The 56222-nt window shown below is 64.0% G+C and carries 52 protein-coding genes (1 of these 52 cut by a window edge); 21 read left to right on the top strand and 31 right to left on the bottom strand.

The window, feature by feature from the left end; genetic code table 11:
* Positions 1 to 24: 24 nt before the first annotated feature.
* From BLW71_RS25380 to BLW71_RS25350, 7 genes are all read right to left on the bottom strand, one after another.
* On the bottom strand, positions 25 to 990 hold the full coding sequence (locus tag BLW71_RS25380; RefSeq protein WP_091803206.1) for a D-2-hydroxyacid dehydrogenase: 966 nt from the start codon (positions 988 to 990) through the stop codon (positions 25 to 27).
* An 18-nt stretch (positions 991 to 1008) separates the two neighbouring features.
* Entirely contained in the window at positions 1009 to 3069 is a 2061-nt protein-coding gene (gene tkt / locus BLW71_RS25375; protein ID WP_286162095.1) for a transketolase, read from the bottom strand.
* A 219-nt stretch (positions 3070 to 3288) separates the two neighbouring features.
* On the bottom strand, positions 3289 to 5148 hold the full coding sequence (locus tag BLW71_RS25370) for a TRAP transporter large permease (protein WP_091803203.1): 1860 nt from the start codon (positions 5146 to 5148) through the stop codon (positions 3289 to 3291).
* 4 nt (positions 5149 to 5152) lie between these two features.
* The gene (locus BLW71_RS25365) at positions 5153 to 6196 is read right to left on the bottom strand and encodes a TRAP transporter substrate-binding protein (protein ID WP_091803200.1); all 1044 of its coding nucleotides are present in this window, start codon (positions 6194 to 6196) and stop codon (positions 5153 to 5155) included.
* A 156-nt stretch (positions 6197 to 6352) separates the two neighbouring features.
* Complete coding sequence (locus BLW71_RS25360) at positions 6353 to 7117, bottom strand: SDR family NAD(P)-dependent oxidoreductase (RefSeq protein ID WP_091803195.1); 765 nt, start codon at positions 7115 to 7117, stop codon at positions 6353 to 6355.
* An 88-nt stretch (positions 7118 to 7205) separates the two neighbouring features.
* The gene (locus BLW71_RS25355) at positions 7206 to 8204 is read right to left on the bottom strand and encodes a transketolase family protein (RefSeq protein WP_091803191.1); all 999 of its coding nucleotides are present in this window, start codon (positions 8202 to 8204) and stop codon (positions 7206 to 7208) included.
* The gene (locus BLW71_RS25350; protein WP_091803187.1) at positions 8201 to 9046 is read right to left on the bottom strand and encodes a transketolase; all 846 of its coding nucleotides are present in this window, start codon (positions 9044 to 9046) and stop codon (positions 8201 to 8203) included. The genes BLW71_RS25355 and BLW71_RS25350 overlap by 4 nt, the downstream gene beginning before the upstream one ends.
* Positions 9047 to 9177: 131 nt before the next feature.
* Here BLW71_RS25350 and gcvA point away from each other — a divergent pair, with 131 nt between their 5' ends.
* The 3 genes from gcvA (at position 9178) to BLW71_RS25335 (ending at position 11768) form a co-directional block, all read left to right on the top strand.
* On the top strand, positions 9178 to 10068 hold the full coding sequence (gene gcvA / locus BLW71_RS25345; RefSeq protein WP_177205117.1) for a transcriptional regulator GcvA: 891 nt from the start codon (positions 9178 to 9180) through the stop codon (positions 10066 to 10068).
* A gap of 105 nt (positions 10069 to 10173) precedes the next feature.
* Positions 10174 to 10887, top strand: coding sequence for an alanyl-tRNA editing protein (locus BLW71_RS25340; RefSeq protein ID WP_091808848.1), 714 nt, complete (start codon positions 10174 to 10176; stop codon positions 10885 to 10887).
* Between the two features lie 26 nt (positions 10888 to 10913).
* Positions 10914 to 11768 carry an AraC family transcriptional regulator gene (locus BLW71_RS25335; protein WP_091803181.1) on the top strand — a complete coding sequence of 285 codons (855 nt, stop codon included), beginning with the start codon at positions 10914 to 10916 and terminating at the stop codon, positions 11766 to 11768.
* 34 nt (positions 11769 to 11802) lie between these two features.
* On the opposite strand, the gene BLW71_RS25330 is transcribed toward BLW71_RS25335, so the two are convergent.
* From BLW71_RS25330 to BLW71_RS25285, 10 genes are all read right to left on the bottom strand, one after another.
* Positions 11803 to 12201, bottom strand: a complete 399-nt coding sequence (locus tag BLW71_RS25330) for a hypothetical protein (protein WP_091803177.1) — start codon at positions 12199 to 12201, stop codon at positions 11803 to 11805.
* Between the two features lie 11 nt (positions 12202 to 12212).
* The gene (locus BLW71_RS25325; RefSeq protein WP_091803174.1) at positions 12213 to 12881 is read right to left on the bottom strand and encodes an RraA family protein; all 669 of its coding nucleotides are present in this window, start codon (positions 12879 to 12881) and stop codon (positions 12213 to 12215) included.
* Entirely contained in the window at positions 12878 to 13939 is a 1062-nt protein-coding gene (locus BLW71_RS25320) for an amidohydrolase family protein (RefSeq protein WP_091803171.1), read from the bottom strand. Before BLW71_RS25320 ends, BLW71_RS25325 begins: the two co-directional genes overlap by 4 nt.
* A gap of 99 nt (positions 13940 to 14038) precedes the next feature.
* Positions 14039 to 15361, bottom strand: a complete 1323-nt coding sequence (locus BLW71_RS25315) for an MFS transporter (protein WP_091803168.1) — start codon at positions 15359 to 15361, stop codon at positions 14039 to 14041.
* Between the two features lie 124 nt (positions 15362 to 15485).
* The gene (locus BLW71_RS25310) at positions 15486 to 16385 is read right to left on the bottom strand and encodes a LysR family transcriptional regulator (protein WP_091803165.1); all 900 of its coding nucleotides are present in this window, start codon (positions 16383 to 16385) and stop codon (positions 15486 to 15488) included.
* Positions 16382 to 17356 (bottom strand): LysR family transcriptional regulator, encoded by a 975-nt coding sequence (locus tag BLW71_RS25305; protein WP_091803161.1) that lies wholly within the window; start codon positions 17354 to 17356, stop codon positions 16382 to 16384. Before BLW71_RS25305 ends, BLW71_RS25310 begins: the two co-directional genes overlap by 4 nt.
* A 29-nt stretch (positions 17357 to 17385) precedes the next feature.
* Positions 17386 to 18093, bottom strand: coding sequence for an EthD family reductase (locus BLW71_RS25300; protein WP_091803158.1), 708 nt, complete (start codon positions 18091 to 18093; stop codon positions 17386 to 17388).
* A gap of 2 nt (positions 18094 to 18095) precedes the next feature.
* The gene (gene hpaC / locus BLW71_RS25295; protein WP_091803154.1) at positions 18096 to 18647 is read right to left on the bottom strand and encodes a 4-hydroxyphenylacetate 3-monooxygenase, reductase component; all 552 of its coding nucleotides are present in this window, start codon (positions 18645 to 18647) and stop codon (positions 18096 to 18098) included.
* 23 nt (positions 18648 to 18670) lie between these two features.
* Positions 18671 to 19888: an acyl-CoA dehydrogenase family protein gene (locus BLW71_RS25290; protein ID WP_091803151.1), complete on the bottom strand. Its 1218-nt coding sequence runs from the start codon at positions 19886 to 19888 to the stop codon at positions 18671 to 18673.
* Positions 19889 to 19945: 57 nt separating this feature from the next.
* The gene (locus BLW71_RS25285) at positions 19946 to 21304 is read right to left on the bottom strand and encodes an MFS transporter (protein ID WP_091803146.1); all 1359 of its coding nucleotides are present in this window, start codon (positions 21302 to 21304) and stop codon (positions 19946 to 19948) included.
* 313 nt (positions 21305 to 21617) lie between these two features.
* Between BLW71_RS25285 and BLW71_RS25280 the strand changes: the two genes are divergently transcribed.
* Positions 21618 to 22343, top strand: coding sequence for a haloacid dehalogenase type II (locus tag BLW71_RS25280; protein ID WP_091803143.1), 726 nt, complete (start codon positions 21618 to 21620; stop codon positions 22341 to 22343).
* A 114-nt stretch (positions 22344 to 22457) separates the two neighbouring features.
* Here BLW71_RS25280 and BLW71_RS25275 read toward each other — a convergent pair whose 3' ends face one another.
* Genes BLW71_RS25275 through BLW71_RS25270 form a run of 3 tightly spaced genes read right to left on the bottom strand, consistent with a single transcriptional unit; the run spans position 22458 to position 25136 of the window.
* Positions 22458 to 23930 carry an NAD-dependent succinate-semialdehyde dehydrogenase gene (locus BLW71_RS25275; RefSeq protein WP_091803140.1) on the bottom strand — a complete coding sequence of 491 codons (1473 nt, stop codon included), beginning with the start codon at positions 23928 to 23930 and terminating at the stop codon, positions 22458 to 22460.
* Positions 23905 to 24117, bottom strand: coding sequence for a hypothetical protein (locus BLW71_RS41130; RefSeq protein WP_143048395.1), 213 nt, complete (start codon positions 24115 to 24117; stop codon positions 23905 to 23907). Before BLW71_RS41130 ends, BLW71_RS25275 begins: the two co-directional genes overlap by 26 nt.
* A 2-nt stretch (positions 24118 to 24119) precedes the next feature.
* A complete protein-coding gene (locus tag BLW71_RS25270) occupies positions 24120 to 25136 on the bottom strand; it encodes a LacI family DNA-binding transcriptional regulator (protein ID WP_091803138.1) in 1017 nt (338 codons plus the stop codon).
* 203 nt (positions 25137 to 25339) lie between these two features.
* Between BLW71_RS25270 and BLW71_RS25265 the strand changes: the two genes are divergently transcribed.
* The 6 genes from BLW71_RS25265 (at position 25340) to BLW71_RS25240 (ending at position 33004) form a co-directional block, all read left to right on the top strand.
* Positions 25340 to 26479, top strand: coding sequence for an ABC transporter ATP-binding protein (locus tag BLW71_RS25265; RefSeq protein WP_091803135.1), 1140 nt, complete (start codon positions 25340 to 25342; stop codon positions 26477 to 26479).
* Positions 26480 to 26598: 119 nt separating this feature from the next.
* Positions 26599 to 27852 carry an ABC transporter substrate-binding protein gene (locus BLW71_RS25260; RefSeq protein ID WP_091803132.1) on the top strand — a complete coding sequence of 418 codons (1254 nt, stop codon included), beginning with the start codon at positions 26599 to 26601 and terminating at the stop codon, positions 27850 to 27852.
* Between the two features lie 85 nt (positions 27853 to 27937).
* Positions 27938 to 28843 carry a carbohydrate ABC transporter permease gene (locus tag BLW71_RS25255; protein WP_091803129.1) on the top strand — a complete coding sequence of 302 codons (906 nt, stop codon included), beginning with the start codon at positions 27938 to 27940 and terminating at the stop codon, positions 28841 to 28843.
* A gap of 20 nt (positions 28844 to 28863) precedes the next feature.
* Positions 28864 to 29715 carry a carbohydrate ABC transporter permease gene (locus BLW71_RS25250; protein ID WP_091803125.1) on the top strand — a complete coding sequence of 284 codons (852 nt, stop codon included), beginning with the start codon at positions 28864 to 28866 and terminating at the stop codon, positions 29713 to 29715.
* A gap of 37 nt (positions 29716 to 29752) precedes the next feature.
* Positions 29753 to 31717, top strand: a complete 1965-nt coding sequence (locus tag BLW71_RS25245; RefSeq protein WP_091803123.1) for a beta-galactosidase — start codon at positions 29753 to 29755, stop codon at positions 31715 to 31717.
* Positions 31718 to 31843: 126 nt separating this feature from the next.
* Entirely contained in the window at positions 31844 to 33004 is a 1161-nt protein-coding gene (locus BLW71_RS25240) for a glycoside hydrolase family 53 protein (RefSeq protein WP_091803120.1), read from the top strand.
* Positions 33005 to 33026: 22 nt separating this feature from the next.
* Here BLW71_RS25240 and BLW71_RS25235 read toward each other — a convergent pair whose 3' ends face one another.
* The 6 genes from BLW71_RS25235 to BLW71_RS25210 form a co-directional block, all read right to left on the bottom strand.
* The gene (locus BLW71_RS25235; RefSeq protein WP_091803117.1) at positions 33027 to 33353 is read right to left on the bottom strand and encodes a hypothetical protein; all 327 of its coding nucleotides are present in this window, start codon (positions 33351 to 33353) and stop codon (positions 33027 to 33029) included.
* Between the two features lie 231 nt (positions 33354 to 33584).
* Positions 33585 to 34943 (bottom strand): MFS transporter, encoded by a 1359-nt coding sequence (locus BLW71_RS25230; RefSeq protein ID WP_091803114.1) that lies wholly within the window; start codon positions 34941 to 34943, stop codon positions 33585 to 33587.
* 76 nt (positions 34944 to 35019) lie between these two features.
* Complete coding sequence (locus BLW71_RS25225) at positions 35020 to 36237, bottom strand: porin (RefSeq protein WP_286162094.1); 1218 nt, start codon at positions 36235 to 36237, stop codon at positions 35020 to 35022.
* Between the two features lie 349 nt (positions 36238 to 36586).
* On the bottom strand, positions 36587 to 36931 hold the full coding sequence (locus BLW71_RS25220) for a cupin domain-containing protein (protein ID WP_091803111.1): 345 nt from the start codon (positions 36929 to 36931) through the stop codon (positions 36587 to 36589).
* A gap of 33 nt (positions 36932 to 36964) precedes the next feature.
* Positions 36965 to 37954: a M14 family metallopeptidase gene (locus BLW71_RS25215; RefSeq protein ID WP_091803109.1), complete on the bottom strand. Its 990-nt coding sequence runs from the start codon at positions 37952 to 37954 to the stop codon at positions 36965 to 36967.
* A 43-nt stretch (positions 37955 to 37997) separates the two neighbouring features.
* Positions 37998 to 39080 (bottom strand): tartrate dehydrogenase, encoded by a 1083-nt coding sequence (locus tag BLW71_RS25210; RefSeq protein WP_091803105.1) that lies wholly within the window; start codon positions 39078 to 39080, stop codon positions 37998 to 38000.
* 178 nt (positions 39081 to 39258) lie between these two features.
* Here BLW71_RS25210 and BLW71_RS25205 point away from each other — a divergent pair, with 178 nt between their 5' ends.
* On the top strand, positions 39259 to 40200 hold the full coding sequence (locus BLW71_RS25205) for a LysR substrate-binding domain-containing protein (RefSeq protein WP_091803100.1): 942 nt from the start codon (positions 39259 to 39261) through the stop codon (positions 40198 to 40200).
* Positions 40201 to 40236: 36 nt separating this feature from the next.
* On the opposite strand, the gene BLW71_RS25200 is transcribed toward BLW71_RS25205, so the two are convergent.
* The 5 genes from BLW71_RS25200 to BLW71_RS25180 all read right to left on the bottom strand — a co-directional run bounded on the left by BLW71_RS25200 (position 40237) and on the right by BLW71_RS25180 (position 44711).
* Positions 40237 to 40635 (bottom strand): hypothetical protein, encoded by a 399-nt coding sequence (locus BLW71_RS25200; protein ID WP_286162093.1) that lies wholly within the window; start codon positions 40633 to 40635, stop codon positions 40237 to 40239.
* A 141-nt stretch (positions 40636 to 40776) separates the two neighbouring features.
* Entirely contained in the window at positions 40777 to 41274 is a 498-nt protein-coding gene (locus BLW71_RS25195) for an Lrp/AsnC family transcriptional regulator (RefSeq protein WP_011491802.1), read from the bottom strand.
* 51 nt (positions 41275 to 41325) lie between these two features.
* A complete protein-coding gene (locus BLW71_RS25190) occupies positions 41326 to 42723 on the bottom strand; it encodes an aspartate aminotransferase family protein (protein WP_091803097.1) in 1398 nt (465 codons plus the stop codon).
* A gap of 183 nt (positions 42724 to 42906) precedes the next feature.
* Positions 42907 to 43833, bottom strand: coding sequence for a 2-hydroxyacid dehydrogenase (locus tag BLW71_RS25185; RefSeq protein ID WP_091803093.1), 927 nt, complete (start codon positions 43831 to 43833; stop codon positions 42907 to 42909).
* Between the two features lie 5 nt (positions 43834 to 43838).
* Positions 43839 to 44711 carry a GNAT family N-acetyltransferase gene (locus tag BLW71_RS25180; protein ID WP_091803090.1) on the bottom strand — a complete coding sequence of 291 codons (873 nt, stop codon included), beginning with the start codon at positions 44709 to 44711 and terminating at the stop codon, positions 43839 to 43841.
* Between the two features lie 280 nt (positions 44712 to 44991).
* Between BLW71_RS25180 and BLW71_RS25175 the strand changes: the two genes are divergently transcribed.
* The 10 genes from BLW71_RS25175 to BLW71_RS25130 all read left to right on the top strand — a co-directional run.
* Positions 44992 to 46470: an aldehyde dehydrogenase family protein gene (locus tag BLW71_RS25175; RefSeq protein WP_091803085.1), complete on the top strand. Its 1479-nt coding sequence runs from the start codon at positions 44992 to 44994 to the stop codon at positions 46468 to 46470.
* 298 nt (positions 46471 to 46768) lie between these two features.
* Positions 46769 to 47437 carry a haloacid dehalogenase type II gene (locus BLW71_RS25170; protein ID WP_091803081.1) on the top strand — a complete coding sequence of 223 codons (669 nt, stop codon included), beginning with the start codon at positions 46769 to 46771 and terminating at the stop codon, positions 47435 to 47437.
* A 72-nt stretch (positions 47438 to 47509) separates the two neighbouring features.
* Entirely contained in the window at positions 47510 to 48784 is a 1275-nt protein-coding gene (locus tag BLW71_RS25165) for an NAD(P)/FAD-dependent oxidoreductase (protein WP_091803077.1), read from the top strand.
* A 79-nt stretch (positions 48785 to 48863) separates the two neighbouring features.
* Positions 48864 to 50480 carry an ABC transporter substrate-binding protein gene (locus BLW71_RS25160; RefSeq protein WP_091803074.1) on the top strand — a complete coding sequence of 539 codons (1617 nt, stop codon included), beginning with the start codon at positions 48864 to 48866 and terminating at the stop codon, positions 50478 to 50480.
* A 119-nt stretch (positions 50481 to 50599) separates the two neighbouring features.
* Positions 50600 to 51553, top strand: a complete 954-nt coding sequence (locus tag BLW71_RS25155; protein ID WP_091803071.1) for an ABC transporter permease — start codon at positions 50600 to 50602, stop codon at positions 51551 to 51553.
* Positions 51550 to 52500, top strand: coding sequence for an ABC transporter permease (locus BLW71_RS25150; RefSeq protein ID WP_091803068.1), 951 nt, complete (start codon positions 51550 to 51552; stop codon positions 52498 to 52500). The genes BLW71_RS25155 and BLW71_RS25150 overlap by 4 nt, the downstream gene beginning before the upstream one ends.
* Complete coding sequence (locus BLW71_RS25145; RefSeq protein ID WP_091803065.1) at positions 52500 to 54344, top strand: ABC transporter ATP-binding protein; 1845 nt, start codon at positions 52500 to 52502, stop codon at positions 54342 to 54344. The genes BLW71_RS25150 and BLW71_RS25145 overlap by 1 nt, the downstream gene beginning before the upstream one ends.
* Positions 54341 to 54655, top strand: a complete 315-nt coding sequence (locus BLW71_RS25140) for a (2Fe-2S)-binding protein (RefSeq protein WP_091803062.1) — start codon at positions 54341 to 54343, stop codon at positions 54653 to 54655. Before BLW71_RS25145 ends, BLW71_RS25140 begins: the two co-directional genes overlap by 4 nt.
* Positions 54640 to 56034, top strand: coding sequence for an FAD/NAD(P)-dependent oxidoreductase (locus BLW71_RS25135; protein ID WP_091803059.1), 1395 nt, complete (start codon positions 54640 to 54642; stop codon positions 56032 to 56034). Before BLW71_RS25140 ends, BLW71_RS25135 begins: the two co-directional genes overlap by 16 nt.
* On the top strand, positions 56031 to 56222 hold the start of the coding sequence (locus tag BLW71_RS25130) for an NAD(P)/FAD-dependent oxidoreductase (protein WP_091803057.1). 978 nt of this gene lie beyond the right edge of the window; 192 of the gene's 1170 nt are visible here — the first part of the coding sequence; the start codon lies at positions 56031 to 56033; its stop codon lies beyond the right edge, outside the window. The genes BLW71_RS25135 and BLW71_RS25130 overlap by 4 nt, the downstream gene beginning before the upstream one ends.

Here is a 56222-nt window from a genome sequence, read left to right as displayed (position 1 = left end):
ACTTGGCAATGGCTGGGCCGTGGCTCAATACGCGCCACTCACCAGATTCGTCGGCGCACCGCTGACGAAGTTCTCGATGTTGTCCATCAACTGATTGGCGAGGCTCTGCTGCGCCTCGTCCGACGCCCATGCCACATGCGGCGTGAGAATCACGTTCGGCCGGTTGGCCGCGCGCAACAACGGATTATCGTCGGCGGGCGGCTCGCCCGCGGTCACGTCGAAGCCCGCGCCGCTGATCAGACCTTCGTCGAGCGCCTGCACGAGCGCGGCTTCATCCACGAGGCCGCCGCGCGCCGTGTTGATGATCAACGGCCGGCGCTTCATCGCGCGAAACTCGGGCATGGCGAGCATGTTGCGCGTGTGCGGCGTGAGCGGGCTGTGCACGGTGATGACGTCGCTGGTCGCGAGCACTTCGTCCCATGGCGTGTAAAGCGGACCGAGCCCTTCGCGTCCTTTGTGCGCGGCGAACATCGGCTGCATGCCGAATGCCTTGCCCAACTCCGCCACGCGCTGCCCAAGCACCCCTTCGCCGATGATGCCTAGCCGCGCGCCGGCCAGATCGTGAATCGCGTGCGTGAAGAAACAGAACTGCCCGGATTTTTGCCACTCGCCGGCGAGCACGTCGTCGCGATAGGCGACCAGATTGCGCCGCAGCGCGAGGATCAGCGCGAACGTGTGCTCTGGCACAGTGTTGATCGCATAGCCGCGAATATTGCTCACTGCAATGCCGAGCCGCTGAGCGGCGGCCTTGTCGACGCAGTCCGTGCCGGTCGCCGCCACCGCGATGAGTTTCAGCTCCGGCAATTGCTCCAGCACTTCACTCGTCAGCGCGACCTTGTTGGTGATCGCAATCGACGCGCCGGCGAGCCGCTTGAGCAATTGATCCGGCGCAGTGCGGTCGTGCTCGATCAACTGATGCTCGAAGCGCGGCTCGCGCAGCACGATCTGCGGCGCGAGGGTCGTGCGGTCCAGAAAAACGATCTTATGCATGATTAGGTATCCGATGATTTACAGATGCCGCTTCGCTTCAGCGACAATGTGCTGCGAGGTGATGCCGAAATGCTCGTACAGCGTCTCGGCCGAGGCGGACGCGCCGAAGCCCGTCATGCCGACAAAGCCGCCACGCTCGCCGAGATAACGGTCCCAGCCGAAACGCAATGCCGCTTCCACGCCGATCCGCACGGTGCCCGGACCGAGCACGGCGGCACGATAGGCGTCGTCCTGCTCGTCGAAAATCTCCCAGCACGGCATGGACACCACGGCCGTCGCGATGCCTTCGTCCTGCAATTGGCCGCGCGCCTGCAAGGCCAACGCGACTTCAGAGCCGGTTGCGAGCAGCGTCACGGCGCGCGCTCCGCCTTCGGCCTCGGCCAGCACGTAAGCGCCGCGTTGCGACAACGGTGCGGCGCTATGTGCCGTGCGCACCAGCGGCAGCGCCTGGCGCGCGAACACCAGCGTGCTCGGCCCGCGCCGATGTTCGAGTGCGAGCGCCCAGCACTCGGCGGCCTCGACGGCATCGGCGGGACGCAACACGCGCATGTTCGGCATCGCGCGCAGCGAGGCGAGAATTTCGACGGGCTGATGCGTCGGCCCATTCTTGCCGACGCCAATCGAATCATGGCTGAACACGAAGTGCACCGGCAGGCCCATCAGCGCCGCCATGCGCATGGCCGGCCGCTGATAGTCCGAGAACGCGAGATAGGTGACGCTCGTCGCGATCACGCCGCCGTGCGCCGCCATGCCGTTGGCCATCGCGCCCATCACGTGTTCGCGCACGCCGCAGTGAACGTAGGCGCCGCTATGGTCCTCGGCGGTAAACGCATGCAACTGACGCTTGTGGCCCGTGGGCGCTTCGAGATCGGCACAGCCGACCATGCGTTCCGGCAACAGCGGCGCGAGCAGATCGCTGATCTCGCCCGAGACGGTGATGCCGGGTTGCGGTTCTCCGCGCTCCACGGCGCATTTGCGGTAGTCGTCGAGCACGTCGCGCCAGCCTTGCGGCAGGTGGCCCGACAGGACCCGTTCGAACTCGTCCTGCTCTGCGGCGGGCAGCGCGGCGAGACGTTTGTGCCATGCGTAATACTGCGGGTCGCTACGCCGTCCTGCCGCGCGCCATGCTGCGAGAGTCTCCGCGGGTATCTCGAACGGCGCGTGCGGCCAGCCAAGGGTGTCGCGCGCCGCGTCCGCGTCTGTCTGGAACAGCTTGCCGCTGTGGCCGCCACGCTGTCCTTGCAAACGCGCAATGCCGCGGCCGATCACGGTTTTGCACGCGATCATCGAAGGTCGCGGGTCCGAGCGGGCGATCGTCAGCGCCGCCGACACGGCTTCGAGATCGTGCCCGTCGACTTCGATGACCTGCCAGCCGCCCACGCGAAAGCGCGCGCAGACGTCCTCGCTGATGGAGAGGGAAGTGCTGCCGTCGTCGGTGATCTGGTTGTCGTCCCAGCAGAGAATCAGCTTGCCCAGCTGCAGATGCCCGGCGAGCGAAATCATTTCCTGGCCGATGCCTTCCTGCAGACAGCCGTCACCGACGAATGCATACGTGTAGTGGTCGACGAGCTCGCTGCCGAACTTCGCCGCGAGATACGCTTCGGCAATGGCCATGCCGAACGCGTTGGCAATGCCCTGGCCGAGCGGGCCGGTGGTGGCCTCGATACCGTGCGCCGGTTCGTACTCGGGGTGGCCCGCGCAATGGGAGCCGAGTTCGCGGAAGGTCTTGATCTGCTCGAGACCGATGGCGTCATAGCCGGTGAGATACAGCAGCGCGTAGAGCAGCAGCGAGCCGTGACCGTTCGACAGCACGAAGCGGTCGCGATCGGGCCAGGTCGGATCGGCGGGATTGAATTTCAGGTGGCGGGTGAACAGCGCGGTCGCGATTTCGGCCATGCCGAGCGGCACGCCCTGATGACCTTCGCTGGCGCGCAGAATCGCGTCGATGGAAAGGAAGCGGATCGCGTCGGCCAACGGCAAGGGCGCGGGCTGAGCGGCAGCGGGAGCGGCGCGCGACAGCGGCGTGAGTGATGGAAGCGCGGTGTTCGGTGCGGCAGACGTGGCTTCGGTGGTGGACATGGCAAAAGGCTCCTCTACGCCGCTGCGTTACGTGCAGCGGGCGGCAATAGATAACTTGGACGAAGCGACCCAAATGAGCGGCCTGATTAGGCAGCCCAAATAAGCGGCCCAAATAAGCGGCCCAAATAAGCGGCCCGAAGAAGCAGGCGAAAAAAGCGTGCTGAAGAACATCGCGCGAGGCAGCGCGGCGCATGCCTCGCGCTTCAGGGGATCAACGGCTCAATGCAGGAACCCCGTCGAAATCCACGGCACGGCGGCCACGATGATCAGGCCGACCATCAACGCGGCGATGTAACCGAGAATCGGTTTCATGCCTTCGTCGGGATGGATGCGGCTCACCGCGCAAGCAGAGTAGTAGCCCACGCCGAACGGCGGCGCGAACAGGCCCACGCCCATCGAGAGAATCACAACCATCGCGTAATGCACGTCGTGGATATGCATGGCGCGCGCGATCGGGAACATCAGCGGGCCGAACAGCACGATGGCCGGAATGCCTTCGAGCACGCTGCCGAGGATCACGAACACGCAGATCGAGGCCGCCATGAACATCGCCGCGCCGCCCGGCAACGCGCCCAGGGTCTGCGCGAGCTGGCCCGAGAAGCCGGATTGCGTCAACGCCCATGCCATTGCGGTGGCCGAGCCGATGATCAGCAGGATCGCGCCGGACAGCGTGGCGGTATCGATCAGCATGGGCTTGAGCCGCTGCCACTCGAAACGGCGATAGATCAGCAAGCCGGCCAGCACCGCATAAGCAATGCCGATGGTGGAAACTTCGGTCGCCGTCGCGATGCCTTCGACCACCGCCGCGCGAATCACGAACGGCAGCGCGAGCGCCGGAAACGCGATCACCAGTTTGCGCAGAATCTCGCCGCGCGTTGCACGTTTGACGTTCGACATGTCCTCGCGCCGATAACGCCACTGCACGACGATGCACAACGTAATAGCCAGCACGATGCCCGGCAGCATGCCGCCCGTGAAGAGCGCCGAGATCGACACGCCGGTCACCGAGCCGAGCGTGATCAGCACGAGGCTCGGTGGAATCGTCTCGGTCTGCGCACCGGTCGCGGCGAGCAGCGCCACCAGATCGCCCGGTTTCGCGCCGCGCGCTTTCATCTCCGGAAACAGCACCGGCGCGACCGCCGCCATATCGGCGGCTTTCGATCCCGAGATGCCGGACACCAGATACATGGCGCCGACCAGCACGTAAGAGAGACCGCCGCGCACGTGACCCAGCAGGCTCGCGAGAAACGCGATCATCGCCGCGGCCATGCCGGTCATCTCGATCAACTGGCCGAGGAACACGAAGAGCGGCACGGAGAGCAGGATCAGATGCGACATGCCTTCGTCCATCCGGCCCACGACGACCGGCATCGGCGTGTTGGTGGTCAGCGCGAGATAGCCGAAGGTGGCGAGTCCGAACGAAAACGCGATCGGCACGCCGCTCAGCACGCCGAGCGCCACGAGGCCGACGAAGAAGATCAGCAGGTTCACATTGCCGAGGTCGCGCAACACCGGCCCGAGCGCGATGAAGACGCCGACCAGCGCGCCGACCGTCGCGAGCGCGCCCAGCACGAGACGCCAGTTGCCGAGCCGCGCGAGCCGCACCACCGCGACCAGCAGCATCAGCGCCGAGCCGATCGGCAACGCGGCGGCGCGCCACGAGTTCGAGAGTTCGAGCGCGGGTGTGGTGATGAACGACTCGTCCTGCGCGAAGCTGATCGCCGGGCCGATCACCATCGCGAGAAACGCGATCGGCGCGGCGATCGCCACCACGTCGAGAAATGCGCGCACGCCCGGCGGCGCCATGCCGACCAGCGCCGTCATCCGCATATGCTCGCCGCGCCGCAAGGCGATCACGGCGCCGAGCATGGCGAGCCAGAGGAACAGCATCGAGGCGAGTTCGTCGGACCACACGAGCGGCGAGTGCAGCAGATAGCGGCTCGTCACCCCCGCGAGCAGCACGGCGATTTCCGCGAGCACCAGCAGGGCAGCGGGTATCTCCACCAGATGCCCGAGCGCGGAATCGAGCGCACAGGCGAAACGGTGCTGCCGCTCGTGCGAATAAGAGATCGAGATCATCGCATCACCCCAGTTTTCCGACGGACTTCTCCAGCAGGCTCCAGGCTTCGTCGCCGTATTTGCTCTTCCAGTCGTGGTAGAAGCTCGTCTTGGCCAGCGCGCCGCGGAATGACTCGCGATCCACGTCGATGAAAGTAATGCCCTTGGTTTTCAGATCGTCGCGCAGCGAACTGCTCAGCTTGGCGATGTCCGCGCGTTGCAGCATCGCGGCCTTTTCGAATTCGCGCGTGACGATGGTGCGGATATCCGCCGGCAGCCGTTCCCACGCGGCGCGGTTGCCGAGAATCCAGTAACCGTCCCACACATGCGACGTGAGGCTGATGTACTTCTGCACTTCATAGAGCTTGGCGGTGGCGATGATCGGCAGTGGATTCTCCTGGCCTTCCACCACGCCGGTCTGCAGGGCCGAATATAGTTCGTTGAAGTTGATCGGCGCCGGGCCCGCATCGAGTGCCTTGAAGAGCGACGTCAGCATCGGCGCCTGAGGCACGCGGATCTTGAAGCCCTTCAGATCGGCGGGCGCACGCAGCGCACGGGTGGACGAACTGATCTGCCGGAAGCCGTTGTCCCACACCTTGCTGACCGACACGATGCCGGACTTGGCGATCTGCGCGCGAATGTAATTGCCGAGATCGCCGTCCATCGCTTTCCACACCGCGTCGTAGTCCTTGAACGCGAAACCGGTGTTGACGATGCCCGCAGCCGGCGTGAGGGTCGCGAGAATCGACGACGCCTGGTTGAAGAACTCCACGCCGCCATTGCGCACTTGAGAAAGCAGGTCGGTGTCGGAGCCGAGCTGGTTCTGCGGAAACAGCTTGATATCGAGGCGGCCGTTGGTCGCTTCACGAATGTGATTGATCGCCTCCTGGGCGCGGATATTCACCGGATGAGTCGGATCCTGGCCGGTGGCGAGCTTGTACGAAAACTCGGGCGCGGCCATGGCGCGTCGCGAGACGCTCCACAAAGGCACGGCTGCGGACAAGGTGGCGCCGGCTTTCAGAAAGGTGCGGCGGCTGATGCCCTGCGGGGCGTTCGAACGGGTAGTCATGGTGTCTTCCTCCAATATGGCGTGTCGTTATGGTTATGCTGAAATCTCGAGCGCGGCGGCTGCACGTGTCGCGCGCCGCGCCCGTTTGCTGTCTGCTGCCAGGTCTCCATCGCCGCCGCCGGCTTCCCGCCAGACGGCCCGTCCTGCCGGGACGGATCAGCCGTGAATGAGCATCCCGCCGTTCACGTCGATCACCGCGCCGGTGATATACGACGACAGGTCCGACGCGAGGAACAGGAATGCGCCGGCCACGTCGTCGGGTACGCCGAGGCGATTCAACGGAATGCCCGCGAGAATCTCGACGCGCTTGTCGTCGCTGATCTTGCCGGCGTTGATGTCGGTCTGGATCAGGCCCGGGGTCACGCAGTTCACGCGGATGCCGTCGTTGCCGAGTTCGCGCGCCATCGCTTTCGCGAGACCGAGTACTCCGGCTTTGGCCGCGGAGTAATGCGGGCCGCCGAGAATGCCGCCGCCGCGCTGCGCCGACACCGACGACATGCAGCCAATCGAGCCGCTCTTCTGTTTCTTCATTTGTGGCACGACCGCTTGCGACAGATACAGCACGCCGCGCAGGTTGACGTCGAGAATGCGATCCCAGCTCTCCGGGTCGATGTCGAGCAGCTTGGCCGCCTGGGTGATACCGGCGTTATTGATCAGGATATCGATCGAACCGAAATCGGCGACGGTGCGCTCGACGGCGGCCTGGCATGCGCCGCGATCGGTGACGTTGCACGCATAGCCGCGATGCTCCGGCCCGATCGAAGCGGCGGCTTCGATTGCGGCCTTTTCGTCCAGATCGAAAATGGCGATACGCGCGCCGTGAGCGGCGAATTTGCGGGCGGTCGCCATGCCGATGCCGCGCGGCGACGCGCCGCCGGAAATGACGGCGACCTTGCCGTCGAGAAGACGTGACTCTGACATGATGCGGATCTCCTGAATGTGATGCTTATGGTTTGCTGCTTTCTTTGCTATCGGTTAATACGCTTGCTTGTGCCGATCAAATCGACGCTTAGCGCAGCCAGCCCTTGATCGTGTCGCACATCGCCTCGGTCGAAATACCGTAGCGATCGTGTAGCGTCGGCAGCGCGCCGGCATCGAGAAAGGCGTCGGGCAGGCCGATCTGGCGGAAGGGCGGCGTGACGCCGTTGGTCAGCAGCACGGTGGCCACCGCCTCGCCGAGTCCGCCGATCACCGTATGGTTCTCCGCCACGATCACGAGGCGCCCCGGCCGGCGCGCTTCGCGCAGCAGCGTGACCGTGTCGAGCGGCTTGATGGTCGGCACGTGCAGCACGCCCACGTCGATGCGATCGGCAGCGAGCGCCTTGGCCGTTTCGAGTGCGCGCATCGTCATGATCCCGGACGAGATGATCAGCACTTCGGCGCCGTCGCGCAGCAGCTTCGCTTTGCCGAGTTGGAACTGGTAATCGTATTCGTCGAGCACGACCGGCACGTTGCCGCGCAACAGCCGTGCGTACACCGGGCCGCGATGGTCGGCGATCGCCGGCACCATCTGTTCGATTTCGAGCGCGTCGCACGGGTCGATCACCGTGAGGTTCGGCATCGCGCGAAAGAGGGCGAGGTCTTCGGCCGCCTGGTGGCTCGGACCGTAGCCGGTCGTGAGGCCGGGCAGCGCGCACACCATCTTGACGTCGAGGTTGTCCTCGGCGATCGCCTGGTGGATGAAGTCGTAAGCGCGGCGCGCGGCGAACACCGCATACGTGGTGACGAACGGCTGCGCGCCTTCGTGCGCCATGCCGGCGGCCGCGCCCATCAGCAGTTGCTCGGCCATGCCCATCTGATAGAAGCGCTCGGGGTATTCCTTCGCGAACAGATGGAGGTCGGTGTATTTGCCGAGGTCGGCTGTCATGCCGACCACTTCGGGGCGGTTGCGCGCGAGCTCCACCAGCGCGTGGCCGAATGGTGCGGAGCGGGTGATCTGGCCTTCACCGGCGATCGAGGCGATCATCGCCGAGGTTTTCAGGCGCGGTTTCGGTGCGGCGGCGCTCATACGGTTCTCCCGGCTTCGAGCGCCTGCAGCGCGAGTTGCCACTCGTGCGCGTCGACGCGGATAAAGTGGTTCTTCTCGCGTGCTTCGAGAAACGGCACGCCGTACCCCATACGCGTATCGCAGACGATGATGCGCGGTTGCGCTTCAGAATGCGCGCGTGCCGCATCGAACGCGGCGACCACCGCCGCGAGGTCGTTGCCGTCCACGCGTTGCACGAACCAGCCGAACGCCTGCAGTTTCTCGACCAGCGGCTCGAACGCCATGACCGCTGAAGACGGTCCGTCGGCCTGCTGGTTGTTGACGTCGACCATCGCGATCAGGTTGTCGAGCTTCCAGTGCGCGGCGGACATCAGCCCTTCCCATACCGCGCCTTCGTCGAGTTCGCCGTCCGAGAACAGCGTGTAGACGGTGGCGTCCGAACCCTTGCGCTTCAGACCCAGGCAGCGGCCCACCGCAATCGTCAAGCCCTGGCCGAGCGAGCCGCCGGACATCTCCATGCCGGGTGTGTAACTCGCCATGCCGGACATGGGCAGGCGGCTGTCGTCGCTGCCGTAGGTCTCCAGTTCTTCGTCGGCGATGATGCCGGCTTCGATCAGCGCCGCGTACAGGGCGATCGCGTAGTGGCCGTTGGAGAGCAGGAAGCGGTCGCGGCCTTCCCAGTCGGGATCGTCGGCGCGATAACGCATGGCGCGGAAGTAGGCGACGGCCAGCACGTCAGCGATGTCGAGCGCCTGGCCGATATAGCCTTGCCCTTGCACTTCGCCCATGCGCAGCGCGTTGCGGCGGATCTGGTAGGCGTGCTCCGCGAGCTCGGGAAAGGGCGCGGCTTCTCTGAGGTTCATTGTCTCGTCTCCTTGTTTGCGTGGGCTGCATCGATGCCGCAGCCAGTGATAACAAGCGTAACCGTCCGCCCACCAGCGCTCAAACGAATTAAGATGGCCGATGGATGAATTGAATTCACGTGGATGCTGCCATGCACAATCGCGTCACACTCAAGTCGATACAAGCGTTCGAAGCGGCCGCGCGGCTTTCGTCGTTCGCGCTCGCAGCAGAGGAACTGTTCGTGACGCCTTCGGCGATCAGCCATCAAATCAAGCTGCTCGAAGAGCAATTGAGCATTCGTCTGTTTCATCGGCTGCATCGCACGGTGCTGTTGACGGACTCGGGGCGGCAATACGCAGAGGAGATCACCTCGGCGTTCGCGCGTATCGACGCGGCGACGCGCGAGATCGGCCGCGTGGCCAAGAGCGACATCCTCACGATTCATTGCACACCAAGTTTTGCGACCCAGTGGCTGATGCCGCGCATCGCGCGGTTCAGCGCGGCACATCCGGATATCGACGTGCGTTTGAACGCGTCGTCCGAAGCGGCGGATCTGATTTCGGAAGCGGTCGATATCGACATCCGCTATGGTCCGCGCAAGCTGCAACCGGCCGGCACGTTGGTACTGGAATTGCCGCCGGAGACGATCGTGCCGCTATGCGCGCCGGCGCTCATGAGCGGCGACCATCCGCTGCGCAGCATCGAGGACTTTCAGCACCACTCGCTGATCCATAGCGAAGGCTGTCTGGTCGGCTGGCGGGACTGGATGCGTTTGCATCGAAAGACACGGATCGATATTGGACGCGGGCCGCGCTTCGACCGCTCGTTCATGGCGTTGAGCGCCGCGGTCGATGGCTTGGGCGTGTGTCTGGAGAGCCTGCTGCTCGCGCAGCGCGAACTGGAGACTGGGCGCCTCGTCGCGCCGTTCGGCGCGGACGGCCTCAGCGTAAGCGGCTATACGCTGAATCTGCTCAAGTCACGTGCGGATTTGCCGAAGCTACGCAGCTTTCAGGATTGGCTGTTTGCCGAATTGGAGAGGTAAGGCGCTCCTTGCATGGCCGCCTCCCAGGGCATTTTTAACCAAGACGGCCTCGCACGGGACTGGGTATGCTTGCCATATTCAGTCAATGCATGCGAGGACAACAAGGTGGCGCACTATCTTTGCCATGAGCAACCGGACCTGCTGGACTTCGAAACGACCGTGATCGCGGCGCGGCCCGGCGCTGTCGTGCTGGGCCGATCCGCTCTGCATCCGGGCGGCGGCGGGCAGGTCTCAGACGCGGCCATGCTCACGCACGCGCACGGCGCGGTGCGCATCACAGGCGTCGCGGCGGAAGGCGATATGCTGTGGCATCTGCTCGACGAGCCGCTGGAACTGGCCGGCAACGTGCACGTGGCCATCGACGCGGCGCGCCGCGCCACCGTCGCTCAACTGCATACCGCTACGCATATTCTCAATGCACTGGTGTATCAACGTTTTGCCGGCGCGCTCGTGACCGGCGCGCAGATCAACGCGGACGGCACCGCGCGCATGGACTTCGATCTGCCCGACGCGGATAACGACGCCCTGCGTCTGCTGGAAGAGCCCGCCAACGAAGTGATCCGCAATGCGATGGACGTGCGCGTCTACTATGTCAGCGCCGACGAAGCGAAGGCAACGCAAGGCCTGATCCGCAGCCTCTCGGTGGCGCCGCCGCCGACGCCGGACGGTAACGTGCGTATCGTCGAGATCGGCGATCTGGACCGGCAGGCGTGCGGCGGCACGCATCTGACCAACACCGCGCAGTCGCGGCCCATTCGCATCGCGAAGATCGAAAACAAAGGCCGTCGCAATCGTCGTGTCAGAATCGAGCTGGTTTGATGGGTGTTCAGAAGGGAGCGTGTGCTATGGAGACATCGGATAAGAGCGAGCCGGAAGTGGTCTGCTGGCGCGACGGCGCGCTCGACGGCGCGTGTCTTGCGAGCGCACGCTATGGCAATCACAAGTTCGACCGCCATCTGCACGACGAACTGGTCATCGTCATGACGGAAGCCGGCGCGGGCCAATGCCATACGCGCGCGGGCAGCGAGATTGCCGGACCCGGCAGCGTGCTGGTGTTCGGGCCGGGCGAATATCATAGCGGTGAGGTTTGGGAGGGCCGCGAATGGATTTATCGCGCGATCTATCTCGACATGGAAGGGCTTGGCGCGCTGAGCGCGGTGTTCTCACCCGATGCGCGCGCCGACAAGCCGCTGCTGATTCCGCCGGGACTTTATCAGGATCCGCACCTCGCGGGTTTGCTGGTCAAGGCGCACGCGAGCATGGATGAACAGGGCGCTGTCTCGCTGATGGAGCGTCAGGCGAACTGGTGGGCCGCGATGGGCATGCTGGTCGGACGCTATGGGCGCTCCGGTGAGGAGCCGGTCGAGCCCCGGCGCGAAGCGCGCAAGATGGAGCAGGTGCGCGAGTATGTCGCCGCCAATTACGAGCGTGATATTTCAGTCGACGAACTGGCGGAACTGGTCGGGCTGAGCCGTTTTTACCTCACACGCGCTTTCTGCAAGGAGTTTGGCTTGCCACCGCACGCCTACGCGACCCAGGTGAGGTTGCTGGCGGCGAAGCGGATGCTCGCTGCCGGCCACAATGCGGCGACGGCCGCGGTAGCGGTGGGCTTTTACGATCAAAGCCATCTGAACCGGTTGTTCAAGCGCGCCTATGGCATCACGCCCGGCGCGTATGCGGCGTTGAAGCCGGGGCATTGAGCCGCGGCTCGCGGCTCGCGGCTCGCCGCCACCATCACGCGGGCAGAGGCACATCCTCGATCAGCGCCGCCCGCACCGCACGAATCCTGCGGTCGACGAAGTACCCTCCGCCTTCCACGTAGCGCAGATAAAGCCTCCCGCACAACGAGCATTGCCACACGGCGCACCGGTTATACGGGAAGTATTTCGGCGCGATAGGCGCGTCCGCCGCCCAATAACTGGTTTTGCCCGGCAGATACTCACTGAACGTCGGCTCCGGATCGTCCTCCGGCAACAGCGTGCCGATTTCCTCGAACTGCGTTTCATCGAGCGACAAAGGTTGAGATTGCCAGCCGTCGAGCGGGGTTTTCGTGCACGAGCAGGGCGCGGTAGCGCGCGTTTGCGCATTGCGCGCGAGTTCGAGGAGTGTTGCCGTGTTCAGATATTGCGCCATGTGGCCCACAATCAGTTGTTCATCATTCGTTCCCGGTGCGGAACGACCCACGAGCGGTCGAATCTGCCGTCGGCAATCGACTTCAGCGCCGCTGTTTCTTTCGCATGCTGGCGACGCGCGCCTTCGATCACCGCTTCCACGTCGGCGGGCGCGATGGCGAGCAAGCCATCTTCGTCGCCAACAATGATATCCCCAGGATGCACGACCATGCCACCGACCGTGACAGGCACGTTGATTTCGCCCGGTCCGTTCTTGTATGGGCCACGATGCGTGACGCCCCGCGCGTACACCGGAAAATCGCGCTGACGCAGCGCGCCGACGTCACGGATCGCGCCGTCGATCACGAGACCCTGAACGCCGAGACTTTCCGCGAAGCTGGCCATGATCTCGCCCATCAGCGCCTGGGTGAGATCGCCCGCGCCGTCGATCACGAGCACGTCGCCGGGCCGGCAAAAGTCGAACGCGCGATGAATCGCGAGATTGTCCCCTGGCCGGGTGTGGACCGTGACGGCGGTGCCTGCCATGGGTCTCGGTTGGTGATAGGGCCGCAAGCCCACCATGCCGCTCGCGCGCGCCATGTTGTCGCTCAGCAGCGACACGGCCAGTTCACGCAATGCGTCTAGCGTGGCCGGCCTCGCCTGCGGCGCGGACTCGTATTCGCGCCATCCGATTGGATTCATACCGTTGCCCCTTGAGTTGCTGGTGTAGCGAGCTGTCGATCGAGTTGACGATCGAGTTGACGCGAGAGCCGCGCATACACGGCGCGCGCGTTGTCTTCGTAAATACGCTGGCGGTCGGCGTCGCTGAGCCAGTCGATGGCGTCGATATAGCGGCGGGTGTCGTCGTAATAGTGGCCGGTTTCCGGATCGATACCCTGTACCGCGCCGATGGTTTCCGACGCGAACAGGATGTTGCCGACCGGAATGACCTTGGCGAGCAGTTCGGTGCCGGGCTGGTGATAGACGCAGGTGTCGAAGAACACGTTGTTCAGCAGGTATTCGCTTAGCAGCGGACGCTTCATGTCCTGCGCGAGTCCGCGATAGCGTCCCCAGTGATACGGCACGGCGCCGCCGCCGTGTGGGATGATGAAGCGCAGCGAGGGAAAGTCGGCGAACAGATCGCCCTGCAGCAATTGCATGAACGCCGACGTGTCGCCGTTGATGTAATGCGCGCCCGTTGCATGGAAGTTTGGATTGCACGACGACGAGACGTGGATCATCGCCGGCACGTCGAGTTCCACCATCGCCTCGTAGAGCGGATACCAGGAGCGGTCCGTGAGCGGCAGACCGGACCAATGGCCGCCGGACGGATCCGGATTCAGATTGCAGCCGATAAAGCCGAGCTCTTCGACACAGCGCCGCAATTCGGCGATGCAGTTGGCGGGCGGCACGCCCGGCGCCTGCGGCAATTGGCACACGCCGACAAAGTTGCGCGGAAACAGTTCGCACACGCGATGCACAAGGTCGTTGCATTCGCTTGACCAGAGCGCGTTGGCTTCGGCGGTGGCGAGGTGATGACCCATGCCGGCGGCGCGGGGCGAGAAGATCGTGAGGTCCGTTCCGCGCTCCCGCTGGATACGCAGCTGGCCGGTTTCGATGCTCGCGCGAATTTCGTCGTCGGTGATCGATGGCCGTGGCGGCGGCGTGCCGCCGTCCTTTAGCGCGGCGATCTGCTGCGCGCGCCAGGCTTCGTGCTGGCTCGGTGCGGTCGTGTAATGACCGTGACAATCGATGATCATGGTGTGCCAATCCTGTGAGTTGTCGCTGCGCGTGCATGCGCAGTGCGCGCAGATTCGATCCGCTGTCTGTTCAATCGCTCCGTCCGGCCGTGCCGCCTTTCAGGCGCGCGGGGCGGGGTCGGCGGCGGCGAGGGAAGTTGCTTCGTCTTCCGCCGGTGTGACCCGCATGACCAGCGCGATGATCGTCGCAACAACCAGAAAGGCCGCGATCGTCAGCAAGGCCAGCTTGAAATTGCCGGTTGTGCTGCGCACGAGGCCGATGCTCCACGGCCCGACCAGGCCGCCGAATTGCGCGATGGTGTTGATCAGCGCGATCGTCGCGGCGCCCGCCGCGCCGGTCCTGAACGACGATGCGAGGCTCCAGAACAGCGGGTTGCCCGCATAGATGAACAAACCGGTCACGCACAGCAGCCCATAAGCGATCACGGGGTTCGGTGCGTAGGCGCTGCCGGCAATGGCCAGCGCGCTCATGCCGTACACGAATGCGAGGTGCTTCTTGCGGTCGCCGGTGCGATCGGAACTGCGGCTGACGAGGAACGTGCCCAGCACGCCGAGCAAAGGCGGCGCGGCCGATAAAAAGCCGACTTCGAGATTGGTCAGGTGGCCGAGGCTCTTGACGATCTGCGGCAACCACAGAAACAGGCCGTAAATGCCAACCAGCGCGCAACCGAACAGGCACGCAAGACTCCATACGCGGATGTCGCCTGCCACGCGCAGCAGCGGGAAATGCGCGTTACCGCCCACGGCTTCGCGCTCGGCGGCGAGCGTCGATTCGAGCCAGCGCTTTTCGTCGACGGACAGCCAGTCGGCATCGGCGGGGCGTTCGGTCATGACGCGCAGCGTCAGCAGGCCGAGCAGCATGGCCGGCACGCCTTCGAGAATGAACATCCATTGCCAGCCCTGCAAACCGAGAATGCCGTTCGCGTAGGTCATCAACGCGGTGGAAATGGGACCGCCCAGCACCGCGGAAAATGAACCGGCGATGATATAGCCGCCCACCGCGCGCGCGCGGTAGCGCACGGGAAACCATTTCGTCAGGTAGACGGCGACGCCCGGCAGAAAACCCGCTTCCATGACGCCGAGCAGAAAGCGCAGCACGTAGAAGCTCGAATCGTTGAACACGAACGCCGTGGCGGCGGCGACCGCGCCCCAGGTCAGGAGAATGCGTGCGATCCAGCGGCGTGCGCCCACGCGATGCAGCAACAGGTTGCTCGGCACTTCCAGCAACATGTAGCCGACGAAGAAGATGCTGCCCGCGAACCCGAACACGGCCGGACTGAACCCGAGCTGCCTGTTCATGTCCAGCGCGGCGAAACCGATATTGATCCGGTCGAGATAGTTGAAGAACATCATCGCGAAGAGCAGGGGCATCAGGCGCCCGTAGACTTTTCGCATGGTTACGGCTTCGTTGATCGCGTCCATCCTGTCTCCTACCTTGCGGCGACGGCCGTAGCCGTGGCTGCGTTCTAATCATATGTGAGTCAATGATAAGAACGCGCGCGGAGGGAGTCCAAGACCGCTTGCTTATGCTTCTATAACTGATTGCTTATAGTGCGGGGCCCGGGAGCGGCGCGGGAAGGCAACCCAGAAACGCTCGCAGATGAGGCGAAGGGTCGTCGGTGCGGAAAGTGGCTGCGAGTGTGGAGCGATACGACGAGCCGGGTCCGGTGAGGTGGCGGAAAACCACATCAGTGCGCCCGTGCCGCGCCACCGATTCGCCGATAAAGGTCACGCCCAGACCCGCGGCCACCAGTGCAATTGCAGTCTGGATCTCATAAGCCTCGTGCGCGACGACCGGGGTGATGCCCGCATCGCGATAGAGCGATTGCACGGAGCGTTTGAATTGAGCGTTCTGATGCTTCGGGTACAGAATCAACGGAGTATCGGCGAGTTCGGCAATGCGCACTTTCTTGTGCGCGGCAAGCGGATGCCCCGGTTCCAGCGCGGCCATGACGCGCTCGCGCAGCAGCGGATACGACGTGCAACCTTCAATCGTCAGCGGCTGCCGGCCAATGCCGATGTGAATGCGCATGTCGCGCAGCGCATCGGTCTGTTCTTCGGTGAGCATCTCGAAGAGTTTGAGTTCGACCTGCGGAAACGCCTCGTGAAATGCTTTCAGCGCGGGCGGCAGAACGCTGTACATCGACGAGCGGGTGAAGCCGATGCTCAGCCAGCCACGCCGGCCTACGCCGATTTCCTGCGCGACAAGGGTCATCTGTTCCAGCGTGCCGAGTATTTGCCGCGCCTCGCTGCACAGATACTGGCCCGCCTCGGTCAAGCTCAGCGGACGCCTCGCGCGATCGACCAGTTGCGTGCCGAGTCGTTCTTCGAGCGAACGGATCTGCTGGCTCAGTGCGGGCTGCGCGATATGCAGACGTTCGGCGGCGCGGCTGAAGTTGAGCTCCTCCGCGAGAATCACGAAGCACTGCAGGGCTCTGACGTTCATATCGATTCTTTTCTCCGCGCCCGTCGCGGTGCGAGGGCTGGCGTTTGCGCGCTGCTCGCCGGTCGATGGAACATGCCGTAGATTTCATCGAGCAGCCAGGCAATGCCCGGATCCGCCGAAAATTGCGAGTGCGAGTGAACCTGAATTTCAATGGGCGGCAGCGCGAACGGCAAAGGCAGGATGCGAAAGGCTTTATTGCGGTTGAAACGCTGCGCGATACTCCGCGGGAAAATCACGGCGAGGTCGGTATGTTGGACGATTTCCGGCGCCACCACGAAATGCGGCAGGCGCAGCACAATATCGCGGCGCAGATTCAACTCTTCCAGCCACTGTTCGACCATGCGGTGGCCGGTTGCGTTGGTGCTGGCATAGACGTAACGCAGGCTCGCGAGATCTTCCTTGGTCGGCTTCTGTTTGCGCAGCGGGTGACCGGCCCGCACCACGCAAACATGTTCGTCGACGAAGAGCGTTCTGCTTATGCAACCGGGGTCGAGGCCGGGCACATAGCCGAGCGCGAGATCGATCTTGCCGCTGCGCATGGCCGAGCTCACCGAGTCGACGGAGACATTCGCAATTTCCAGGCGAATACCGCGCGCGTTGCGATCGAGCATCGACAGAAGCGGCGGCAGGAAATAGAATTCCGACATATCCGACATCGACACGCGAAACACGCGCTGCGCCGTGGCCGGATCGAACTTGGCGATTTGCTGGACCGCGTCGTTGATGATCCCGAACGCCTGCGTGAGCGGCGCGTGCAGGCGCAAGGCGGCGTCGGTTGGAATCATGCCGGTGGGCGTGCGAACGAAGAGCCGGTCGTCGAACAGCACGCGCAGCCGGCGCAACGCGTGGCTGACGGCAGGCTGCGTGAGTCCGAGACGTTCCCCGGCGGCGGTCAGGCTGCGCAGATCGGAGATGGCGAGAAACACGCGCAGCAGGTTCAAGTCCGTAATGCCGGGGTGCGACTTGGTCATGACGTTCGGATCGCGGCGAGAGAGGGCATTTATTTGGGTTTCAGATTACCGTAAATGCTTCGCATAGGGAAATGCAGCGTCGCGCCGCTATACGGCGGGAAGGCGTTGAAGTCCTGCTTCATGCTGGCCCGAACCGGTGACGCGAGGGCCGCGGCCAGCGACGCGGCATCGTCGAAAACCACCTTGTTGCGTTGCATGGCCGTGACGCGCGCCACGTCGAGGCCCGAACGGTAATCCAGACGCGTGTAAATTTCGAGTTCGCGAATGCCGGGCAATTGCGCCATGAGTGGCGGATGATGCGCGAGGTAGTGCGAGAGCCACGCGTTGAAGTCTTGCGCTTCGCCTTCGTAGCTGACGAGGTATGTGCAGCGCTCGGCGCGGGCGCCGGGGTCACCCGGATTCAGCGTGGCGAACTGCCTGACCGCCATGGCCTGCTGCGTGAAAGTGAGACCCGTGGTCGTAGCGCCTTCGACCACGTCGTGCAACGCACCTCCCGGTTGCAGCGCGTGTTCAAGCGGTTCGAGATCGTCGAAATACCATTGCAGCACGCAGCGGGGGCGGGCGGAAGTGTCGATCGTCGACAAAGGATCGCGGTCGTCCGATTCCTCGGGCACGTGAATCGCGAAACGGCGCAATCCCTCCGTGTCTTGCGAGGCAGCTTCGAGCCGTGACAGCTCGGGGGGCCGCGCTTCTCGCTCAGGCGCACCGTGGCCAATCAGAAAGAAGCAGACTTCCACGTTCACCTCGTTGCTTGCGCGGTAAGCGGCGCGGTTGCTGGCGGCCTGCTCAAGCGATGAAACTGCCGGCCGAAATAAATCAGCCCGTCGCCGTCCGAGCGCAGCGCAATGTGGCGGATCTGAGCGAACATGACCGAGTGCGAGCCGACCGTCTTGATGTCCACGATCTCACCTTCGAGACTGGCGATCGCATCCTGCAGCACCGGTGCCGGCGACTCGCCCACGGTCCAAGCGTGACGGCCGAAGCGCTCGTCCATCGAGCACGCCGTCATGCCGGCAAAATCACGCGCGAGTTCCTGGCACTCCGCGGCAAGCACATTGATGCACACGCTGCGGTTGCGATGCAGGACGTCATGCACGTAGCTGGCCTGATTGATACAGACGAGCATGGTCGGCGGCGCGTCCGTCACGGAGCACACCGCGCTTGCGGTGATGCCACAGCGGCCGCCGGGTCCATCCGTGGTGATGATGTTGACGGCGGCAGGCAGGCATGCCATCGCGTCGCGGAAACGCATTCTGGTGTCTTCGATCGTCACGTTCATTTCCTTTTGCATGGCAGGAGGCCGGGCGCGCCGTGTTACGGAAAAGGCGTGACTGGCGGCACGCCCGCGAACAGCGCGCCGGAGGCGTCATACGTGCCTTCGCCCAGAAACGCATGTTGTGTCACGACGATCGAATCCCGCACGAGACGCTGCAACCGGTTCTCGCGATAGATCGCGGCAACGCCCGCCATCTGATACGCCTGCATCACCACTTCGGCGCCGATCTGCGCGGCGTGCGTCGCGCTCAGGCGCAACAGATTCGCCTGGTCCTGTGAGACGGCATCGCCGTTGGTGATCGTCCGCCATGCGGCCTCGGCGGATTCGTAGAAGAACGCGCGGGCGCTGCGCCAGTTGGCCTCCGCTTTCGCGAGGCCCGAGCGGTAATAGCCGCGGTCGGCGAGGCGCGGCGCGCCGGTGGTGGTTTTGGTCGAGCCGGACATGCCTGTCAACAGATCGAGCGCCGCCCGCGCGAGACCGATGTTGACGGCAGCGTGCACCTGCGCCTGATAGGCGACGGCGGGGTAGCGGTACAGCGGTTCGTCGATCAGCGCCGCGCCGCCGCGCACGAAGGTCCATGGCGTCTCAACGAATTTATCCTGGAGCCGCAGATCGTGGCTGCCGGTTCCCTGCATACCGACCACGTTCCAGTTCTCGACGATCTCGACCTCATGCGCGGGAAACACCGCGGTGAACGGCTTGCCCGCGGCCGCCGCGCCGGAGTTGGCGGGCGTGCCGCCGATGCCGACGCCGATCCAGTCCGCGCCCTTGCAGCCGCTCGCGAAGCGCCACTGCCCGCTCACCACGAAGCCACCCGGCGCCTGGGCAGCGGGTTGCAGCGGGTAGAGGCCGCCCGAGAAAACCTGATCGGGTCCGGTGGCGTAAATCTGCTCCTGTGTTTCGATCGGCAACGCGGCGATATACGTATTCGCCGAGCCGAACGCGGCCACCCAGGCAGCGGAGCCGTCGGCGATCGCAATGCGTTCGAGCATCCGCAGAAATTGCGCCGGTGGCAGCGCGTCGCCGCCGAAGCGTTGCGGCGTGCTGGCGCGGAAGATGCCCGCGCGCTTCATCTTCGCGATCATGTTGCGCGGGACATGGGAGAGTTGATCGAACTCGTCGCGGCGGCGCTCGATCTCGCTGATCAGCGCGTCGAGCGTGATCGGGCCGGCGTACTCAGGATACGGATCGGCATGATCGAGCGCCCTGGGTTCGTAAGCGTAGGTCGAAACATTGCTCATCTGAAGGCTTTGCATGATGACGGCTTGAAAATGGAGTAAATGAGTTCGGACGAATTGGCGTCGGCGGGGGCGTCAAGCGCTTTCGCGCTCGGCATGCTCTTTGGCCTTCGCCTCGAGCCGCAGCGCTTTGGGAAAGGTCTCCGGTGCGAAACAGGTGGCGAGTACCGTGATCAAGCCGAGCACGACGAGATAGATCGCCACCGGTGCGGCGCTGCGGTAATGCGCGAGCAGCGCGGTCGCGACCATCGGCGAGAGTCCGCCGCCGAGTACCGACGAAATCTCGCGGCCGATACCGAGCCCCGAAAACCGCAGATGAACCGGCAGCAACTCGCTGATGAACGCGGGCTGCGCGCCTTCGAGAATGCCGAGCGTGATGCTGTTGGCGAGCACGAGCGCTGCGATGACTTTCCACAGCACGCCCGAGCCGAGCAGCGTGAAATACGGGTAGGCGACCAACACCATCGCCACGGCGCCGGCGAGATAGACCGGCTTGCGGCCGATCCGGTCCGTGAGACGCCCCATCAACAGCGACATGGGGATCATCAGCAACATCGACACGGTCAAGCCGCCTAACACCCAGCTCGATTTGAGGCCGATGAACTGGCCATACGCAATCGAGAACGCGAAGAAGATGTACGACGCCGCGCCTTCGCCGAAGCGCAGGCCGAACACGGTCAACACCTGGCGCGGGCATTGGCGCAGCACTTCGACGACCGGCATGCGGGCATCGCGGCGCGTGGCCTTGACTTCGGCGAACTCCGCGCTTTCGTCGACGGAGCGGCGCATCCACAGGCCGAGCGCGACCAGCACGGCGCTGCAGAGGAACGGCACGCGCCAGCCCCAACTGTGAAAGTCGGCGGGCGTGAGCGTTTGCACGAGCAGAAACGCGGCGGTGGACAGCACGAAGCCGAACGCTGCGCCGCACGGGCTCCAGGCCGCGAGCGCGCCGCGCCGGGAGGCGGGCGCGCTTTCGTGAATCAGCAGAATGCTGCCGCTCCATTCGCCGCCTGCGGCGAGGCCTTGCAAAATGCGCAACAGCACCAGCATGACGGGCGCCGCGAGGCCGATCTGCTGATAGGTCGGCAGAAGACCCATGCACACGGTGGCCGTGCCCATGACGAGCAGCGTCAGCATCATGACCGTCTTGCGGCCGTAGCGGTCGCCGATATGGCCGCACAGCACGCCGCCGATGGGCCGCGCGATAAAGCCCACCGTAAAGCCGCCGAACGCAGCGATCGTGCCGGTTAGCGGATCGCTGCCAACGGGAAAGAACAGCTTGCCGAATACGAGTGCGGCGGCGGTGCCATAGAGGAAGAAGTCGTACCATTCGAGAACCTGACCGAGCACGGCGGTCGTCACCGCGCGACGAACCTTGCTGGTGGGCCGGATGGCGGGCAGGGGTGTCAGAACAGCTGTCGCGTCAGAATTCATGGCAGTGGGAGGGTCACGAGGTGGAGGGTCGCGCGTTCTCGCCTTTTTGATCGGCAGGAGCGGCGAGACGAATCCGGCAGGCATGTCGAACGATAGGACCGTGAAAAAGCGCGGTCAAATTCGGGCCAAAAATGCCCGTCATGAATCGTGTGCATGACGGTTACGCTATTGCACGCGCGGCCGTTGCAGGCACTTGCGCGTGTGGGTTCCAACAGGAGCGGATTGGCGGTTTGTTCGGGGAACTGAGATTTGGCGAAGCGCGGCCATGGCTCTACACTGTGTTCACATTCGGCGAAACAAGGAGAGAACTGGCATGCAATTGACCGATTTCGATACGCTGACGTTCGACTGCTATGGAACGTTGATCGACTGGGAAACCGGCATTTTCGAAGGCTTGCGGCCGCTGCTCACGCGTGTGGAACCGCCACTCACGCGCGACCAGGTGCTCGAAGCACACGCGCGGCACGAATCGTCGCAGCAGAGATACACGCCGGGGCGGCGTTATCAGGAGCTATTGCCGATCGTCTACAAGCGTCTCGCGGAAGAGTGGCAGGTGCCGTACACGCTCGCCGACTGCGTGGCGTACGGCAAGTCGATCCAGAACTGGCCCGCGTTCGACGATTCCGCTGCGTCGTTGCAATACCTGAAGCAGCATTACAAGCTGGTGATTCTGTCGAACGTCGATAACGAAAGCTTTGCTTATAGCAACGCGAAATTACAGGTCGAATTCGACGCGATTTTTACGGCCGAGGATATTGGCTCATACAAGCCGTCGCCGCGCAATTTCGAGTACATGCTGGAAAAGCTCGGCGAGCGAGGCATCAGGAAGGAAAAGATTTTGCACACGGCCGAAAGCCTGTTCCACGACCACAAACCGGCGAACGAATTCGGCCTCTCGTCGTGCTGGATTTATCGCCGGCACGCAAAGCAGGGCTTCGGTGCGACGATGGATCCGGGCTCACAGCCGAAGATCGACTTCCGCTTCAACAGCATGGGTGATCTGGTGAAAGCGCATCAGCGGGCTTTGCAGGCCAAATAGCGATTGAATGAAAACTGCCGCCCCGTTTCAGCGCCTCTTTGGAATGTAAGGCGCTGCGCCGAGGCGGCAGAGTGTGCAGGTCAGGCGTTCAGTTGCCAGCGGGATAGCGGCTCGTCAATCAAGCCCGCCTTGGCACAAGTACTTGATCGACATGTAATCGTCGAGCCCGTACTTCGAGCCTTCGCGGCCATAGCCCGATTCCTTCACGCCACCAAACGGCGCCGCTTCGCTCGACACTGCGCCTTCATTGATGCCGATCACCCCCGCTTCGAGCTGTGCGGCCACGCGGTTGATACGCCGCACGTCCTGCGTGTAGAAGTAGGCGGCGAGGCCGAACGGCGTGTCGTTGGCGAGGCGGATCGCTTCGGCTTCGTCGTCGAAACTGAAGAGCGGGGCAACCGGGCCGAAGGTTTCTTCGCAGCAGACCAGCATGTCGTCGCGCGCGTCCGTCAGCACGGTCGGCGCGTAGTAGTTCGGGCCGAGTTCCGTCAGGCGCTTGCCGCCCGTCAGCACTTTCGCGCCGTGTTTGACGGCGTCTTCCACGTGACGGGCGATCTTCTCGATTGCGCGCTCGTTGATCATCGGGCCGATCTGCGCGTCCGGGTCCGTTGCGGGCGCAACCTTCAAGGCAGCGACGCGTCGCGCGAGCAGCTCGGCAAAGCGCGCATAGACGCCGGCCTGCACATACACGCGGTTCGGACACACGCAGGTCTGGCCGCCGTTGCGGAATTTCGCCGCCATCAGACCGGTCACGGCGGCGTCGAGATCGGCGTCGTCGAATACGATAAAGGGCGCGTTGCCGCCCAATTCCAGCGAGAGCTTCTTGAGCGTGCCCGCGGATTCACGCGCGAGATGCTTGCCGACCGGCGTGGAGCCGGTGAACGTGATCTTGCGCACGCGCGCGTCGGCGAGCCAATCGGCAACCGCGGCAATGCCCTGTTCACGCGAGGCCGACAGCATGTTCAACACACCGTCCGGCAGACCGGCTTCCTGCGCGAGCGCGGCGAGAGCGAGCGCGGTGAGCGGCGTGTCTTCGGCGGGTTTGGCGACCACGGTGCAACCGGCCGCGAGCGCGGGCGCGATCTTGCGGGCGATCATGGCCAGCGGGAAATTCCACGGCGTGATGGCCGCGACCACGCCGACCGGTTCCTTCACCGCGCTCATGCGCTTGCCGCGCTGCTGCTGCGGAATCAGATCGCCGTAGATGCGGGTCGCTTCGTCGGCGAACCACGCCACGTACGACGCACCGTAAGCCACTTCGCCGCGGCTTTCCGCGAGCGGCTTGCCCTGTTCCATCGACATCAGCTTCGCGAGATCGTCGGTATTGGCGACGATCAGCGCGTGCCAGCGGCGCAGGATCTCGGCGCGCTCGCGCGGCAGCTTATCGCGCCAGGCGGGGAACGCGCGGGCTGCGGCGTCGGTGGCGGCGCGCGCGTCCGCGGCGCCGCTGTTCGCGACTTCGACGATCGTTTCGCCGGTGGCCGGGTTGGTGACGGCAAAGCGGGCGCCGTCGGCGGCACCGGCCCATTTTCCGTCGATCAGGTTCTGCGGGCGAATCAGTTCACTGCGCGTCAATGCGAGAGACATCGGGTTGCTCCTTCAGGTTGCCCTTGATTCGGCGAGGCTCGCGGCGGCGCGGCCGCGTACCGTGGGCCGATTGATGGATCGATGCTACGCCTGTGCCGCAATCGATCAAATTGACAATCGGGGCGTCGGCGGTTTGCACGCCTTTTTTTTCGTGCTGTGACAGCATTTTCTGCTGAATGGCTTGCAAATTCATTTCGGCCGTCGCGGCCCGGTCGACGCGCGCACGATCAGCGTGGGCGGCGGGGCGAGCAGCATCGACGGCTGCTGGTCCGGCGTCTGGATCAGCCGGATCAGACTCTCGACCGACAACTCCGCGATCGCCGCGGTCTGAATCGCGACCGTCGTCAAAGCGGGATGCACCTGGTGCGCCAGTTGAATGTCCGTAATGCCGATCACCGAAACGTCGTTCGGCACCGCTCGGCCCAGCGTCAGCAGCGCCTGTGCCGCACCGATCGCGAGCAGGTCGTTGGTCGCGAAAATCGCGGTGAGATGCGGCCGGTTTGCCATCAGTTGCATGCAGGCGGCGTAGCCCGCGTCGATCGAGTCGCGGATTTGCAGCACCGCCGCCGCGTCGGTCTCGATGCCGGCGGCGCGCATCGCGGCGCGAAAACCGTTGGAGCGCGCATCCTGCAAGCCGCCGCAACCGTCGCCGATCAGAAGGCCGATTTCGCGGTGGCCGAGCTCGAGCAGATGCCGCGCGGCCAGCTCGCCCGCGAGATGAAAATCCACGGCGATGCAAGGCAGCGCGGGCGGCGATTCCGGGTGTTCCCACATGGCCAGCAGAATCGGCGCGCTGTGCGTAGCCGACGCACACAGATCGTTGATCGTGATGTCCGTGTTCATGACGAGCACGCCGTCGGCCAGCGTACCTGCGATCTGGTTCAGATACGCGCGGCCGATCTCGGCGTCATCGTCAGTATTGCAAACCATCAGGAAGTGGCCGGCTTTGCGCGCGGCACGCTCGGCGGCCAGCACGAACTCGGGGTAGAACGGGTTCGAGATATTCGACAGCATCAACGCGAGCGTCGACGAGCGGCCCTCGGCCAGTGCGCGTGCATTCAGGTTGGGCCGGTAGCCGAGATCGGCGATCGCCTTGAGCACGCGTTCAGCCGTTTCGGGGCGCACCTTCTCGCGGTTGCGCAGCACGTTGGAGACAGTCGCGGCGGTGACGTGAGCGCGCTTCGCAACTTCGGACAGAGTGACCATAACTTCTTTATCCCATATTCAGGGAATGCGATTCAAATGTTGCAAGCTGCGGGCGACGTTGATAACTTGCTGGAAAACATCCAGGAGACACCCGCCATGACTTTTTCCCTCGAACTCGAATTTAAGCGATTAAATGCCTGCCGTGCAAGGGTTGGTCACTTATTTTTCCTAGAAATTTAAGCGGTTAAATCCACGGAGGCAGCATGGCGGCAATTCGTTTGACGAACGTGCAGAAGTCGTACGGTGACCATCCGCCGGTGATCCGGCGCGTGAATCTGGAGATAGCGCAGCACGAGTTCTGCGTCTTTCTGGGACCTTCGGGTTGCGGCAAGTCGACTCTGCTGAGAATGATCGCGGGTCTCGAAGACCTGAGTGAAGGCGAACTGCATATCGGCGGCCGTCTGGTGAACGACGTACCTGCCGCGGCGCGCGGCGTCGCCATGGTGTTCCAGAGCTACGCGCTGTTTCCGCACATGACCGTGTTCGACAACATGGCATTCGGTCTGAAGCTCGCGAAACAACCCAAGAACGTGATCGACAGCAAGGTGCGCGAAGCCGCGCGCATTCTGCAACTGGACAGCTTTCTGGAGCGCTATCCGAAGGCGCTTTCGGGCGGGCAGCGACAGCGCGTCGCGATCGGCCGCGCGATCGTGCGGGAGCCCGGCGTGTTCCTGTTCGACGAGCCGCTGTCGAATCTCGACGCCGCGCTGCGTGGCCAGACGCGCGTCGAAATCGCGCGTTTGCATCAGCGCTTTGCCAACGCGAGCGTGGTGTACGTGACCCACGACCAGGTCGAAGCGATGACGCTCGCCGACCGGATCGTGCTGCTGCATGCGGGTGCTGACGCCGAGCGCTTCGGCAGCATCGCGCAAAGCGGGGCGCCGCTCGAGTTGTATCACCATCCCAAGTCGCGCTTCGTGGCGGGTTTCATCGGTTCGCCGCGCATGAATTTTATCGACGCCGTGGTCGATTCGATCGAGCCGGGGAGCGTAACGGTCACGCTGACGCAAAGCGGTGAGCGATTGACCGCACAGGTCGACGGTCAACGTTTGCAGCGCGGCCAGCCGGTCACGCTCGGCGTGCGGCCGGAACATCTGCGCCTCGACGGCGCCGGGCAGTCCGTGCAGTGCACGACGGTGCTGTCGGAACGGCTCGGCGAGCACAGCTATGTCCACGCGGATCATGCGGCGGGCACGCTCATCGCCAAGGCCGCGGGCGATACGCCGATCGGGTCGGGCGAGCGTATTGCCATTCACGTTCCGCCTTCTGCCTGTCATCTGTTCGACGCGGATGGGATTGCACTGCGGCGAAGCGCGTTCGAGCCCGAACGCGCCGCCGCTTGAGTTTTGGTTCGTGAGCGTTTGAAGCAACAACTGATTCATCAAAGCCGAATTCCGCCACAGAGCGGGTTACATTGCCGGCAGCCGCGCTGCCGGCCAACAAGGTATCAAGGAGACACAAGATGATTGCTTTTCGCCTTCGCCGTCTTGCACACGTGTCGATCGCAGCCGCACTGGTCGCCGGTTCGCTCTGCTGCGCCGCAGTCGACGCCGCCACGCTCAACGTCAACGTATCGGCGCGCGGGAATCAGCGCTCGACATGGCAGGACGCGTTCGACAAGTTCAAGAAGGCCAATCCCGATGTCGATCTGAAGGTGACCTACATCACCGAAGAAGCGTACAAGGTGCAGATGAGCGGCTGGCTTGCCACCGATCCGCCCGACGTCGTTTCATGGCACGACGGCGAGCGCATGGCGTATTACGCGCAACGCGGCCTGCTCGAAGACCTGTCGGCGGACTGGAGCAAAAATGGCTGGTCGCAGCAGTACGCGTCGGTGAAGGATGCGTCGACGTATAAGGGCAAGCAGTACGCGGCGCCGCTCGGCTACGACGCCTACGGTTTCTTCTATCGCAAGGATCTGTTCGAGAAGGCCGGCATCAAGAGCGAGCCGAAGACGTGGGATGAATTTCTCGATGCCTGCAAGAAGCTGAAGGCCAGCGGCGTCGCGCCGATCGCCGTGGCCGCGCGCGACAGCTGGACGCTTGCCGCCTGGTTCGACTATCTGGATCTGCGCATCAACGGCAACGCATTCCATCAGCAATTGATGGCCGGCGAAATTCCCTACACCGACGCACGCGTGAAAAAGGTCTATGCCGCGTGGAAAACGCTGATCGATGACCACTATTTCATCGACAATGCGCTCTCTTACGACCTCGATTCGATCGCACCGTTTCTCGTGAACGGCAAGGCGTCGATGATGCTGATGGGCACGTTCTTCTCCGCGAGCATTCCGGCGAACCTCAAGCCGCAAACCGGCTTCTTCCGCTTCCCCGTGATCGACGCGAACGTGCCGATGGCCGAGGACGGTCCGGTCAACGTGCTGCTGATTCCCGCAAAGGCGAAAAACAAGGCCGACGCGCGCAGGCTGCTCGCCTTCATGGAACAGCCGCAGATCAACGCCGATCTCGCGAAGGGCTGGGGAACGCTGCCGTCGAACAGTCTGGCGACCGAGCCTGACGATCCGATTTCGAAGGTTGGCTTCCAGACACTCGCCAACACCAAGGGCGGTATCGCGCAGTTCTACGATCGCGACATGCAGAAGGAAATGGCCGACGAAGGCATGAAAGCGATGCAGCAGTTCTACAGCGATCCGTCGCAACTCGACGCCGTGCTCGTGCGCCTCGAAGCGACCCGTAAGCGCATCTATCAGAAGTAAAGAAGTCAGTCACGGAGCGCCGGCGGCCTAGCAACGGCCGGCGCTCGTCTTCGAATCGCCTTCGCTTTCCGACGAGGCCCGATCCATGTCTCATTCCGCAGCGCGCCGCTTACCCGCGGCTTCGCACCGTCACGTCTCGACCACGCGCCGTCATCAGCATCGCGCCGCATTCTTCTTCCTGTTGCCGGGTTGTGCGTTGTTTTGCCTGTGCGTGGTGTATCCGATCATCAGCAGCATTTCGCTCAGTTTTTATCACTGGGACGGCATGGCGCCGAAGACCTTCGCCGGCCTCGACAACTATATCGAGCTGTTTCATGCCGACACGTTTTATACGGCGCTCAAGAACAACCTCATCTGGCTCGCGCTGTTTCTGCTGGCGCCACCGCTTGGGCTGCTGTTCGCGTTGTATCTGAACCAGCATATCCGCGGCATGCGCGTCGTGAAGTCGCTGTTCTTCGCGCCGTTCGTGCTCTCGGGCGTGGTGGTCGGTCTCGTGTTCAGCTGGTTCTACGATCCGGGCTTCGGTTTGCTGCGCCTGATCGTCGGTCATGGCATTCCCGTGCTCGGCGATCCGCATACGGTGACGTTCGGCATCGTGTTCGCCGCGTTATGGCCGCAAACACCGTTCTGCATGGTCCTCTACCTGACGGGCCTGACGGGTATCAATCCGGAAGTGGTCGAGGCGGCGCGCATGGAAGGCGCCAAAGGCGTGAAGCTGCTATGGCACGTGATCCTGCCGCAACTGCGGCCCGCCACGTTCATGGCCGTGGTGCTGACGGTGATCGGCGCATTGCGCAGCTTCGATCTGATCGCGGTGATGAGCGGCGGCGGTCCGTTCGACAGTTCCACCGTGCTTGCCTATTACATGTACGACCAGGCCATCAAGTACTACCGCGAAGGCTATTCCGCGGCGATTGCCGTCGTGCTGTTCGCCATCATGCTCGTCTACATCGTGTTCCATTTGCGCCGCATGCTGCGCGAAGAACGCTGATCTCCAAGGAGTTGCGCGTCATGTATCCGCTTCCCGTCGAACGCTGGAAACCGCTCAATCGCACGCTCTACAAAGTGTCGTTGCCCATTGCGCTGTTGATATGGCTTCTGCCGATGCTGGCCGTGCTCGTCACGTCGATCCGTTCATCCGACGAGCTGTCGCAAGGCGACTATTGGGGCTGGCCGAAGCACTTTGCGCTGCTAGAAAACTACGGCACGGCGCTCACGCAAACGCCGATGCTGCATTACTTTGCCAACAGCGTGCTGATCACGGTGCCTTCGGTGCTCGGCGCGATCGTGCTGGCGTCGATGGCGGGCTTTGCGTTGGCGACCTACCGGTTCCCGGGCAATACCGCAGTGTTGTTCGCGTTCGTCGCCGGCAATTTCGTGCCGATCCAGATCCTGATGATCCCGGTGCGCGACATGGCGCTGAAGGTCGGACTGTTCAATAGCGTGTGGGCGCTGGTGATTTTCCACGTGTCGTTTCAGACCGGCTTCTGCACGCTGTTTCTGCGAAATTTCATCAAACAGTTGCCATTCGAAATGATCGAGGCCGCGCGCGTGGAAGGCGCGAGCGAATGGACCATCTATCTGCGCATCGTGTTGCCGCTGATCCGGCCCGCGCTCGCCGCACTCGGCATTCTGGTGTTCACGTTCGTGTGGAACGACTATTTCTGGGCGCTATGTCTCACGCAAGGCGACGACGCCGCGCCGATCACGGTGGGCGTCGCGGCGCTCAAGGGCCAATGGACGACCGCGTGGAACCTGGTCGCCGCGGGCTCGGTGCTGGCCGCGTTGCCTTCCGTGCTGATGTTCTTCCTGATGCAGAAGCACTTCGTAGCCGGTTTGACCTTCGGTGCAAGCAAGGGCTGAGCGCCGGTCCGACGTTATCTAACAACGAGAATCTCTCATGCAACTTGGTGTCTGTTATTACCCGGAACAATGGCCGCGCACGATGTGGGCCGACGACGCGAAACGTATGGCCGAACTCGGCATCACCCATGTGCGGATCGCTGAATTCGCGTGGAGCCGGATGGAGCCGCGCGCCGGCGAATTCGTGTGGGGATGGCTCGACGAAGCGGTCGACACATTGGCGGCCGCGGGATTGAAACTGGTGCTCGGCACGCCGACCGCTTCGCCGCCGAAGTGGCTGATCGACGCGTATCCCGACGTGCTGCCGGTGCGCGCCGATGGCACGCGCTGGAATTTCGGTTCACGCCGGCACTACGATATATCCAGCGAAACCTATCGGCGCGAGTGCTTGCGGATCGTCACGGCAATGGCTCAGCGCTACGGGCGGCATGCCTCGATCGTCGCGTGGCAGACCGATAACGAACTCGGCTGTCACGAAACCGTGCCCAGCTATTCGCCTGCCGCGCTCGTGCGCTTTCAGACGTGGCTGCGGCGGCGCTACGAAACCGTCGAAGCGCTCAACGACGCATGGGGCAACGTATTCTGGAGCATGGAGTATCCGTCGTTCGAGGCGATCGGCTTGCCGAACCTTACGCCCACCGACGCCAATCCGATTCATCTGCTCGACTTCCGCCGCTTCATGTCGGACGAGGTGGCGGGTTTTCATCGCGAGCAGATCGACGTGTTGCGCGAGCATGCGCCGGCTGCGGATCTGCTGCACAACTTCATGGGATTTTTCACGACCTTCGATCACTACCGTTTCGCCAAAGACAATGCGATCGATGTCGCCGCATGGGACAGCTACCCGATCGCGCGCACTGAATCGATCTCGCTGCCCGACGAACAGAAAGCGCTCTATGCACGCACCGCGCACCCCGACGTTTCCGCGTTCGACCACGATCGCTATCGGGCAATCGGCAGCGGGCGTTTCTGGGTGATGGAGCAGCAGGCCGGTCCGGTCAACTGGGCGCCGTGGAACCCGGTGCCGGCGAAAGGCATGGTCAGGCTGTGGGCTTACGAGGCGTTCGCGCACGGCGCGGAACTGGTGTCGTATTTCCGCTGGCGTCAGTGTCCGTATGCGCAGGAGCAGATGCATTCCGGGCTCAATCTGCCGAACAACGAACTGTCGCCGGGTGGCCTCGAGGTGCAGCAGGCGGCGCGGGAAATCGCCGCGAGCGCCGCACTGTCCGAACTCGACGCACCGGCGCGTGCGGCTGTTGCAGTCGTATTCGACTACGAGACGCAATGGATGTTCGAGATTCAGCGTCATGGCAAGACCTTCGACTATCAGACGCTGGCGTTCGACTACTACGAGTCGTTGCGCGAACTCGGGCTCGACGTGGATATCGTGTCGAGCCGCGCGGATCTGTCGGCTTATGCGATGGTGGTCGTGCCGAGCATCGCCGTGGTCGACGATGCGCTCGTGCATCAGATCGAGCGAAGCGAAGCGCAATGGGTGTTCGGCCCGCGCAGCGGCTCGAAAACCGACAGCTTCGCGATCCCCTCCACGCTGCCGCCCGGCGCGTTGCAACGCGTTCTGCCGATGCGGGTGCTCGAAGTCGAGACGCTGCGGCCCACGCTGGCACCGGCGGTGTCGATTGGCGGCACGCACGGTGTGGCGATGCATTGGCGCGAGCACGTGCGGGCCAACCTCGATACGCAGGTCGATGCGCAATTCGACGACACGTGGCCCGCAGTGCTCTCGCACGGCAAGGTTCGCTACGTGGCCGGCTGGTTGTCGCATGCGTTGCATCGCACGGTATTGGAGCAGGCCGCGCGCGATGCCGGCATCGAAACGCAACGGCTGGCGGAAGGCTTGCGCATCCGGCGGCGCGGCGCTCTGACCTTCGCGTTCAACTTCGGTGCGCAGCCCGTGCATGCGCCGGCGCCGGTTGCTGCGACGTTCGTGCTCGGCAGTGCGCTGCTGAAAACAGGCGACGTGTGCGCATGGAAGAGCGAATGATCTGATTGGCTGTTCGACGGAATCGGATCCAACAGTGTGTGTAGTCGGAGGGTGACACTCAAGCGCTTCAACCTGGGACCAGGCGGCCTTCGGAAGAGCCGCCCATCAATAGATGGAGGATGACAGATGAACAGAAGAGAAATGCTCGGCTGGCTCGCGTCGACGGCGGCCGCAGCCGGTGTCGGCGCAACGCTCGGCCCGCCGGCGCTCGCGGCGGAGTTGCAGGCTTCGGGGCGTGGCAGTCGCTTTGCGAAAGGCGCCGACGTATCGACGCTGCTCGAACTGGAGGCGAACGGCGCGAAGTTCTATGAGCACGGCGTGCCGCACGACTGTCTGTTGCTGCTGAGAAGGCATGGCGTCGATTCGATTCGTATCAAGGTCTGGAACGATCCGGGCAACCCGAACTTCTATCCGGCCGATCAGAGTCCCGCCGCCGGGTACAACAATGCGGACCATGTGCGCCTGCTTGCGCGCCGCGCGGCCGCGCTCGGCATGCGCGTGCTGATCGATTTCCACTACAGCGACTGGTGGGCCGATCCGGGCAAGCAGTATCCGCCGCACGCGTGGGCCGGCAAGGATATCGCGCAGACCTGCGCGTTGCTGTCGGAGTACACGAAGAATGTGCTGAAGATGCTCAAGCGCGACGGCGTGCACCCGGAGTGGGTGCAAGTGGGCAACGAGATCACCGGCGGCATGCTGTGGCCGCTCGGCAAGTACGATCAGTGGGACAACCTCGCCCAATTGCTCAAAGCGGGGCACGACGCGGTCAAATCCGTCGACGATCGCATCAAGGTCATGTTGCATATCGACAGCGGCGGTAACAACGCGACGAGCCGCTGGTGGTTCGACAGCGCGACCCAGCGCGGCGTTACGTTCGATGTGATCGGCCTGTCCTACTACCCGCAGTGGCAAGGCTCGCTGAGCGATCTGCAGAACAACGCGAACGATCTCGCAACGCGCTACGACAAGGACGTGATGGTGGTCGAGACGGCCTATCCATGGACCACCAGCGACGGCGATTCCGAACCGGACGCGATGACCAACGTCGGGACGGCGAGCTATCCGCAGACGCCGGCGGGCCAGGCGCAGTTTCTCGGCGCGTTGACGGACATTGTCGAGGCGATACCGGATGGCCACGGCAAAGGCGTGTTCTGGTGGGAGCCGGAATGGATTCCAACGCCGAATGTCGGATGGAAGCTCGGCGCCGGCGATCAGTGGGACAACAACACGCTGTTCGATTTCCACGGCAACGCGCTGACGTCGCTCGATGCCTTTCGCCAACGTTAGTGGCTAGTTGAGCGCGCGGGCGCTACTTCGCGGGCGCCTGCGCCTGACGGTTCGCGCAGTCCGACGTAAACGCCATGCTGGCCTGGTCCGGCGTCATGCGCGGCGCGTCCGGGCTGTAGATCTTCTCGATGATGGCGCTGACCGCTTGCCGGTCAGCCGCGTCCTTGTAGTATTTGGCCGCCTGGTCGAGCGCTTGCGCCTTGGTCTTTTTATGCGCGCGCCACGACGCGACCTGGCCGGCGATATCGCCGATCGCAAAGCACTGATCGCTGACGGTTTGCGCGACGGCCTGAGCGGCCGGTTGCGCGAGGCACGCCGCGAGCAGCGCGGCAACGACTACGCGTTTCATTCCTTGAACCCTGTGGTGAGGTGAGCAACGTTGCCCGAGCGATGGCATGCGCCACCGCGGCAACCGAACTTGCCAACAGGCACGTAGTTTATCGGGAAGTGGCGCGCCGCGTTTTTTCACGCGACGCCGCAATAGAAAAAGCCGCCTCGCAGGGCGGCTTCAAACAGCCATCGGGTCATGCGGCGCATCCGTTGCCGGACGGCATCCTCGAGATGCGCGCGCTTCGTCTCTTCAATGCCCGAACGACTCCGTCTTCGAGGCGCTCACGTTCGACACATGCGGCCGTGCCGCCTGTTTGATCAGCAACGCCACGCACGAAATCAGACCCGCCACCGCGACCATGGCGAAGATGCCCGCGAACGTGAAGTGGCGGCGCGTCAGTTCGGCCACGAGAAACGAGCCCGCAATGCCGCCGAAGCGCCCAATGCCGAGCATCCACGCCACGCCCGTGCCACGGCCTTCGGTCGGGTAGAACGCGGCGGCGAGCGCCGGCATCGACGACTGCGCGGTATTCATCAACACGCCGGCCACGAACACGACGAACACCAGCGCGCCCACGTTGCCCACCGCCTGGCCGATGAAATACACGCTCACGGCCGTCAATGCATAGCAGGCCGCGATGATCCGGTTCGCGTTGAAGCGGTCCATCAGCACGCCGCACAGCACGGCGCCCACGCCGCCGAGCGGGAACAGCGCGGAAATCAGCGTCGCGCGTTGCGGCGTGAGGCCGGCGTCCTTCAGCAGGATCGGCATCCAGTTGATCGACGCGTAGAAGATGACGAGGCCCATGAAATAGGTGATCCACAGCATCACCGAGCCGATGATGTACGGGCGCGACAGCACCACCGCCACGCCCTTGCCGCCGGTTTGCGGCGCGGTTTCGGTCATGATGAAGGTGCCCGCTTGCGCCGCTTCGCTGGAAATACGCGAGAGCGCCGCGCGAATCCGTTCGACCGGCTGGCTATTGGCCACCATGTAGCGCACCGACTCCGGCATCTTGAGCGCCAGCAGGATCAGAAGCAGCAGCGGGGTGATGCCGCCGAGCAGCAACACGCTGCGCCAGCCGAAATGCGGAATCATCCACGCCGCGAGAAATCCGCCGAACGCGGCGCCGAGCGGAAAGCCGCAGAACATCAGATTGATCACGGTCGCGCGGCGGCGATCCGGGCAGTATTCGCCCATCATCGTGACGGCGTTCGGCATGGCCGCGCCCAGACCCACGCCGGTGATGAAGCGCAGCGTCGTCAATTGTCCGATGCTGTTCGAGAAGGCCGAGGCGAGGCACGCCACGCCGAACAGCAGCACCGAGCCGAGCAGCATGGAGCGTCGCCCGAGCCGGTCGGACAGCGGTCCCGAGCCGAGCGCGCCGCAGGCGAGGCCGAATAGCGCGGCACTCAGCACCGGCGCAAGCGCCGGCTTGGTGATGCCCCATTCGGCGATCAGGGAAGGCGCAATGAAGCCGATCGCGGCCGTGTCAAAACCGTCCAGCAGGACGATGATGAAGCACATGAAGAAGACGAGCCACTGGAACGGCGAAAAGGGATGTTCGTTGAGGAAGGTCTGAACGTTCACAGCGTTGCTGCGGCTCATGATGTGTCTCCTGACTGCGGAATACGGAAAGGCCCGCCGTAACGAGCCTTCCTCTTTTTAAGATCGTGCGCCGATTTTAGAAGCGGTGCACGATGCCCACGCCTGCGGCGAACTGGCTACGCGACGACGACGGCGCGCTCTGGAAGCCGTCGCCGATGGTTGCCGTCGCGCTGATGATGTGACCCGAGCCGGCCGTGCCCAGCGTATTGCCATTGGTGCGCTGGAACGCCTGCAATGCATAAAGGCCGGTGCGCTTCGACAACGAATAGTACTCGGACAGGTTGACCTGCTGGTACTGCGCCGAACTCGTGATGCCGTTCGCCTTGGTAGCGCGAGTGTAGCTGTAGCCGGTCGCGAAGTCCCACGAAACAGTTGGCTTCCAGTGCAGCACGACACCGCCCGTATTGAAGATCGCCGTGTCGCGGAAGCTCGAGTTGATACCCGGAATGTACTGCACATTCGAGTAAGCCGCGGACACGTCCCAGCCATTGCCGAAGTTATAGCCGCCGGTCACGGCAAAACGCTGCTGCGCCTGTGCCGTTTGATAGCCGTTGGTCACGGCCGACACGCCCGGCTGCGCGCCGTTGTTCGACACGGTGGAATCCGCGCCGTAGGCACCGCCACCCAGCGTCGAGTTGTTGATGCGCATGAAGCCCACCGCGACGCCAACCGGGCCGTTGATGTACTGCACCGCGCCGCTCCAGGTCGAGCCGCGGTTCAGGCTGCCCGGCACGCCGCCGAGGGCGTACGAACCGCTGAACGTGAAGCCGTACAGTTTCGGCGACGTATAGACGAGCGAGTTGTTCGCGCGGTAAATCGTGTCGAGCGCGTCGACGTCGCCCGGGTGCGCGCCGTAGTAGCCGGTGAGCCACGTGGTCGGGCTATACGGCGACAGCAGCGAGTAGTAAGCCGTGTACTGGCGGCCGGCCTGCAGCGTACCGTAGGTCGGGTTCGTCACGCCGACCCATGCCTGGCGGCCGAACATCGCATTCGTGTATTGCTGGGCGCCGGTGCTCGAGTTGAAGCCGGATTCCAACTGGAAGATGGCCTTGGTGCCGCCGCCGAGATCTTCGCCGCCCTTCAAACCGAAGCGGCTGCCGGCCCATACGCCGTTGATCATGTTCACTTTGGACTTGCCGCCGGCGTTCGAGCCAAGCGAGCTTGCGCTGCTTTGATAGCCGATACCGGCATCGACGATACCGTACAGCGTGACGCTGCTTTGCGCGAAAACCGGTGCGCTGGCGAGAGCGGCGATCGCGCATGCGATCCGGGTCATAGTGATATTGCGATTCATAAAGGTATTCTCCAATTCGACCTGCTTCGACTGACTTGAGCGTGGTTGGCGACCCGGCCGTCGTTTGATTTTTCTCCGCCGTTCTGTTCGTATGTAGAACAGCGATTCTTTGTGCGAACAAGGCTGAACTGTAAGTAAGATGGCGACGAGGGGTCAACGCGGGATTACCCCACTCTGTTGCAGATGCACATCGACTGGGAAAAGACGCTGGACAGCGCGAAGAACGAGGGAGGCCGCGGCGCGCTTTGGCGCGCCGGGGGGAGACGGGGTGTTGGCAGAAGGGGGAGCGCGGCCCTCGCAGGGCCGGCATGGTGCAGCGCGGCGCTCGGTGAACAGCGTGAAACGGTGGTCAGAAGATGACGTAAACCTTGCGCATGGTTTCCTCGACTTCCCACAGCCCTTCGGTGTTGGCTTCGAAGAAGAGCGTGTCGCCACTCTCGAAGTGGATGGTTTCCTCGTTATCGGGCGTGAAGCGTCCGCGTCCGGCAATGAAATGCATCACTTCGGCCTGCTTGACCGAGCGGCGATAAGTGCCCGTGGTGCATTCGAAAATGCCGGTGTCGATGGACTCGCTGCCCTTGATGACGCGTTGCACGCCCGACACCTGGATCGGCGTCGTGCCGGGCAGCCCGGCCGTGCCCCAGTCCTCCAGATTCTGCAGATTCACGCTTTGCTTGAGCTGCTGTACCTTCATCGCTACGTTACCTTTGAGTGTGGATGGGCCGTTTCATTGGCTACGGGTTGGGGTGTTCGTCACGGTCTGCTCGATCTTGCCCAGCCGCACCACGGTCACGCCCGGCCGCAGTTGCCGCAGCGATGGCATGACGAGCATGCAGTCGTCGTAGGGCGTGGTGATGGCCTCGCCGTTCGACCAGCCGATCACGGCACCGGCCTCGGGAAAGATCTCGAGACCCGTATACGCCGCCGCGAAACGGAAATCCATGCTGGTGGCCACCACCGGCTGCGTCACGCGGACGATATGCTGCACGCCCGGCAATGGCGCAAGCCAGCCGGCCGGCAGATCCGCTTCATCGACCACGCCGGCCAGCAGCAGAAAGCGCGCGGTGGTATCGCGCGCGACCGCAACCGCATTGCGTTCCCAATGCTGTCCGCATTCGATCAGCAGCGCGTTCTTTGGGCTGGCGGGGTCGCCGAAGCCTTCGTAATCGCGCATGCGGCGGCCTTCCGGATGGCCTTCGTCGCAGATCACGGTGGCGGGCGTGCCGAGTCGCACGGCGAGGTCGATGCCTATTTGCAGCGGTCCCGCCACGATCAAAGGCTTACTCTTCTCGTGCATGGAGTGCAGATCGAGCAGAAGATCGACGCTGTCGATCACGGGCCGCATCGCGCGCGCACGCTCCAGCTCGCTGGACGTGCGCGAAGTATCGTCGAGCACCGCGGCAGTCCATACGCGGTTGAAATCCTGATCGACGAAGCGGGCCGCGTCCGGCTGCGCCGAATCGAAACTCCGATATGCGTCGACGTTCGCGAACGCCAGTGTGAGGCGTCCACGGCGTGGCCGCAGCGCGCACCGCAATAATTCGTCCACGACGATCGCGCCGCACACTTCGTTGCCGTGTGTGAGCGCGTTGATCATCACGTGCGGACCCGGTGCACCCGAGTCGAACGTGTGGACATAGGCGATACCGGATGCCGATTGTTCGTGGCCCGAAATATCGGGGAATTCGACTTCGATAGGGTAGGCTTCCGTGCTCATGCGAGTGTGTCCTTGCAGAGAGTGTGCGGGTTGACCGGCGAGCTCAGGCGAGCTTTGCCGCGATCGCCCGGCCGACCTCGGTGGTGTTCGCCTTGCCGCCGAGGTCGCCGGTATGCGGACCTTCAACCAGCGTCGCCTCGATTGCGGCGAGAATCGCGTCGTGCGCCTCGCGCTCCTTGCCGGCGTGGTTGCCGAGGAAGTCGAGCATCATCGCGGCCGACCAGATCATCGCGATCGGATTGGCGATGTTCTTGCCCGCGATGTCCGGCGCCGAGCCGTGCACCGGTTCGAACAGCGACGGAAACTTGCGGTCCGGATTCAGATTGCCCGACGGCGCGAGACCGATCGTGCCGGTGCAGGCGGGGCCGAGATCGGACAGAATGTCGCCGAACAGATTGGTGGCGACCACCACGTCGAAGCGATCCGGGTTCAGCACGAAGCGCGCGCAGAGAATGTCGATATGCTGCTTGTCCCACGTCACGTCCGGATACTGCGCGGCAATGCCGGCCGCGACTTTGTCCCACCACGGCATGCTGATCGCGATGCCGTTGCTTTTGGTGGTCACCGTGATCTTCTTGCGCTTGCGACGTTGCGCGAGATCGAACGCGAACTTCAGCACGCGTTCGCTGCCGTGCCGCGTGAAAACGGACTCTTGCAGCACGAATTCGCGCTCCGTGCCTTCGAACATCACGCCGCCCACCGACGAATATTCGCCCTCGGTGTTCTCGCGCACGATCCAGAAATCGATGTCGCCCGCCTTGCGGCCCGCGAGCGGCGAAGGCACGCCGGCAAAGAGGCGCGCGGGGCGCAGGTTGATGTACTGGTCGAATTCGCGGCGGAACTTCAAGAGCGAGCCCCACAGGGAAATATGGTCGGGCACCGTGTCGGGCCAGCCGACCGCGCCGAACAGAATCGCGTCCGCCGATTGCAGTTGCGCTTTCCAGTCGTCCGGCATCATCTTGCCGTGCTTCGCGTAGTACTCGCAGCTCGCCCATTCAATGTGCTGATACTCCAGCTCGATGCCGAAGCGCGTTTTCACCGCCTCCAGCACGCGAATGGCTTCCGGCATGACTTCGACGCCGATGCCGTCGCCGGGAATGACTGCGATCCGATATTTCTTCGACATGTTGTGCTCCTCCGCTTGGGACTGTTTGGGGCTGCTTGGGACTGTTTGGGGCAGCTGGACGATTCGATAACGGCTATTTTATTCCTGCTGTTTGAGACTAAAATAGTCGCTTTAGTTAAGCCACTGTGCACGATTCGTGTACAAACTCAGGTGCAGGCCAATCACCCATGAGCGTCCTATGAGCACCGTCCCATCACCCGATCTCGGCGACTTGCGCGTGTTTTGCGAAGTGGCGCGCAAGTCCAGTTTCAGCGCGGCCGCGGAGGCCCTGTCAGTGTCCGCGGCGTATGTCAGCAAACGCATCAACGTGCTCGAGACTACGCTCGGTACGCGTTTATTGCACCGTTCCACGCGCCGGGTGGCGATCACGGAAGCGGGCGAGCGCGTCTACACGTGGGCCGAAAAGATTCTCGACGACGTCGATCAATTGGTGGAAGACGTCTCCACCACCCGCCGCATACCCGGCGGCAAGCTGCGCATTTCCAGCAGCTTCGGCTTTGGCCGCCGTTTCGTCGCGCCCGCGCTCGCGCGCTTTTCCGAGCGCTATCCGCAGTTGAGCGTGCGGCTCGATCTGTTCGACCGTCTCGTCGATGTGGGCGGCGAAGGCTTCGATCTGGATGTGCGCATTGGCGACGAGATCGCGCCGCATCTGATCGCGCGGCGGCTCGCGTCGAATCATCGCGTGCTATGTGCGTCGCCCGGCTACCTTGCGCGGCATGGCGCGCCGCGCCAGCTTGCCGAGTTGTCCTCGCATGCGTGTCTCGCGATCAAGGAGCGCGACCATCCGTTCGGGCTCTGGCGTTTGACGTTGCGCGGCGAGACGGTCTCGATCAAGGTCACGGGACCGTTGTCGACCAATCACGGCGAAGTGGCGGTGGAGTGGGCACTGGCCGGGCGCGGCATCGTGCTGCGTTCCATGTGGGACGTGCGGCCGCTGCTCGAAAGCGGTCAGTTGCAGCAGGTGCTGCCCGAGGTCACGCAACCGGCGAATCTGTGGGCGGTGTATCCGGCACGGCTCGCGCAGTCGGCGAAGGTGCGGGTCTGCGTCGACTTTCTGAGTGAGGAATTCGCGCAGTGGAGTCCGCCGGCCGAGGGTGCGGCCGGGGGGGAGATGGGGTGACCTGACGCGCGTTGCTAATCGATCGGATCTTTACGCTTACTTTTCGCTTATTGCGCGCACGATGATCCCGTCCCATCCGAACACGATTTTGTAGTCGCTCATTCCGAAGACTGCGAAGCAGTTTTCGCTATGGAGCAACGTCGTTCGCGCGGGTAAGCCGGTTTCGTTGACGGTGAGTCCGAATTGCCTGTTCAACTCTGTCTCTGTATCCACGTCGATAACTGTAAAGCCTGGACGCGGTACGCAGCTTTCCTTGTCGAACGCAATCGACTTCGGCGTAATCGTTATGGTCTTGCCGAGAATCCGCTTTGCCTCGAGGATACCGCGAGATATATCCGAATAGTCCACCACGTCGGTGACGACCCACTTGCCCACGAAATCGCCGACCGAAGTGGACTTCGTCTGTGCGGCGGAGGTGCCCGCACCAAACGTCATGGCGATAGCTGCGAATAGTAGGCGTCGAATCATCGCGCCCCCTGTCTGAATGGCGCGGATTCGCGCTGGCGTCGGTTCAGCAGTCCTCGACTCAGCTTCGCAGGGCCGCATATCCCAATCATGCAAGGTTCCAGAGACGGCCTAGTGATGATTCTGCGAGAACAGCGTTTCGAGCGGGTAGTGGCTCTTCACGAACGGCGACTTGATGATCACGTAGCTGAAGTACTTCTCGATCCCGATGTCGCGTTCCAGCAGCCCTTCCACGATGCTCTGGTAATGGCTCACGCTGCGCGTGACGAACTTCAGCAGGTAGTCGTAGCCGCCGCTGGCAAGATGACACTCGACGATCTCGTCGACGTCGCGGATCGCATTCACGAACTTGATGAAGTCTTCCCGCCGGTGATCGGCGAGCGTGACTTCGGTAAACACGATCTGCACGTCGCCGAGCTTTTCGAGCTGGATCTGCGCACCGTAGCCGATGATGTAGCCGGCTTTCTCCAGACGCTTGACCCGGATCAGGCAAGGACTGGGCGAAAGGCCGACCGCGTCGGCAAGCTCGACGTTGGTTATGCGGCCTTTCTTCTGCAACTGGGAAAGTATGCGCAGGTCAATCCGGTCTAGCTTGCAGTCGCTGCTCATCGTAACGTTATCGCTCCGGCGATCGGTGTGGGGCTGGGATGGCCCTCTACTCTAGCATGCGTTGGCATGGGTTTTGACCTTCAACGCGGCGCGCACATCGGCTTGTGCGAGAACATCGTCGAGGGTCTTTTCAAGCCGCTCGAACATCAGATCAAACTCGGCCTCGGTGTACGAGAGCGCCGGTGCGAAGCCGAGAATGTTGTCGCCGAAGGCCCGGAAAATCAGGCGGTTTTCATACGCGGCGGCGGCGATCCGTTCAGACAGTTTGAGCGCCGGGTCGAAGCCCGCCTTGCTGTCCTTGTCGGCGACGAGTTCGAGCGCGCCGAGCAGGCCACGGTGGCGCGAATCGCCCACCAGCGGATGCGCAAGCAGCGCGTCGAGGCCGCGCGCGAAACGCGGTGCGCGCGCCACGCCGTTCGCTAACAGCCCGCCTTCGTGATAGAGGCGCAGCACTTCCAGGCCGATCGCCGCGCTCACCGGATGCGCCGAATACGTATGGCCATGGCCGACCACCGCCTCGGCGTCGCCGTTGGCGATGCCCTGATAGATTTCGTCCGACATCAGCACGGCGCCCATCGGCGCATAGCCCGCGGTCAGGCCTTTGGCCACCGTCATCAGATCCGGCTCGACGTTTTCGCCCTGGCAGGCGAACAGCGGACCGGTGCGGCCGAAGCCGGTGATGACTTCATCGGCGACGAACAGGATGCCCAGCTTACGGCAGCTTTCACGCATGGCCGTGAGCCAGCCGACCGGCGGCACGATCACGCCGCCCGAGCCCTGAATCGGCTCGCAGAAGAATGCGGCGACGTTGTCGGCGCCGAGTTCGGCCACCTTCGCTTCGAGCGCGGCGACCGAGGCGGCGATCAGCGCGGCGTCGTCGGCAAAATCGCTGCGGTACGCGTACGGCGACGGCAGATGATGCTGGTTCGGCAGCGGCAGATCGAAGTTGCGGTGGAACGCGGGCAGGGCGGTGAGGCCGGCGCCGGTCGTCGACGAGCCGTGGTAGCCGCGTTGCAGCGCGATGATGTGTTTCTTCGACGCGCGCCCCGTGGCGTTGAAGTAATGCGTGATGAAGCGCAGTGCCGAATCCACCGCGTCCGAACCGCCGAGCGTGAAGTAGACGTGCTGCAGCGAAGCGGGCGACACCTCGACCAGCTTTTGCGCGAGTTCGATGGCCGGCTCCGAGCCGAAATGGAAATAGCCGGTTGCGTAGGGCAGTTTTTGCATCTGCGCGGTAGCGGCGTCGACAATGCTTTGCTGGCCGTAGCCGACATTCACGCACCAGAGTCCGGAAAACGCGTCGAGCAGTTCGTTGCCGGCCGCGTCGCGCAGAAACGCGCCGCTGGCGGACTCGAGGACGGTGACGCCGCGTGCTTCGTGCGCGCGGTAGTTGATGACCGGGTGAATCAGATGCTTGCGGTCGGCTTCGATGAGCGATTGAATCGGCATGATGGTTTCTCGTCGCGGGAAGGGGCTGTTGACCGTCCCATACTACTGATCAGCGGCGATCGCCTGCTCACCTAAACAATTGCCTGAAAAGCGCGCACGACGCGTTTTGATGCGTGACCTCAGCATTTTATGCTGCGAACACTGAAAAGCCGTGTCGCGCGGGCGTTTCGTCCGGTTCTGCCCTCAATAGCCTTGCGCGCGGTCGATCTGGCCAACCATAGGCAAGCCCGCGCGATGGCGGCGCAGGTTCTCCAGCACTACGTCGACGGCGGTGTCGGGCCGCGTCGCACTCGCGATATGCGGCGTGATACGCACGCGTGGATGCGTCCACAACACATGACTGGCGGGCAGCGGCTCGGGATCGGTGACGTCGAGAATGGCGTTGTGCAACTGACCGCTTTCGAGCGCCGCGAGCAAATCCTGCTGATTCAGATGCGGACCACGCCCCGTTTGAATCAGCGAGGCGCCGCGCGGCAGCTTCGCGAACAATTCCGCATTGAGCAGCCCGCGCGTGGCGGGCGTGAGCGGCAGCAGACAGATGAGGATGTCGGTGCGAGCGAGAAACGCATCCAGCGCGCCTTCACCGGCATAACAGTCGACGCCCTCGATCTCGCGAGCCGAACGGCTCCATCCCGCACAGTCGAAGCCGAACAGACGCAGCCGTTCCAGCACGGCCGTGCCGAGCACGCCGAGCCCGAGCACTCCGACGCGGCGCTGGCTGGCGGGCTTGAGCGGCAACGCGCGCCAGACCTGCTGCTGTTGCTGAAGGTTGTAGTCGAACAGATCGCGATGAATGGTCAGCACAGCCTGTGTGACATATTCGACCATGCCTTCCACGATGCCCGGCTCGATCATGCGCACCACGGGTACATGCTCCGGCACGCCGGACAGATCGAACTGATCGATACCCGCGCCGACCGAGAACACGACTTCCAGATTAGGGAAGGTGCGCGTCGGGTCTTCAGGCGGCTGCCAGGCGGCGAGATAGCGGATCGCGGCCGGATCGCCGAGTTCGGGCCAGATATGAAACGGCAAGTCCGGCGCTTTCTGCGCGAAGAGTTTCGCCCACTGGGCGCCGCGCGCCGGGTCGGCTTTATAGAGGAAGGCCATGTTGGTCAGCAGATTGCCTGGTTGATGATGCCGTATTGCAGGTAATGCGCATCCTGTCCGCCGCTCGCGGGCTGGCCCGGCGTGGCGGGGCGGATCATTTTGACGACCGTGTCCACGCGCGGCAGCCCCAGCTGTTCCAGCCATTCGGTCAGACCGCTTTCGCCCGGCGTGTCGATACGCACGAACACGCCTTCGTTCAGCGCCAGCCAGTGGCTGATGAGCGCCTTCGCACGGCTCGATTCCTCCGAGGCGGGCGCGACCACCGGACCGATCGCAAAGCCGCGCCCGAAGCGGCGAAACAGTGCGAAGCCGATCAGTTCGCCGTCGCGGTCCAGCGCGATGCCGTCGGCGGCGCCCAGCAGTGCGGGCAACACTTCGCCGCGGTCCAGGCCGCTGGCCCGCGACGCCAGTTCGACCAGCCGCGCGGTATCGCTCGAACCGAGCGGACGCAACCGTTCGCCGGGCGGCAAGGACACGAGCGGCGGCTGGAACGCCGCGCCCTGATGCTGATCGAGCGTGCCGGTCGCGCGAAAGCCGAGCTTTTCATAAAGTGGCTGGCCCGCGGGGGTGGCGTGCAGGAAGGTGACGCGCCCGCCCAGTTCTTCCAGCACCAGATCCATCAGCTTTCTGCCGATGCCGCGCCCCTGGTGCGCCGGCGACACGATCACCATGCCGAGCGAACCATGCTCGGCTCCGTATTTCCAGCACAGGGCGGTGCCGATCACACCGCTCGGGTCTTCCGCGACGAAGCCCACGCCCAGTTGCGCCACGAATCGCCAGTCGTCCGGGCGATGCGGCCATTTGACTTCGACGGTCAACGCGTGCGCAGCGGCGATGTCCTCGAGGGTGAAGCGTCTATAGGTAATCGAATCGGACACGCCGAGCTCCCTGATTGACTGAAGGCTTACGCCGTCACTGTGTCATCCGGTGCGCGGTGTGACTAGGACGATCTTTTTATCGCGGCCCCCGGAAAGGACCGCAGCGCAATTCGATGCAAAACGCCAGGTCCGGGCACGCATTACAGGTGAGTTCTGCTGCGCGGCGATTTTTGTCGGCGACATATGCCACGCCGCCGGCTCTACGATTTTGTCATGGCGGCGGCGGTCTCGGGACCGCGCCGCGCGAGACCACCAGCCAGTCACACAGGACACCTCTCTCATGGACAGCTTCAATCCAGACGACGTCGCGATTCGCAGCGGACACTACATCGGCGGTGAGTATGTCGAGGCGGGCGAGCATCGCATCGAGGTGGCGCGTCCATCGGACGGCGTGGTGTATGCCTCGGTGCCGCTTGCCGACGCCGCGATGGTGGACCGCGCCGTCGAGAACGCATGGCAGGCATTCAGGACGAGTGGCTGGGCGCGCATGGCGCCGCGCGAACGCGCGAAGATCCTGCGCCGTTTCGCCGAGCTGGTCGAAGCCGACGCGCCGACGCTCGGCCGTCTGGAAGCGCTCGGCTCGACGCGCCCGATTGCGCAGGCGATCGGCTGGGACGTGCCGTTCACCGCCGAGGGCATCCGCTTTTACGCCGAGTTCGCCGACAAGCTGGGTGGCGACGTGGCGGCCACCGATCACGATCATCTCGGCATGACGATCGCCGAACCCTACGGCGTGATCGGCGCGATCGCGCCATGGAATTTCCCGCTGGTCATGGCGTCGTGGAAGATCGCGCCGGCGCTGGCGGCCGGCAATGCGGTGGTGCTCAAGCCCTCGGAGATGACGCCGTTCTCGGTCTTGCGGCTCGCCGAACTGGCGGTGCAGGCGGGCGTGCCGGCCGGCATTTTCAACGTGATCCAGGGCGATGGCCGGGTGACCGGCGACGAACTGGTGCGCCATCCGAAGATCAGCAAGGTCACTTTCACGGGTTCCACGCGGACCGGCGCGTCGATCATGGCCGCGTGCGCCACCAGCGGCACCAAGCCGGTCACGCTCGAACTGGGCGGCAAAAGCCCGCAAATCGTATTCGCCGACGCCCCGCGTCTGGACGATGTGGCGCGCCGTATTGCCGGCGCGATCACGGGCAACGCGGGGCAAGTGTGCGTGGCGGGCTCGCGCCTGCTGGTCGAGCGCAGCCTCGCTGAGCCGCTTGCCGAACGCATCGGCAAGATCTTCGCCGAGTTGAAGCCCGGCGCGACATGGGCCGCGGGCACGACGCTCTCGCCGATCATTTCGGCGCCGCAGGCGGCGCGCATAGAAGGCATTGTCGGACGCACGCTGGAAGCCGGTGCGACGCTGCGCTACGGCGGCGTGAGAGCCGACGGCGGCGCTGATGGCGCGTTCTACGCCCCGACCTTGCTCACAGACGTCACGGCGCACTCCGAAGCGGTGCGCGAAGAAGTCTTCGGGCCGGTGCTGACGCTGCAAACCTTCGATACCGAAGAAGAAGCGCTCGCGCTCGCGCAGCATCCGGAGTACGGCCTCGCGGCCGGCGTGCATACCGCCGACCTCGGCCGGGCGCTGCGTTTCGTGCGCGGGCTCGAAGCAGGCACGGTGTGGGTGAACCGCTATGGCCGCACCTCGGACTTCATGATTCCCACGGGTGGCTACAAGCGCTCCGGCATCGGCAAGGACCTGGGCCGGCAGGCCTACGAGGCGAACCTGCGTTTCAAAAGCGTACTGATCGACCTGCGGGCCTGAAGACGCCTTTGAGCACCCGCCGGCCGCTTCGCGCGCCGGTCGCAAACCCAGTAGGGGCAAGGGTTTAGCCTGATCGCCGCATTCTGTGCTGTCAGCGGCCCGAAAACGCATGGTTTGTGTCACCGGCAGCGCCCTAATCAGGAACATCTATGTTTTTGCGCTGATTAAATCTTTTACAGGAATTAGCTTTTGTCGATCTGAGCGGGTGCGAAGCACTTGCTCAGATCCCCTGCAAGATAGTTGCTGTTTTCGCCAATGAACTCCGACCACGAGTTCACCATCACGATAGGACTGCACCATGATCGAATTCGAACCGAAATACATCACCTTCGACTGCTACGGCACGCTGACCAAATTCCATATGGCCGACATGACGCGCGAGCAGTACGGTCATTTGCTGAACGGCGAAGACCTGGAAAAGCTCGTCGCGTTTTACTCGGGCTACCGTCGCGACGAAGTGCTCGGCGCATGGAAACCCTATCGCGACGTGGTGGTCAACGCGCTGCGCCGCGCGTGCAAGCGCATGAACGTCGAATTCAACGAAGCGGGCGCGCAAAGCATCTATGACGCCGTGCCGACCTGGGGTCCGCATCCGGACGTGCCGGAAGGCGTCGCCCGTCTGGCGAAGAAGTACAAGCTGGTGATTCTCTCGAACGCTTCGAACAACCAGATCCAGAGCAACGTCGACAAGCTCGGCGCGCCGTTCTACAAGGTCTTCACGGCAGAGCAGGCGCAGTCGTACAAGCCGCGCATGCAAGGTTTCGAATACATGTTCGACCAGCTCAACTGCAATCCGGAAGACGTGCTGCACGTGTCGTCGAGCCTGCGCTACGACCTGATGACCGCGCACGACCTGGGCATCAAGCACAAGGTCTTCGTCAACCGCGGCCACGAACCGTCGACGCCGTACTACCAGTACTACGAGGTCAACGACATTCCGCATCTGGCTTCGGAACTCGGCCTGTAAGCGCCGGTTGCATTTGCGCCCGCCAGACACTGCCCACCGCCTCGCTCATTGCCCATCTCAAGGACCTCACGGATGAAGCTCGATTCCTATTGGCTCGACACCGCGCCGCCACTGCTGTCGGCGTGCGAGGGTCCGGTCGACGGCCAGACCGATGTGGTCGTGATCGGCGGCGGCTTCACCGGACTGTCGGCGGCGCAGGCGTTGGGCAAGCGCGGCGCCACGGTGACCGTGCTCGACGCGGGTCGCATTGGCGGCGGCGCGTCCGGGCGCAACGGCGGCCAGGTCAATACCGGAGTCGCGCAGGACTTCGTCGCGCTGGTCGCGCAACTCGGTGTGGAGCGCGCGAGCGCCTGCTACCGCGCGTTTTCGGACGCGGTCGACACGGTCGAGCGTCTGATCCGCGAGGAAAACATCGACTGCAATTACATCGCGACCGGCAAGCTGAAGCTGGCGTCCAAGCCGCATCATCTTGCGCATCTGGAAAAGACGGCCGAAGCGATTCGCCGCGAAGTGGATACGGATATTGAACTGATCGACCGCAGCCGTATTCGCAGCGAAATTCAATCCGACAGCTTTTACGGCGGATTGCTGCAACGGCACGGCGGCCAGATGCACATGGGCAAGTTCACGGTGGGTCTCGCCGAGGCGGCGGTGCGCCGCGGCGCGAAGCTGTACGAGAACGCGGCGGTCACTGCCATCGCGAAAGACGGCGGCGGCTTTCGTATCACCTCGGCGCGCGGCGAAGTGCGCGCGAAGCAGGTGCTGATCGCCACCGGCCCGTCGCGGCACGGTCCGTTCGGCTGGTACCGCAGGCGTCTCGCGCCGGTCGGTTCGTTCATCGTGGTGACGGAGCCTGTGGCGCCGGCGTTGCTGGCGCAAGTGTTTCCGAACCGGCGTGCGTACACCACCACGCGTTTGATGCACAACTACTTTCGCGTGACGCCGGATTCGCGACTTCTGTTCGGCGGCCGCGCGCGCTTCACGGCGTCCGAGAGGCCGTCCGATGCGAAGAGCGGTCGCATCCTGCAAGAAGGCCTCGCCGCGATGTTCCCAATGCTCGCGCAGGCGCGCATCGACTATTGCTGGGGCGGTCTGGTGGACATGAGCGCCGATCGTCTGCCGCATGCCGGCCAGCACGACGGCATTTATTTTTCGATAGGCTACAGCGGCCACGGCACGCAGATGTCCACGCACATGGGCCAGGTGATGGCCGATGTGATGGACGGCCACGAAGACCAGAATCCGTGGCGCGAGTCCGAATGGCCCGCGATTCCCGGCCACACCGGCAAGCCCTGGTTCCTGCCGCTCGTGGGGACGTACTACCGCATCAAAGACATTTTTTATTGATCGTTTGTTGTTCGATTGGCAGTCAAAACCACGCAGCCACGCCTGCTTAACCTCGTTGCTCACCTCGCGGAGAAGTTCGATGAATAAGGAAAACTCGCAACATGGCGCTCTTGGACTCGGAAGCGAGTTGGAGCGATTGACTGCCAAAGGCGCGTCGCGGCGCGGCGTGCTGCGCGCAATGGCCGCCGCCGGCATGATGTCGGTCACCGGCGCCGGCTTGTTGACCGCCAGCGGCGCGGCGCTCGCGCAGGCCAAGCCGAAGCAGGGCGGCAAGATCCGTGTGGCGACGCAATCCGCTTCCGCGGCCGACACGCTCGACCCCGCGAAGGGTGCGCTCGGCACCGACTACGTCCGCGGCTTCATGTTCTACAACTGTCTGACCGAACTCGATGCGCATCTCGGCGCGAAGATGTCGCTGGCGACCTCGCTCGATACGAAAGACGCCACCGTGTGGGTCGTCAAGCTGCGCAACGGTGTGCAGTTCCACGACGGCAAAGCGCTCGCGCCGGCCGACGTGGTGTATTCGATCATGCGCCACAAGGATCCGGCCACCGCCTCGAAAGCGAAGACGCTGGCCGATCAGATCAAGGAAGTGAAGGCCACCGGCCCGAACGAAGTGACGATCACGCTGGAAGGCCCGAACGCCGATCTTCCGGTGATCCTCGCCACCTCGCATTTCCAGATCATCAAGGACGGCACCAAGGACTTCAAGACGGCGATCGGCACCGGCCCGTTCAAGGTCAAGGAATTCTCGCCGGGCGTGCGCACGGTCGGCGTGAGAAACGAGAAGTACTGGAAGCCGGGCATGCCGCACCTGGACGAGATCGAACTGATCGGCATTGGCGACGAATCGGCGCGCGTGAACGCGCTGCTCTCGGGCGACGTGCAACTGATCAACGCGGTGAGCCCGCGTTCGACCACCCAGATCAAGGGCGCGGGTGGTTTCTCCGTGCTGGAGACGAAAACCGGCCTGTACACCGACCTGGTTGTGCGCGACGAAGGCGGCATTACCGGCAACGACGATTTCCGGCGTGGCATGATGTATTTGCAAGACCGCGAGCAGATGCGCCGCGCGATCTTCCAGGGTTACGGCACGATCGGCAACGACCAGCCGATCGATCCGACCAACAAGTACTACCTGGCCGGCTTGCCGCAGCGCACCTTCGATCCGGACAAGGCGAAGTTCCATTTCCAGAAGGCGAAGGTTGGCAGCGCGCCGATCCAGATTTTTGCTTCGCCGGCGGCCGAAGGCTCGGTTGAAATGGCGATGTTCCTGCAGCAGGTCGCGCCGCAAGCCGGTCTGAATCTGCAAGTGTCGCGCGTGCCGGCCGACGGCTACTGGTCGAACCACTGGATGAAGCATCCGCTGGGTTTCGGCAATGTGAATGCGCGCCCGAGCGCCGACGTGATCTTCACGCAGTTCTTCAAGTCGGACGCGCCGTGGAACGAAGCGAACTGGAAAAGCCCGAAGTTCGACCAGCTGCTGCTTCAGGCACGCGGCGAACCGGACGACGCCAAGCGCAAGAAGATCTACGGCGACATGCAGGTGCTGGTGCATGAAACGGGTGGTGTCGGCATTCCGCTGTTCCAGAGTTCGCTCGACGCGTACACGGACAAGCTCAAGGGTCTCGGCTCGATTCCGCTCGCCGGCCTGATGGGTTTCATGTTCGCGGAAAATGTCTGGCTCGAGGCCTGAGCCGGATCTGAAGGGCGGTTACGAAGGGTTTCCGGTCTGACGAACTGGAAAGTCACACCCTGCAACACGCGCGCCGCGTTTCGAGCGGCGCGCGGCTTCAACTGAAGAGGCGACTCTCGATGAAAGCACATGCGCAACGTCTCATCGCCGCGCGCCTCGGCCTCGCGCTACTCACGCTGCTGCTGGTATCGGCAGTCGTGTTCGCCGTCACCGGGCTGCTTCCCGGCGACGCGGCCCAGCAGGCGCTCGGCCAGGCGGCCACCCCCGAAGCCGTTGCCGCCTTGCGGCATCAATTCGGCCTCGACCAGCCCGCGCTGCAACGCTACTGCGTGTGGCTTCTGCATGTGGTCAGCGGCAACTTCGGCACCTCGCTGTCGAACAATCTGCCGGTCAGCCAGCTGATCGCGACGCGCCTGCCCAACTCGCTCGCGCTGGCCGGCCTGACGGCAGTGGTCGCGGTGCCCGTGGCGCTCCTGATCGGCATTTCGTCGGCGATGTTCCGCGGCTCGCTGCTCGACCGCACGCTCAACGTGCTCACACTGTCGACCGTCGCGGTGCCGGAATTCCTCATCGCGACGATCGCCGTGCTGATCTTCGCCGTCAAACTGCGCTGGCTGCCGGCGCTGTCGTATCTGTCGGAAGTGCATTCGTTCGGCGCGCTGCTGCGCATCTACGCAATGCCGGTGATGACGCTGTGCTGCGTGCTGGTCGCGCAGATGGCGCGCATGACGCGCGCCGCGGTGCTCGATCAGCTCAATTCGTCGTACGTGGAAATGGCCTTGCTCAAGGGCGCCTCGCCGGTGCGCGTGGTGTGGCGGCATGTGCTGCCGAACACCATCGGCCCGATCGCCAACGCCGTGGCGCTGAGCCTGTCGTATCTGTTCGGCGGCGTGGTGATCGTCGAATCGATCTTCAACTATCCCGGCCTCGCGAGCCTGATGGTGGACGCCGTGACCAACCGCGACATGCCGCTCGTGCAAGGCTGCGTCATGGTGTTCTGCGCGGCTTATCTGGCGCTCGTACTGATCGCCGACCTGTGTCAAATCGTATCCAACCCGAGGCTGCGTCGATGATGAGCCAACCTACCAATCCCCACCACATTCCCCACGCGGGCACGGAACTGTACGACGTGCGCCGCGACGAACTGGTCGTCGAGCCCGCGCCCGTGGAAGCGGTTGCGCTGAAACAGGGCGTGCTCAAACGCCTCGTCCACCGCTTCTCGGTACTCGGTCTGATCGGTCTGCTGATGGTAGCGTTCTGGCTGCTGGTCGCGTTCATCGGGCCGCTCGTCGCACCGTACAAAGGCGGCGCGCTGACCTCGACGGAAATTTTCGGCCGCTATAGCGCGGCGTATCCGCTCGGCACCGACTATCTCGGCCGCGACATGCTCAGCCGGATTCTCTACGGCGCGCGCTACACGGTCGGCCTCGCGCTCGCCGCGGCGGTGCTCGCGAGCGTGATCGGCACGTTCTTCGGCCTGCTCGCTGCGGTGTCGGGCCGCTGGGTCGATGAAATCCTGAGCCGTCTGTTCGACGCGCTGATTTCGATTCCGAGCAAGGTGCTCGCGCTCGTCGTGATCGCCGCGTTCGGCTCGTCGATCCCGATGCTGACCACAGTCGCCGCGCTGGCCTACATTCCCGGCGCGTTCCGGATTTCGCGCTCGCTCGCGGTGAACCTGATGGGCCTCGAATACGTGCAGGTGGCGAGAGCGCGCGGCGAAGGCATCTTCTATATCGCGCGGGTCGAAGTGCTGCCCAACATGATTCACCCGATGCTCGCCGACTTCGGCCTGCGCTTCGTGTTCATCGTGCTGCTGCTGAGCGGGCTCTCTTTCCTTGGCCTTGGCGTGCAGCCGCCGAACGCCGATTGGGGTTCGCTCGTGCGCGAGAACATCGGCGGCCTGTCGGAAGGCGCGCCCGCCGTGCTGATGCCGGCCGTCGCGATTGCGACGCTGACCATCGGCATGAATCTGCTGATCGACAACCTGCGGCGTCGCGGCCGTAGCCACGGAGGTGCGTGATGGCTGAGCGGGACATGATCGAAGTGAGGGGACTGAGAGTCGTCGCGGGTGCGGCGCCGGGGCCGGTGATGGAGATCGTCAAGGGTGTCGATTTCTCGGTGAAGAAGGGCGAAGTGCTCGCGCTGATCGGCGAGTCCGGCTCGGGCAAGACCACCATCGCGCTGTCGCTGCTCGGCTATGCGCGAGCCGGCTGTGCGATCAGCGGCGGGTCGGTGCGCATCGGCGAGGTCGACGTGTTGTCGCTCGACGCGAAAGGCCGCCGAGCGTTGCGCGCGCGCACCGTCGCGTATGTCGCGCAAAGCGCGGCGGCCGGCTTCAATCCGGCGCGCACGATCATGGATCAGGTCACCGAACCGGCGCTGCTGCATCACCTCATGACCAAAGAGGCGGCGTGCGCCAAAGCGATTGGCCTGTTCCGCTCGCTCGCGTTGCCCGCGCCGGAAACGATCGGCGAGCGCTATCCGCACCAGGTGTCCGGCGGGCAGTTGCAACGTTTGATGGCGGCGATGGCGTTGATCACCGACCCGGCCGTCGTCGTGTTCGACGAGCCGACCACCGCGCTCGACGTCACCACGCAGATCGAAGTGCTCGCGGCCTTCAAGAAAGTGGTTCGCGAACTCGGCACCACGGCCGTCTACGTATCGCACGATCTGGCAGTGGTCGCGCAAATGGCGGACCGCATCGTCGTCCTGAACGGCGGCGCGGTGAAGGAAAACGGCGCGGTCGCGCAAGTGCTCGACGCTCCTGTGGATGCTTACACGCGCCAGTTGCTGGCCGCCACGCGCCGTCCGGAAGCGGTGCTGGAATTGCCGCCGACCCTGGGCAAGCACGTGCCGCCGCTGCTGGAGATTCGCGGACTGTCCGCGGGTTATGGCCGCATCGACCGGTATGGCGCGCCCGCCGTGCGCGTGCTCGACGACGTCAGTCTGTCGATTCCGCGCGGCAGTACGCTCGGCGTGATCGGCGAATCCGGCTCCGGCAAGACGACGCTCGCGCGCGTGGTGGCGGGTCTGGTCGACCGGGCGCGCGGCGAGGTGCTGTTCAATGGCGAGTCGCTGCCGGCGCAGCTCTCGCGCCGCACACCGGAGCAATACCGGCAGATCCAGATCGTGTTTCAGAACGCCGACACGGCGTTGAACCCGAGCCACTCGATCGCCGACATCCTCGCCCGGCCGCTCGCGTTCTATCACCATCTGCGTGGCTCGGCGGCGAAGAAGCGCATGCTGGAACTGCTCGATCTGGTGAAACTGCCGGCCTCCATCGCCACGCGCACGCCGGCGGGGCTCTCGGGCGGCCAGAAGCAGCGTGTGAATCTGGCGCGCGCGCTCGCCGCCAATCCCGCGTTGATTCTGTGCGACGAAGTGACTTCCGCGCTCGACACGGTGGTCGGCGCGGCGATCCTCGATCTGCTCGGCGAATTGCGGCGCGAACTGGGCGTGTCGTACATGTTCATCAGCCACGATATTTCAACGGTCCGCGCCATCTGCGACGAAGTGATCGTGCTGTATGCCGGGCATCGCGTGGAAGCGGGGCAGCGAGATGTGCTCGCCGCGCCGCCGTATCACCCGTACACGGGCTTGCTGGTGGATTCGGTGCCGGCGCTCAAACCCGGCTGGCTCGACGCGCGCCGCGAGATCGTCGCCACCGCTTTGCCGGCAATGGGCGAAAGCGCCGATATTGCCGAGCTGTGTTCGTTTCGCGCGCGCTGTCCGGTGCGTATCGACGGCAAGTGCAACGTGACGCCGCCCTCGGTGAAGCGGCTGCCCTCGGGCGCGGAGATTCTGTGCCACCATCCGGCCGCCGAACTGAACCGTTTGCAGTCCGTGGAGGCGACCCCGGCATGAGCGGACGATTTGTGCGCGTCGCGGAAGCCGGCCGCAAGACGTTTCCGATTACCGTGGACGGCGTGGTGCGCGAAGCCGCCGAAGGCGACACGCTGATGGTCGCATTGCTCACCGGCACGCGCACGTTGCGCGATTCCGAATTCGGCGACGGCCGGCGCGCGGGCTTCTGCCTGATGGGCGCCTGCCAGGACTGCTGGGTGTGGACCGCGCAAGGCGAGCGCGTGAGGGCTTGCAGCACGCCGGCCACACCCGGCATGTCGATCGTCACGAAACTCGCGGATGCCGGGGAGGGTGTATGGCCCCGCGTGTAGTGATCATCGGGGCCGGGCCGGCGGGTGTGCGCGCGGCGCAGGCGCTAGTCGAAGCGGGCCTGCGGCCTGTCGTTATCGACGAATCGCGGCGCGACGGCGGACAGATTTATCGGCGTCAGCCGGAAGGCTTTTCGCGCAGCTATGACACGCTCTATGGCACGGAGGCCGCGCGTGCCGCGTCGCTGCATCAGAGCTTCGATACGCTGAAAAGCAGGATCGACTATCTGCCGGAAACGCTGGTCTGGAATATCTCGTCGAACACCGTGCATCTGGTGAGCGGCACGCGTTACCGCACGCTCGTATTCGATGCGCTGATCGTCTGCAGCGGCGCGACGGACCGGCTGATGCCCGTCAAGGGCTGGCATCATGCAGGCACTTATAGCCTCGGCGGCGCGCAGGTCGCGCTGAAGTCGCAAGGCTGCGCGATCGGCTCGCGCATCGTGATGATGGGCAGCGGGCCGCTGCTGTACCTCGTGGCCGCGCAGTACGTGAAGGCGGGCGCGCAGGTGGCGGCGGTGCTCGATACTTCGACGTTCATGCAGCGCGTGGCCGCGTTGCCGCGTCTGCTGGCGATTCCCGCCGCGCTCAGAAAAGGCATTGCGTTGACGCGCGTGATCGCCGACGCGCGCGTGCCGGTTCATCGCGGCGTGCAGCCGCTCGAAATCAAAGGCACGCCGCAAGATGGCGTGAGCGCTGTCGAGGTCGCGCTACCCAATGGCAAGCGCCTCGAACTGGCATGCGATGCGGTTGCGCTCGGCTACCACCTGCGCCCCGAGACGCAACTCGCGGACCTCGCGGGTTGCCGCTTCGTGTTCGACGACAACGCCCAGCAGTGGCTGCCGCAAATCGATGCCGACGGCCGCAGCAGCATCAAGGGCGTCTACCTGGCGGGCGACGGCGCGAGAGTGCGCGGTGCCGACGCGGCGGAACGCTCGGGCCGTCTCGCGGCGCTCGCGGCGATGCAGGATCACGGCATGCCGGTCAACGGCGTGGAGCGCTTGCGCGCCGAACTCGCGCGCTTCACGCGGTTTGCCGCGGGCTTGCGCGAAGCTTTCCCGTGGCCGGCGAAGTTCGCCGCGTCGCTGCCGGACGAGACGATCGTCTGCCGATGCGAAGCGATTACCGCGGGCGAATTGCGCCGCGTGGTCCGCGCGAGCGGCGCGAAGGAAGCCAATCGCGCGAAGGCGTTTTCGCGCGTCGGCATGGGCCGTTGCCAGGGGCGTTATTGCGGCCACGCCGGCGCGGAGATCATCGCGGCGGCGGCGTGCGTGCCGCTGTCGTCAGTGGGACGGCTGCGCGGTCAGGCGCCGGTCAAACCGCTGCCCGTGGCGCTGACCGAAGAGGCGATCGACGAAACGAGCAGCGAGGTGAGCCAATGAGCGCGACGACTCGCAACGAAGCCGATGTGATCGTGATCGGCGGCGGCATCATGGGGACGACGACGGCGTTCTTCCTGCGTCAGCGCAATCGCTCGGTGATTCTGCTCGAACGCGGACTCACCGGCCAGCAGGCAAGCGGCGTGAACTTCGGCGGCATTCGCCGGCAGGGCCGCGCGCTGCCGCAACTG

Origin of the sequence: Burkholderia sp. WP9, assembly GCF_900104795.1 — a bacterium.
In the GTDB taxonomy this organism is placed as follows: domain Bacteria; phylum Pseudomonadota; class Gammaproteobacteria; order Burkholderiales; family Burkholderiaceae; genus Paraburkholderia.
The sequence above is the reverse complement of the archived record's forward strand: the minus strand, read 5'-3'. Positions and strand labels throughout refer to the sequence as shown.

What these genes read in the sequence shown, in the direction of transcription:
- BLW71_RS25225 (WP_286162094.1), bottom strand. Translation starts at nt 36,237, where the DNA reads ATGAATCGCAATATCACTATGACCCGGATCGCATGCGCGATCGCCGCT.
- gcvA (WP_177205117.1), top strand. Translation starts at nt 9,178, where the DNA reads ATGCACAATCGCGTCACACTCAAGTCGATACAAGCGTTCGAAGCGGCC.
- BLW71_RS25360 (WP_091803195.1), bottom strand. Translation starts at nt 7,117, where the DNA reads ATGTCAGAGTCACGTCTTCTCGACGGCAAGGTCGCCGTCATTTCCGGC.
- BLW71_RS25240 (WP_091803120.1), top strand. Translation starts at nt 31,844, where the DNA reads ATGAACAGAAGAGAAATGCTCGGCTGGCTCGCGTCGACGGCGGCCGCA.
- BLW71_RS25325 (WP_091803174.1), bottom strand. Translation starts at nt 12,881, where the DNA reads ATGAATCCAATCGGATGGCGCGAATACGAGTCCGCGCCGCAGGCGAGG.
- BLW71_RS25155 (WP_091803071.1), top strand. Translation starts at nt 50,600, where the DNA reads ATGAAAGCACATGCGCAACGTCTCATCGCCGCGCGCCTCGGCCTCGCG.
- BLW71_RS25355 (WP_091803191.1), bottom strand. Translation starts at nt 8,204, where the DNA reads ATGAGCGCCGCCGCACCGAAACCGCGCCTGAAAACCTCGGCGATGATC.
- BLW71_RS25305 (WP_091803161.1), bottom strand. Translation starts at nt 17,356, where the DNA reads ATGACCAAGTCGCACCCCGGCATTACGGACTTGAACCTGCTGCGCGTG.
- BLW71_RS25160 (WP_091803074.1), top strand. Translation starts at nt 48,864, where the DNA reads ATGAATAAGGAAAACTCGCAACATGGCGCTCTTGGACTCGGAAGCGAG.
- BLW71_RS25165 (WP_091803077.1), top strand. Translation starts at nt 47,510, where the DNA reads ATGAAGCTCGATTCCTATTGGCTCGACACCGCGCCGCCACTGCTGTCG.
- BLW71_RS25365 (WP_091803200.1), bottom strand. Translation starts at nt 6,196, where the DNA reads ATGACTACCCGTTCGAACGCCCCGCAGGGCATCAGCCGCCGCACCTTT.
- BLW71_RS25250 (WP_091803125.1), top strand. Translation starts at nt 28,864, where the DNA reads ATGTATCCGCTTCCCGTCGAACGCTGGAAACCGCTCAATCGCACGCTC.
- BLW71_RS25205 (WP_091803100.1), top strand. Translation starts at nt 39,259, where the DNA reads ATGAGCACCGTCCCATCACCCGATCTCGGCGACTTGCGCGTGTTTTGC.
- BLW71_RS25215 (WP_091803109.1), bottom strand. Translation starts at nt 37,954, where the DNA reads ATGAGCACGGAAGCCTACCCTATCGAAGTCGAATTCCCCGATATTTCG.
- BLW71_RS25265 (WP_091803135.1), top strand. Translation starts at nt 25,340, where the DNA reads ATGGCGGCAATTCGTTTGACGAACGTGCAGAAGTCGTACGGTGACCAT.
- BLW71_RS25320 (WP_091803171.1), bottom strand. Translation starts at nt 13,939, where the DNA reads ATGATCATCGATTGTCACGGTCATTACACGACCGCACCGAGCCAGCAC.
- BLW71_RS25135 (WP_091803059.1), top strand. Translation starts at nt 54,640, where the DNA reads ATGGCCCCGCGTGTAGTGATCATCGGGGCCGGGCCGGCGGGTGTGCGC.
- BLW71_RS25145 (WP_091803065.1), top strand. Translation starts at nt 52,500, where the DNA reads ATGGCTGAGCGGGACATGATCGAAGTGAGGGGACTGAGAGTCGTCGCG.
- BLW71_RS25370 (WP_091803203.1), bottom strand. Translation starts at nt 5,148, where the DNA reads ATGATCTCGATCTCTTATTCGCACGAGCGGCAGCACCGTTTCGCCTGT.
- BLW71_RS25170 (WP_091803081.1), top strand. Translation starts at nt 46,769, where the DNA reads ATGATCGAATTCGAACCGAAATACATCACCTTCGACTGCTACGGCACG.
- BLW71_RS25220 (WP_091803111.1), bottom strand. Translation starts at nt 36,931, where the DNA reads ATGAAGGTACAGCAGCTCAAGCAAAGCGTGAATCTGCAGAATCTGGAG.
- BLW71_RS25350 (WP_091803187.1), bottom strand. Translation starts at nt 9,046, where the DNA reads ATGAACCTCAGAGAAGCCGCGCCCTTTCCCGAGCTCGCGGAGCACGCC.
- BLW71_RS25280 (WP_091803143.1), top strand. Translation starts at nt 21,618, where the DNA reads ATGCAATTGACCGATTTCGATACGCTGACGTTCGACTGCTATGGAACG.
- BLW71_RS25310 (WP_091803165.1), bottom strand. Translation starts at nt 16,385, where the DNA reads ATGAACGTCAGAGCCCTGCAGTGCTTCGTGATTCTCGCGGAGGAGCTC.
- BLW71_RS25185 (WP_091803093.1), bottom strand. Translation starts at nt 43,833, where the DNA reads ATGGCCTTCCTCTATAAAGCCGACCCGGCGCGCGGCGCCCAGTGGGCG.
- BLW71_RS25150 (WP_091803068.1), top strand. Translation starts at nt 51,550, where the DNA reads ATGATGAGCCAACCTACCAATCCCCACCACATTCCCCACGCGGGCACG.
- BLW71_RS25245 (WP_091803123.1), top strand. Translation starts at nt 29,753, where the DNA reads ATGCAACTTGGTGTCTGTTATTACCCGGAACAATGGCCGCGCACGATG.
- BLW71_RS25255 (WP_091803129.1), top strand. Translation starts at nt 27,938, where the DNA reads ATGTCTCATTCCGCAGCGCGCCGCTTACCCGCGGCTTCGCACCGTCAC.
- BLW71_RS25330 (WP_091803177.1), bottom strand. Translation starts at nt 12,201, where the DNA reads ATGGCGCAATATCTGAACACGGCAACACTCCTCGAACTCGCGCGCAAT.
- BLW71_RS25235 (WP_091803117.1), bottom strand. Translation starts at nt 33,353, where the DNA reads ATGAAACGCGTAGTCGTTGCCGCGCTGCTCGCGGCGTGCCTCGCGCAA.
- BLW71_RS25285 (WP_091803146.1), bottom strand. Translation starts at nt 21,304, where the DNA reads ATGAATTCTGACGCGACAGCTGTTCTGACACCCCTGCCCGCCATCCGG.
- BLW71_RS25140 (WP_091803062.1), top strand. Translation starts at nt 54,341, where the DNA reads ATGAGCGGACGATTTGTGCGCGTCGCGGAAGCCGGCCGCAAGACGTTT.
- BLW71_RS25200 (WP_286162093.1), bottom strand. Translation starts at nt 40,635, where the DNA reads ATGACGTTTGGTGCGGGCACCTCCGCCGCACAGACGAAGTCCACTTCG.
- BLW71_RS25290 (WP_091803151.1), bottom strand. Translation starts at nt 19,888, where the DNA reads ATGCAAAGCCTTCAGATGAGCAATGTTTCGACCTACGCTTACGAACCC.
- BLW71_RS25190 (WP_091803097.1), bottom strand. Translation starts at nt 42,723, where the DNA reads ATGCCGATTCAATCGCTCATCGAAGCCGACCGCAAGCATCTGATTCAC.
- BLW71_RS25230 (WP_091803114.1), bottom strand. Translation starts at nt 34,943, where the DNA reads ATGAGCCGCAGCAACGCTGTGAACGTTCAGACCTTCCTCAACGAACAT.
- BLW71_RS25210 (WP_091803105.1), bottom strand. Translation starts at nt 39,080, where the DNA reads ATGTCGAAGAAATATCGGATCGCAGTCATTCCCGGCGACGGCATCGGC.
- BLW71_RS25380 (WP_091803206.1), bottom strand. Translation starts at nt 990, where the DNA reads ATGCATAAGATCGTTTTTCTGGACCGCACGACCCTCGCGCCGCAGATC.
- BLW71_RS25275 (WP_091803140.1), bottom strand. Translation starts at nt 23,930, where the DNA reads ATGTCTCTCGCATTGACGCGCAGTGAACTGATTCGCCCGCAGAACCTG.
- tkt (WP_286162095.1), bottom strand. Translation starts at nt 3,069, where the DNA reads ATGTCCACCACCGAAGCCACGTCTGCCGCACCGAACACCGCGCTTCCA.
- BLW71_RS25260 (WP_091803132.1), top strand. Translation starts at nt 26,599, where the DNA reads ATGATTGCTTTTCGCCTTCGCCGTCTTGCACACGTGTCGATCGCAGCC.
- BLW71_RS25195 (WP_011491802.1), bottom strand. Translation starts at nt 41,274, where the DNA reads ATGAGCAGCGACTGCAAGCTAGACCGGATTGACCTGCGCATACTTTCC.
- BLW71_RS25270 (WP_091803138.1), bottom strand. Translation starts at nt 25,136, where the DNA reads ATGGTCACTCTGTCCGAAGTTGCGAAGCGCGCTCACGTCACCGCCGCG.
- BLW71_RS25175 (WP_091803085.1), top strand. Translation starts at nt 44,992, where the DNA reads ATGGACAGCTTCAATCCAGACGACGTCGCGATTCGCAGCGGACACTAC.
- hpaC (WP_091803154.1), bottom strand. Translation starts at nt 18,647, where the DNA reads ATGCAAAAGGAAATGAACGTGACGATCGAAGACACCAGAATGCGTTTC.
- BLW71_RS25315 (WP_091803168.1), bottom strand. Translation starts at nt 15,361, where the DNA reads ATGGACGCGATCAACGAAGCCGTAACCATGCGAAAAGTCTACGGGCGC.
- BLW71_RS25335 (WP_091803181.1), top strand. Translation starts at nt 10,914, where the DNA reads ATGGAGACATCGGATAAGAGCGAGCCGGAAGTGGTCTGCTGGCGCGAC.